Origin of the sequence: Streptomyces sp. NBC_01341, from assembly GCF_035946055.1 — a bacterium.
Classification (GTDB): Bacteria; Actinomycetota; Actinomycetes; order Streptomycetales; family Streptomycetaceae; genus Streptomyces.
In genome coordinates this window covers 1541038-1598708 of sequence record NZ_CP108364.1, presented here as the reverse complement: position 1 = coordinate 1598708, position 57671 = coordinate 1541038, and the positions used below count along the sequence as shown (strand labels likewise).

Below are 57671 nucleotides of genomic sequence, written 5' to 3'. Positions count from 1 at the left end.
GTCGGCAGAGCCGGAGAACGGAATTCCCGGCTTCCACTTCGTCGCAGACGTTACCAGCACTTCATCTGACGTTCAAACGAACGATACCGGGCCCTCCTCTGCCCAGTCACCCGCGGAGGCCCAGAAGGGGCAGGACCCGCCCGCCGAGAGGAGAGTCCGCTTCCTTCTCCCCGGCAGCGAGGAAGTCGTCTACCCAGGGCCGAACGCCGCCATCGCCTCGATCGAGTCGCAGCTGAAGCTGCACCGCCCACCCCGCGTCGACCGCTCGATGCTCGTGCCGCCCGCTTCCGGCACACCTGTGAGCTTCGCCGACGGCAGCCGGCTCCCCGTGTACGTGACGGGTGACGGCACCGCGCCCGGACGCACCTACGGCCATGCCGCGGCCACCCTGCGTGGCATCGACCAGGTCGTGACGGAGATCGACGCGACGTTCGGCCTGGCAGGGTCCGCCAAGACGGAGTCCGGCGACCTGCTGGCGCATCTGAGGGGCGCGCTGCGCGACACTCCATCGCTCTTCCACGGCCACGGGTACGAGAGTCCGCCGTTCACCCTCGACGGCCACCGTCCGGTGACGTTGCGGGTCAGAACGGTGCCCCACGGCCGCTGGGAGCGGTTCACCGACACCCACGGCACGCCCGTCAAGGTGGACGTCGCCCACCGCAGCCAGTCCACCACCGGCGCCTCCAAGACAGTGAGCAGCACCTTCCAGATCGGTGCCAACGTCCAGATCGGTCCAGCGGCCGGCGTCGTGGGCTTCGGCTCGGTCGGCGGAGGGGTGAGCTCCGCCCGGTCGTACAACTACGGCATGCTGGACCAGACGCTCAGTCAGGTCGAGACCCGTGCGCTCGACGACTCCCACGTCCATGTGGACGACGTGCAATACGTGTTCTGGCTGAGCGGCGAGGCGCCGGGCTATGGCTCCTCCGGCCTGCCGCGCGCGGTCCTGCGCGACCACGCCACCTTCGGTGTGCGCAACGGGCTGGCCCTGCGGCTGGCGGACAGCGACACCTTGCCCTCGGCGGTCGCGCGTACGCCTGACGAGATGCGACTGGGCCCGCAGAGTGACTACCGACTGGTGCACACCGAGGGGTACGGACCGGTCCAGGAGATCCGCCAGTGGGCCCTGGAAAGGGCCGGCCGCCCGGCGCCCGGCACCCAGGCACACAACGAGATCGCCGGGTTCTTCACCTCCGACAGCTTCACGCGCAAGGCGGAACGACTGGCGCGCGGGCCGGTCACGGGCAACCCGCTGCTGGGTGAGGGCACCTCCGCCAAGGCGAAGGGCGCCTTCGTCGTCGAACGTGTCGTGCCGGGCGAGGCACACCTGCTCACCAGCACCAGCGCCAGCGAGATGCGCAGCACCGTCCAGCAGACCGTCAAGAACGAACGAACCCTGACCAGGGCCAGAGGGCAGCAGGTAAACGCATCGCTGGGCGCGAGCTTCGACGTGAGCCCGGACGGTGGCGGTCTCCTCGGCTCCGTCCGGATCAGAATCGCCGCCGCCATGCGCTACGCGCGGAACACGACGAGCGGTCTTGTCTTCGGCGGCTCAGGAAGCCGGAAGCTCGTCGGCAGGTCCAAGAAGGTTCCCACGGACCTCTACCTGGTACAGAAGACGGTCCACGTGCGCATGACCGGTGACAAGGAGCCCACGAAATTCACCACCTGGAGCCTGGACCGGATGACGCGCACCGAGGCGCGTCGCCTCGCCGGCTGGGACGACGGCACCACCCTGCGCAAGCGGAACGGCACCGGCCAAGGCGATGAGCCCCTCGCCCCCGTCTACCTCCCCGAGCAGAACCCCGCCCTGCTGGGCATGAGCCGGCCCGAGACGTTCACGTACGAGAACGGCGACAGAGTCGCCCCCGGCAACGGTGACAACGCCCCCGAGCTGACGTTCCTGGAGTCCTTCACCGACCAGGTCATCCGGGCGGCAGCCCGTGAATACCCGGACATGATCGCACCGTTGGCCGAACTCGACCCCGACGACCCCCGCTGGCGCAACAACCGGAACCAGTACCGCATGGTTCTCCACAACACCCTGACCGTCGTCAACACCCTCGCCCACCACAGCGTCGCCGGGAATCTCGAGGCCATCATCACGACCGGGGTGCGGATCGGCCTGACCGTTCCCGGCCGCTTCACGCGCTCCTACCGTTACATATGGGTCGACGGCAGGATGACGGATCGTCGGTACGAAGGAACCCAGAACGACCTGATCCTGCGAGGCAGCATCACCGGCACCGAGCGGCTGGACAGTCAGAAGAGCTTCGACCAGGCGCTGGAGCGCGGCTTCGACGCCGCCTTGCAGCTCAGGGGCGCCGAAAGAGGAGTGATGGGCACGCCCAGCAACATCGGGTCCGTGCAGGTCGGCCCCCGCTGGGTACGGCAGACGGGCCGCAAGATCTCCTACGGCCCCACCGTGTCGTTCGAGCAGATGGCCATCAGCGGCAAACCGTCCCACCTGCACAGCTACCGGCTGGAGCTGACCGCGAGGACCGGCGGCTACTGGCGCTTCCGCAGCCTGTGGCGGGGCATCGGATCGCTCGGCGTGCTCGGCACGCAGCCCTTCGTCATACCGGAGAAGGAAGTCCATCTCGTCGACGAGCCGGTCACGGGCCGGGTGGTGCTCGCCGTCCCCGACGAGCACACCCCCGGGCCCGACGCGCACGTGAGAGCCGCCCCGGTTTCCGAGCCGAAGATCGAGGTGCTGCACCCGGCGACGGTCAAGTCCCTGACAACCGGTGACCTGAGCGGGTTGTCCGAGGACCGCCCGGGCCATCCGTTCGGCGACCAGGTGTTTGAGACGGTCAGTGCCGGCGCGCACCGGGAACTGGCCACGGGGATCACGGATGTGATGAGGGAGGCTTCCGGCGGCTCCTGGCACTACACGCAGATCGGGGCGCCCGCGCACGGCGCCGCCGCACGGATCGCCCTGCCGCAGTGGTCGGGCAACTCCGACCAGGCGACCGGTCCGTACGGCGAACGGATCACGGGACTCTTCGGCAAGGGCCCCTACCTCCACCAGATCGGCACCCTGGTGCACCGCATGCGGATTCTCAACCCCAGGGCCGTCTCCAAGCCGGTGAAGTTCGAGACGGAGCAGACGATCGGCGCGGAGCTGCAGTCCTCCGGTGCGATGAGCACCACCCAGTCCTTCTTCACCGGCGTCACCACCTACTTCCTGCGCACCCATGACGAGAGCACCGCGTTCAACGGTGTCTACGCACTGTTCAACCGGTGGGGCCGCTCCCGCACCGAGTCGAGCACGGTGACCCGCGTGGTGACCTCGGAGATGGTCCGGGTCGACGAGGGGCACAAGGTGCTGGTGGTCGGTGACACGCAGCACGACGTCGCGGGCTCCGTGCGGCCCGACGGCCTGCTCGCCGGGCCGCACAGGCTCACCACCTGGTTCCGCGACAGCAGGGCCGGAAGACAGCTCACCTTCTTCGCCGACTGGCTCGGCCACCTCCCGGAGAAGGCCGCGCACCGGCTGGGCCTCATCACGGACGGGTTCGGTGACGTGCCCGGTTACGTCTCCAAGAGGTGGAGCCTTCCTGCCTGGCTGCGGGACAACCCCTTCGGCTCCCATCCCGTGAACTCACTCGACACCACGGAGGTCGTGGCGGAGTTCGACCGTAAGCTGCGGGAACTGGACCTCGACGACACGAGCCGTGAGCGCATCCTCTCCATGGTCACACCGCACGCCCTCCGGGCCCTGCGCGGCGAGATGACCACCGGGCCCGACGCGGCGGAGCGCACCTCGGGTGGAGTACGGACCCGCGCCCGGGTGGGCCGCTGGGGATACCGCCACGTCCTCGTAGGCAGCCGAACCGTACCTCTGCGCATGGAGCTGGTCGCGCGGGAACCGGACTTCCAGGGTATTGACCACAGCGTCACGCTGTGGGACAACCGGGTTTCCACCGAGACCGTGGAAGCAGGCGTGTCCACTGCCGCCAGCCGTGCGCTCGGTGTCGGGGTCAGCGAACGGATCCAGACCGGCAACGACAGGGTCGGCGCTGCCGGGCCCACGTACAACGAGCTGGGCACGAGTATCCGGTCCACCACCGCCGCCGGTTCGACGGCGCTCTACAAGACGCACATCTTCTATCCGAACGAACCGCACGCCGAATACCTCACGGGATACGAGCTGCGACTCGTACTCGAGCTCGACGGCAGGAAGATCGAGGCCAGGGGCGATGTCGGCCGGCTCCGCGAACACCTGCCGCTGAGCCTGACGGTCCCCGAGACGGGCGACCCCGTCTCCGCGGCAGACCCGCTCGCCACGCCCGTACTGACCCCGCCCCCCTACCAGGCCACGATCTGGGCCCAGCGCGGTGCGGGCAGGATGCGCCAACTCATCGACCGGTGGCGTGCCGTGCCGCACCCGGACGGCACCGTGCGGCCCTTCGAACTGCCCAAGCACGGTTTCCTCGTCCGCCGGGTCGTCGGCCAGGAAACCCTGCGCGCGGCCGGGGACCTGGCGATAGCCAAGGCGTACGGCACCACCGTCGTGAGCACCGCCGACCGGGTCGAGCTGTCCGGGAAGGCCCTGGACGACGCGGTGGCCAAGGCCAGGCGAACCGGCCTGACCGAGCCCACCTCGGCCGCGGCCCTCGCGGTGTACACCGGCACCACACAGGCGTCGCTGTCCGCCTTCTACGACGACACCACGACGGCCGACGGCTACCAGGTGGCCGGGCTGCACGAGCAGACCTTCGCGTCGGGTTCCGACGGCGACTACCGGCTGTACTCCCGACCGGACTTCACCGGCGCACAGCTGCTGGCGATCTCCCCGGAGAGCACCATGGAGACGGCCGACCGCATCACCCACAGCCGAGACGTGGCCGAAGTCCGGACCGGCCTCCACAACATCGCCGCCGGTACGCAGCCCGTCGTGAACGCCGAAGCGGCCGGCAGCTCCTACCCGCAGGCCTCCGGTACGGGCAGCAACACCGGAGAAGCCGAGGGGCGCAAACTGGCCGTCGCCGAGGCCGCGCAGCTCAACGTCAAGCCCAAGACCGGGCGAACCTTCCTGTTCGCCATCCCGACGAGCTGGCTCAGCGTCGCGGACGTGGACCGGCACTTCAAGGACAGCCCGGTCGGTTCCTGGCTGGGCAGGAGCCTGGGGCCGTTCGGTCACATCAAGCCCGGCCCCCAGGCCGTGGAGACGAAGGCACAGGTCATCGCCTGGGTACGGGAGGACGTCGCCCGGGAGCTGGGGCTCATCACCGATGACAACTTCCCGTCCGAAGTCGCGGCCGCCTGGAAGAACGTCTCTGCAGCGGCCGACGCCTGGGTGAGCGCGGACAAGAAGTACTGGGGGCACCGTCGGGACGCGGCGGAGAAGCAGGACGCCCTGCGGCAGGCTTCGACCACCGCCGAGCAGCACCTCCGCGACGCGCTGGAAGCGGACCGGACCCGTACCGGGGACGGCGATGGTGCGAACCGTCCCGAGACGACCGGCACCGATGCGACGACGGCCGGCTCCGACGCGACGACGGCCGGCTCCGATATGGCAACGGTTGCCCGGCAGCGGGCGGCGGAGGCGGAGTCCGAGCGCGAGAAGGCCGAGTCCGAAGCGGTCGGGACCCTGCGGGCCGACCTCGACAAGGCGGAGGCAGCCGCCGCCGAGTACCACCGCGTACGCGCTGAGGCAGACCGGTTCACCCGCTGGCACCGGCTCTCCGAAGAGCAGCGCCGCACGGTTCCCAAGCCGCCGTCCGCCGACTTCAAGAAGGCTCCGGCCGCCCCCGCGAACAAGCCGGAGCGATACTCGGAGACACCGGGCCAGGACGGGGGTGAACCCGTTCTCACCTCACCTTCCGGGGAGAAGTACACGGTGCACGACGTGCCGTCCGACGGGAACGGCTTCTACGTGGCGCTCGCGGAAGGTCTGCATCAGGCAGCTCCCCAACTGTTCGACGACCACGGGCTTCCCTCGGCGGAGGACCGGCAGCAGTTCGTCACCGGGCTGCGCGAGAGATTCGCCGAACGGCTCGGACAGGACGCCGACCTGCTCGCCGTCACGGTCCCCGACAACACGGACAAGTTCACCCGGGCAGAACTGGCTGCGGCGGATGTCACCTTCGACCGGGCGGCTGAGCGCAGGGAGTTCGACGACACCGGTCACATCCCCCTGCACGCCGACCTGCCCGACGGCGATCGCGTCCGCCTCGCCCAGCAGCAGCTGCTACGCGGCGGAGACGCCGACGGCGGCGCGGGGTGGGACCACGGCGCCGCCGACGTCCTGCCACTGCTCGCGGCCCGCGTGTTCGGAGTGCGGGTCACGGTGGTGCGTGACGACGGCGGATTCCAGCAGTTCACACCGCCCGCGGAGGGCGGTGACGACGACGCCCGTGGGCAGGACCCGGCGCCGCAGAGGACGGGCCCGGACGACGCCGCTCTCCCGCACGTCGTACTGCGTCTGAAGAACCGGCACTACCGGGTCGCGCTTCCCGAGGACAAGTCCGCACTGCAGCCGATGCTGTTCGACGCGGGGACGCAGGTTCCCGCATCCGGGAGCGCCACGGACGTACTGGACGCCCGGAACGACACCGCGTCGAACCAGCCGAAGCGCCCCGCGCACAAGACACCGCCGTGGGGATCCGAGGCCGCGCCGGACCGGTGGCGCCACGGCACGGTCGCCGGAAGGCCGACCCTCACGGCGCCCGACGGCTCTGTGCACGATCTGATCCCGTCACGCGACGACGGCAACGGCTTCTGGTCGGCCCGCGCCCAGTGGCGGAGCGAGGCCGGCATCCAGGATGCCGCCGGCTCGGCCCTGCGGGACCCGGTCCGCAAGCTGGTGGAGAGGTTGTCGCTACCGCCGTCCGCCGAGCTCGACCGCTCCGGACGTTTCACGCACGAGGAGCTGAGCGCAGCGCGGCTACGCCTCAGCCCCGCGCAACTGGAACAGTTCAACGACGCCGGCGGCAGACTGCCCGACGACGTACGCCTGACCACCTCGCAGCTTCAGGCGCTGATGCGCACCCAACTCACAGCCGGCCGGCACTGGGACGACGCCGCCACCCAGCTCGCCGTCGAAGCGGTCACGACCGGAGACGAAGTCCGTCTCACCGTCGTCTCCGAGGACGGCAGTGCCGTCACCCACGCCAGGGCCGGTGCGACGGACACCAGGACGATGGTCCTGTACCGGCGTGGCAGCGAATTCCTGCTGGTGCGCCCGAGACCGTCCGGGACGCGAGCCGCGGACACCTCGGAGACCCAGGCGGCCCCAGTGACCCCGGAGGCCCTCGGGGTCCAGCAGGCGCCGGAGGTTTTGGAGGTCGCGATGCCTCCAGCCCCTCCTACCCCTCCTACCGCTCCTGCCCCACAGGCCCCACAGGCCCCACAGGCCCCGCAGGCCCCGAAGACCCCGGACAGCCACGGAGGTGGTGAGCGCCGGCAGACTCCCGAACCCGCGAGGCAGACTGTGAGCGGCGAAGCGAAAGCGCGGTCGTCAGTCGAGCCCACGCCCGGCACGGGCGAGCAGCCGCCCCCTGCGGATCCGGCGCCTGCCAACGCCAACCGGTCAACGGAGTCCGGCGCGTCCTCGGACGGACCCGGCGGTGTGGCCCCTGTACCACCGCAGCCCACGGAGACACCGGCCGAGACGGAGACACCGGCCGAGACGGAGACACCAGCAATCCAGGACCAGACGGTCACCAGGACGGGAGGTCCCGCGGCCAGGGAGAACACCGGCACCCACCGGCAGCCGGAGCAGGAGGATGACGGTCCCGTCAGCCTCGTTCAGACGGTGTTCTCGGTGCTCACCGGCAATGATCGGCCGACTACGCGGCCTTCGCCCGACACCAGGGGCGGCCGGGCACGGTCGGTACCGGACGGGGGCCGGACCCCATGAGCCCGCCGGTCCTACGCCACGGCCGCCAGCGTGTCCGCCAGCCGTCGCCGGCCCGCACGCGCCGCCGGCAGCACCGTGAGACCGACCGCGCCCAGCAGGGTGGCCGCCCCGAAGAAGATCAGAAAGACCGCCGGCGGGCCCTGGGCGATACCGGCTCCGATTCCGCTCGACCGGCCCTGCGCGTCGATCAGCCAGCGGGCGAGCGGCGTGCCGAGCGTCGCAGCGGCAACGAAGGCCGCGAGAGTGGTGCAGCCCGTGGACGTCATAGTCACCGCGGTGATCTGGCGGGGGGAGAGTCCGATGGCTTTCCACGCCAGCAGGTCGCGCTCGCCCTCGCGGACGGTCCCGCCGATCGCCGTGAGCACCTCGACGAGTCCTATGAGGGCCAGTACGAGGATGAGTCCTGCCACGACGCCACGCAGCGGAGAGAGTTCGTCGGCGGGGTTGGCCGCGGCATGCACGTCCAGGCGGTCGTGCCCGGCGGCGGTCAGCCGGCGGGTCACGGCGCTCGGATCGGCGCCGGAGCGCAGGCGGACCTGGTACAGGGACGGTGCGAGATGCGGGTCGTTCTCGCGGAGCGTACTGAGCGAGGTGGAGATGACGCGGCCCGCGTTCTCCGGTTCGATACTGCGACCCACGATGTGCAGGATCTGGGGCCGGTCGCCGACGGTCATGCGGACCCAGTCGCCGACGTGCACGTTCAGCAGGTCGAGGAGACCCTGGCCGGCGACGGCTTCGTCGCTCGCGCGCGCGGGGCGGCCCTCGGCGAGGGCATAGGGGTAGGGGGAGCGGCGGGTGCCCAGGCCGCGCAGAGCGATCGTGGCCGTCTGCCCGGGGACGAGTGCGGCCACTTCGACGCCCGGATAGGCGGCAGCGACCTGCGGGTCGTGTTCCAACAGGGCGCGGACGTCCCGGTCGCCGAGTGCCTTGTGGGGGTGGACGGTCAGGGCGGCCGGTACACCGATGCCCTCGGGGTTGCTGTGGAAGCGGTCGAGGGTTGTCCAGGCGCTCACGGCCACGACGATCAGCAGCAACGGCAGCGTGAGTCGGGCGATGGTGGTGAGGGAACGCGCCGGGCGGCTGAGGGCGGTGTGCAGGCCCAGCACCAGAGGTGCCGGCACTTTGACCTCGAGGGCTCGCCGCAGCAGTGCCGGGAACCGTTTCGCCGCCCGGCTCCCGGCGGCCGCTCGCCGTTCGTGAAGCGTGCTGGTGACGGTCGGCCGGGCGGCGGGCACCGGGGGGACGCGTCCCGCTCGCCAGGCCGCGAGCGCGGTTGTCGCTGCGATGAACAGCACCACCCCCGCCGGGATGACGAACTGCGACATCGTGTGGCCGGGCAGGACCCGCCACATACGGACGGCGTCTCCCAGCCTGCCCGTGACCTGGCTGCCCAGTGCGTCCGTCACCGCGACCGCCCCGACCGCGCCGAGGAGGGCGTACGCGATGTGCTGCGAGAGGAAGACGCGGACGACCTGGCTGGGTGTGAAGCCGACTGCCTTCAGGACGGATATGTCGCGCAGGTGGCCGCGGATCCGGGTGGCTATCGCCCCGTGAACGGCCAGTGCGGCGGCTATGAGCGCGCCGAAACCGAACAGCCCCAGCACCTGGCCGAGGAGTCGGTTGTCGCCCTGGGCCTCGGCACGTGCCTGCCGCCAGGTGGAGACCTCGCCTATGGCGCCGACGCCGAGCGTGGTGACGGCACGCTGGACGGCGTAGTCCGTCTCGGCGGGGTTGATCAGGCGCAACCCGATGATCTGGCCGGTGGGGTGGGGCACGACGGAGGGGAGGGCCCAGACGAGACCGGGCTGCTCACCCGGGCGGTAGCGGGCCTCGGCGGTGTCGGCGATGCCAACGACCGTGACACTTCCGGTGCCGTCCGGCAGGGAGAGGGTGTCGCCGGGGTCGGCGAGCAGCGCACGGGCGAGGTGGCTCTCGAGGACCACGCCGTCGGGTGTCGTGGGGTCCAGCCAACGGCCGGCGGTGAGGAGGGGGCGGCCCACGGCAGGGGCCGAAGGCGTGGCGCGCAGTTCGACGCCGGCGCGGGTTCCGCGTGAGGTGAGGGTGGTCGCAGCGGTGGCGTAGGGGCCGGCAGCCGCCTCGACCCCGCCCATCTCCGTGAGCTTCGGCAGGTCGGTGGAACGTCCGGTGTGGATCCAGACGTGCGCGCCGTGTGTCTGGGAGAAGACGCGCTGCCAGGGGTTGGTGGCGTAGCCGAACAGCGCGGTGGCCAGCAGCAGGGACATGACGATGCCGGCGGTGGCGAGCACGAGGAAGAGCGCCTCTCCGCGGTGCGTGCGCAGATCGGCGTGTGCCCAGCGCAGGGTGGCGCGCATGAGATCTAGCCCTTTCGGCGGTTGTCGTACGTCAGCACGTCAGTCCTTGAGCTTCAGCACTCCGGACGTCCCCGGCCGGCGCGACGGGCTGGTGTCGAGTTCCGCGTCGTCGGCGATCCGGCCGTCGAAGAAGCTGATCACCCGGTCCGCGGCACTCGCGAGCCGGGCGTCATGGGTGACCAGCACGATCGTCTGTCCCCGCTGGTGGAACCGGGACAGCAGCCGCATCACCTCGCGTGTGCCTTTGCTGTCGAGGCTGCCGGCCGGTTCGTCGGCCAGCAACAGTGGCGGGTGATTCACCAGGGCCCGTGCCAGGGCGACTCGCTGCTGCTCACCGCCGGACAGTTCGCCCGGCATGCTGCGTTCCTTGCCCGCGATGCCCAGTTCGGTGAGGAGCAGGTCGCGTTCGGCGCGTGCCCGCTTGGGTGACACACCGGCGAGGAGGGCCGGCAGTTCCACGTTGTCGGCGACCGAGAGGTTGGAGACGAGGTTGAAGAACTGGAAGACGATCCCGATCCGCCTGCGACGTTCCACGGCCCAGCGGGTCTCCCGCCAGGTGTCCGTGCACTCGCCGTCCAGCCAGATCCTTCCGCTGTTCGGTTGCTGCAGTCCGCTGAGCAGATGCAGCAGTGTCGACTTGCCCGCCCCGGAGGGGCCGGTTATCGCCACGAACTCGCCCTGCCGCACGCACAGGTCGACACCGCGCACGGCGTGTGCCGGCCCGCTCTCCCCATGGTGTGTCCTGACCAGGCCCTCGGCGCGCAGCACCGGAGCGGGGGTGTCGCTCACTCCAGTTCCTCCAGCTCTTCCTGGCACCGTTCCAGCCAGTCCAGGTCGGCCTGAAGGTGCAGCATCGCACCCTCGATCAGGAGCTGTGCGATTCGGTTGTCCCGGTCCTCCACGGCAGCCAGCTTCGACAAGTTGCGCATGGAGTTGAGGTAGTGACGTCGCTGCCTGTTGATCAGAGAGATCTGATCGGCTATGCCGGTTTCCGAGGCGAGGGCCAACTTCATGAAGAACTCGTCCCGCACCCGCGGCTCGTCCTCGGACTTGTCGAACCAGGCGCGGAGCGCCTCCTGCCCAGATGCGGTCAGGCGGTAGACCTTCTTGTTGGGCCGGCTGGACTGTTCGATGTCCTCGCCCTCGATGAGTCCTTGCTTCTCGAGGCGACCGAGGGTCACGTAGATCTGGCCGACGTTCGGCTGAGGGTACGCGGAGCCCAGCAGTTGCTCAAGGCCCTGCTTCAGCTCGTAGCCGTGGGCGGGTCCTTGTGCCAGGAGCGCCAGGAGGGGCAGGCGCACTGTCGTGGTCCTCCTGTCCTCGTAAGATGTCCCTGGCTTCAGTATCGCCCATGCCTAACGGGTATACATGGCCGCCGTTCCGTGGCGACAATGCCGTCGCTGCCGGTGTTACAGGGAGGTACCGATGCGGTGGACCAGAGCCGCGAGCAGGTGCCTCCTTGCTCTCGGACTCGCGCTGACCGGGTGTGTCGCGCCGGATGCCGAGCACGACGGCGAAAGCCGGGGGCCGCTCACGCTGGCCACCGCCGGAGATCTCACCGGGTATCTCGGTTCCGTGCTGGAGGGGTGGAACCGTACCCACCCGAGGGAACGGGTGACGCTGGTCGAGCTGCCCGACTCCGCCGACGAGACGCATGCGCAGATGGTCACGGACCTGCGCGAGGCGGACCGCGGCCGGTTCGACGTGCTCAACATCGACGTCACCTGGACAGCTGAGTTCGCGGACGCGGGGTGGATACGCCCGCTGGATCCCGGTCGCTTCTCGCTCAAGGCCTTTCTGCGGCCCGTCGTGGACACCGCGACGTATGACGGGCGGCTGTACGCGGTGCCCTACGTCACCAACGCCGGACTGCTTCTGTATCGCAAGGATGTCCTCGACAAGGAGGGCCTCCCGCCGCCGCGGACCTGGGCGGAGCTGGAACGAGACGCGAAGACCATAGCGCCGAAGTACGGTCTGGAGGGTTATGCGGGCCAGTTCCTTCCCTACGAGGGCCTGACCGTGAACGCCGCCGAGGCGGTCTACTCGGCGGGTGGCACCATCCTCGGGGACGAGGGCGACAGGGTCACGGTGAACTCCGCGCCGGCCCGTGAGGGGATCGGCTTCCTCGCCCGTGGCGTCCGGGAAGGCTGGATTCCGAAGCCGGCTCTCTCCTACAAGGAAGAGGAGTCCAAGCAGGCGTTCCAGGATGGACGGCTGCTCTTCCTGCGCAACTGGTCCTACGCGTACGCCGTCGCGTCGGCCCCCGGCTCCCCTGTCGCGGGGAAGATCGGCGCCGTACGTCTGCCAGGCCCCGACGGGCCGGGTACCAGCGTGCTGGGCGGTTCCGACCTGGCCGTCAACACACATGCACGGCATCCTGATTCGGCGTCTCGCCTCATCGCGTACCTGACCAGTGAGACGGTTCAGCGCCAGGTGCTCACACGTGGCGCGCTGCCGCCCGTGCGGGCGGCTCTGTACGAGGATCCGGATCTGGTGAAGCGGTTCCCCTATCTGCCCACTCTGCGCTCGAGCGTGCTCTTTGCCGCGCCGCGGCCGAAGAGCCCGCGCTACGACCAGGTCAGTCTGGTGGTGCAGGCGGTGGTGCGTGACGCGATGACCGGGCACGAGACATCCGAGGCGGCAGTCGAACGTCTGGCGCGGGAGCTCGCTGCCATCCCCCACCGCTAGTTACCTGTTAAGTAACGCTCGAGCCTCGTGCCCTCTACTTGAGGCCGATTTATGCCCATAAAAAGGATGTCCTTCCTGCTATCTCTGTGATTTTCGTTGACATGCTGAGGACACCTCTACTTAACATGTATGCATAACAACGGGTCACGAGAGACAGGTAATGGGTTGAACATGCACGGTTGGTGGCGCGACGCGGTCATCTACCAGGTGTACGTCCGCAGCTTCCTCGACAGCACCGGCGACGGCATCGGCGATCTCGCCGGAGTCAAGGCCGGACTGCCTTACCTGAAGAAGCTGGGCGTGGACGGGATTTGGCTGAGCCCCTTCTACCCCTCGCCGCAGCACGACCACGGCTACGACGTGGCCGACTACTGCGACGTCGATCCGACCTTCGGCGACATCGCCGAATTCGACCAGCTGATGGCGGCCGCTCACCGGCTCGGCATCCGCGTCCTGCTCGACATCGTGCCCAACCACTGCTCCTCCGAGCACCCGTGGTTCAAGGCGGCGCTCGACGCAGAGCCCGGCAGCCCGGCCCGCGCCCGCTTCCACTTCGCCGACGGCCGAGGTCCGGGCGGCGACGAACCTCCCAACAACTGGCATGCCATGTTCGGCGGCCCGGCCTGGACGAGGATCACCGAGCGGGACGGGCGCCCCGGCCAGTGGTACCTCCACATGTTCACACCCGAGCAGCCCGACTGGAACTGGCGCAATCCCGAGATCGGCGCCGAGTTCGACCGCGTGCTCCGCTTCTGGCTGGACCGGGGCGTCGACGGCTTCCGGATCGACGTCGCCGCCGGCCTCTTCAAGCACCCCGAGCTGCCCGACTCCCCGGACCCCGAGGCCGACGCCCGCACCCGCGACTCGGTCAACCCTCTCGCCTGGAACCAGCCCGAGGTGCATGACGTCTGGCGGCACTGGAGGTCGATCTGCGAGGAGTATGCGGCCCGCGACGGCTCCGAACGCCTCCTCGTCGGCGAGGTCTCCGTTCCCTCCGCCCGCGAACACGCCCAGTACGTGCGCCCCGACGAACTCCACCAGGCCTTCTTCTTCGACCTCCTGAGCGCCCCGTGGGACGCGGACGCCTTCCGCAAGGTCATCGCGGAGGCCATGCAGGACATCGCCGGTACCGGCTCCACGGTCACCTGGGTCCTCAACAACCACGACCAGGTCCGCACCGTCACCCGCTACGGCGAACCCGCCACGGAGGGCAGCGGACTCGGCCCGGCCCGCGCCCGCGCCGCCGCACTGCTGATGCTCGCGCTGCCCGGAGCCGCCTACATCTACCAGGGCGAGGAACTGGGCCTGCCCGAGGTCGTGGACCTGCCCGACGATGTCCTCACCGACCCGATCTACCACCGGACCGGCAGTCGCGCCCGCATCCGCGACGGCTGCCGTGTGCCGCTGCCCTGGTCCGGACAGGCGTCTCCGTTCGGCTTCACCTCCGGAGCCGAAAGCGCCAAGCCATGGCTGCCGCAGCCCGAGTACTTCGCCGAGTACGCCACCGACCGCGCGCTCGCCGACACCCGCTCCTTCTGGCACCTGTACCGCGAAGGACTCCAGCTGCGCGCATCTCTGGCCCAGCTGCGCGAGGGAGCCCTCCTCTGGCTGGACACCCCGCCGGGAGTGCTCGCCTTCGCACGGGGCGACGGCCTCGTCTGCGCCGTCAACTTCGGTACGGCGCCCACCCCGGCGCCGGTCTCCGGCACCCCACTGCTCTCAAGCGGCCCTTGCCCGGCCGGAGTACTCCCAGGCTCGACTGCGGCCTGGTGGATCAACGACCTCTGACGCTTTCCGCGGCCAACCACCTCCTAAGGAACATCAATGATGATGCGACGACGTACCACCCTGCTCATGAGCTGCACCGCCCTCTCCCTCGCACTCGGCGCCACGGCCTGCGGTGGCAGCGACCCCGTCACCGCTGGTGGCGGAGACAAGGCACTCAGCGGCCAGACGGTCACCGTGGCCGGAGTCTGGTCGGGCACCGAGCAGAAGAACTTCCAGAAGGTGCTGGACGCGTTCAGTACGAAGACCGGCGCCAAGACCGCGTTCGTCTCCACCGGCGACAACGTCTCCACTGTCGTCGGCAGCAAGATCGAGGGTGGCAACGCCCCCGACGTCGTCATGGTCCCGCAGGTTGGCGTGCTCCAGCAGTTCGCCGAGCAGGGCTGGCTCACTGAGCTGTCGGCCGCCACCGAGAAGTCCGTCGACGCCGGCTACGCACCCGTCTGGAAGAACTACGGCAGCGTCGACGGCAGCCTCTACGGTCTCTACTTCAAGGCCGCCCACAAGTCGACGGTCTGGTACAGCCCCGACGCCTTCAGCCAGGCCGGCGTCAAGCCGCCCACCTCCTACGACGACATGCTCAAGGCCGGGCACACGATCTCCGACTCCGGCCTCGCTGCGTTCTCGGTCGGTGGCCAGGACGGCTGGACCCTCACCGACTGGTTCGAGAACATCTACCTCTCCCAGGCCGGCCCCGAGAAGTACGACGCCCTCGCCACCCACAAGCTGAAGTGGACAGACGCCTCGGTCGTCCGGGCGCTCACCACCCTCGGCAAGCTCTTCAAGGACAAGGAGCTGATCGCCGGTGGCCAGAAGGGAGCCCTCAACACCGACTTCCCGGGTTCGGTGGAGAAGGTGTTCGGGCCCGAGCCCGACGCCGGCATGGTCTACGAGGGCGACTTCGTCGCCGGTGTGGCCCGCGACCAGTTCGGCAGGACCATCGGCAAGGACGCCGACTTCTTCCCCTTCCCCGCCGTCGACGGTGGCAAGGCTCCGGTCGTCAGTGGCGGTGACGCCGCAGTGGTCCTCAAGGACGGCAAGAACGCCAAGGCCGGCATGAAGCTGCTCGAGTACCTGGCCACCCCGGAGGCGTCGGCCGTGTGGGCGAAGGCGGGGGGATACCTCTCCCCGAACAAGAACCTCCCTCTCGACTCCTACAGCGACGACGTCACCCGCGCCACCGCCAAGTCCCTGGTCGATGCGGCCGACTCCGTCCGCTTCGACATGTCCGACCAGGCCCCCGCGGCGTTCGGCGGCACCAAGGGGGCGGGGGAGTGGAAGCTGCTTCAGGACTTCCTGCGCGACCCCTCCGACCCCGCAGCCACCGCCTCGAAGCTGGAAGCCGCCGCCGTCAAGGCGTACAAGGGCTGACGCGACATGACCGTCACTCTGGTCAAAGAGACCACGAGCCCGCCGCCGGCCGCCGCCGGACGCACCCGCCGCTCCCGGCGGCGGGCCCGCCCGATCGCCCTCCTGTTCGTGCTCCCCGCACTGCTGCTGCTGGGCGCCCTCGTCGTCTACCCCGTGTTGTTCTCCGTCGGCCGCAGCTTCTTCGACGCCTCCGGCTCCGACTTCGTGGGCACCGACAACTACACGGAGATGTTCCGCGACCCGGCGACCTTCAAGGCCGTCCGGAACACGGCCATCTGGGTCGTGGCGGCCCCGACCCTGCTGACCGGTCTCGGCCTCGTCCTGGCCGTGCTGGTGGAGAAGGTCCGCTGGGCAACGGCGTTCAAGCTGCTGCTGTTCATGCCGATGGCCGTGTCATTCCTCGCCGCGGGCATCGTCTTCCGTCTCGCCTACGACGAGGACCCCTCCAAGGGCGTGCTCAACGCGGCCGTCGTCAGCGTGCACGACGCCTTCGAGGACTCCGCCGCCTACCCGACCGCCAGGGCCCGCGACGATCACGGGCTCACCGCGGGTCCGGACGGCTCCTACCGCACGAGCGAGCGCGTGCATCCCGGCGGGTCGGTGAACTTCGGGATGGTGGGCATCGCCCCGGGTGATGTGCCCGGGGCCGCGCGGCCCGCGTACGCGGCGGCCGACCACAGGGCCGCGGCCGACGAGGTCAGCGGGGTGGTGTACCTGGACTTCACCCCCGGCGGGGGAGGGGAGCAGGGCAAGGTCGACCGTAAGGAGAGCGGACTGCCGCAGATGCGCGTCGAAGCCGTCGATACCGACGGCAGGACAGCCGCGAGCACCACCACGGCCTCCGACGGCTCCTTCCGTCTCTCGGGCCTCGCGGCCGGCAGCTACACGGTGAAACTGCCCGCCTCGAACTTCGAGCAGCCCTACCAGGGTGTGTCGTGGCTGGGGCCGGCCCTGGTGACGCCGGCGATCATCGGTGCGTACCTGTGGATCTGGACCGGGTTCGCCATGGTCCTGATCGGGGCCGGGCTCGCGGCCCTGCCGCGGGACGCGTTGGAGGCGGCCCGGATGGACGGTGCCAACGAGTGGCAGATCTTCCGGCGCATCACGGTGCCGCTGCTGGCCCCCGTACTGACCGTTGTCTTCGTGACCCTGGTCATCAACGTGATGAAGGTGTTCGACCTCGTCTACATCATCGCACCGGGGCCGGTGCAGGAGGACGCGACTGTCCTCGCGACGCAGATGTGGCTGGTGTCGTTCGGCGGCGGCAACAACCAGGGCCTGGGCAGTGCGCTGGGCGTGCTCCTCCTGGTGCTGGTCGTCCCGGCCATGGTCTTCAACGTCCGCCGCTTCCGAAGGAGTCAGCGATGAACGCGATCCGGCGTGGGCTGGGCAACGGCCTTGTGCAGGCACTCCTCGTGGTGACGGGGCTGGTGTGGCTCACCCCGCTCGCGGGACTCCTGGTGTCGTCCCTGCGGTCGTCCCAGGACACGGCGAAGGGGGGCTGGTGGACGGTTTTCTCCAGCCCCGGCCAGCTCTCCTTCGACAACTACACGGCGCTGCTGAAGAACTCCGGCATGACGCAGTCGCTCTGGAACACGGTACTCATCTCGGTGCCGACGACCTTCCTGGTCGTGACCATCGCGGCGCTGGCGGGATACGCCTTCGCCTGGCTCGACTTCCCGGGCCGGGACAGCGTTTTCCTGGTCGTCGTGGCCCTCCTGGTGGTGCCGGTGCAGATCGGCCTGCTGCCGGTCGCCAAGCTCTTCGGGCAGCTGGGACTGTTCGGCACCATCCCCGGTGTGGTGCTGTTCCACGTGGCCTACGGCCTGCCGTTCGGAGTGTTTCTCCTGCGGAACTACTTCGCCGAGATGCCGAAGGAGATGCTGGAGGCAGCGCGGATGGACGGCGGCAGCGAGTGGCGGATCTTCGTCCAGCTGGTCCTGCCGGTGGGCCGGCCGGCCATCGCCAGTCTCGCCATCTTCCAGTTCCTCTGGGTGTGGAACGACATGCTGGTGGCCCTGCTGTTCGCGGACAGCTCCTCGCAGCCGCTGACCGTGCAGCTTCAGTCCCAGATACGTCAGTTCGGCAGCAACATCGACGTCCTCGCACCGGGCGCGTTCGTCTCCCTGGTTGTTCCGCTGGTGGTGTTCTTCGCCTTCCAACGGCACTTCGTTCAGGGTGTGATGGCGGGGTCGGTCAAGTAGGCCCAGCACACGGCATACGGACACGGCAGCCCGTGCGGCTGTCGTGTCCGTATGTCCTCGCAGCTCCGTAAGCATGCCCGGCACGGTCAGAGCGGGCGTCTCCCCGGTCGGACGCTCCAGCTCGTGCGATGTCGATGCGGCGATGAGATCGTCCACGGACATCGGCGAACCGTCGCTCCCTGCCTTCGCGCGACTACGCCCGGCCTCGAGGACGTGGTGGATTCATTTTGCAGACGGGAGCACCGCAGTCCGCCCGACATGGATGCACAGGGCACAAATTGACTAGTCAAGTACTGCTGGTGAAGGATTACCAGCGCCCCGTGGGAGTGCCACCGGGGCGAGGTGGCGCCGGCCACCTCTCCTCTCGGAAAGTCGGGAACCAATGATCAAGAGCGTGCGAGTGAAGGCTGCGCTGGTCGCCGCAACGGCTGCCGGAAGTCTCCTTACCTTCATACCCGTCGCCGGCGCAGCCCCCAACGCGGGGAACTGCACCAGTTACGGGGAGCCGGGAGTCATCCAGTTCTTCACCGGAGTGAACTACACCGGCAACTGCTACGAGGTATTCGCCGCGTACGGCACGGGAGGAGTCTCCGACTTCAAGAACGTTCCCAACGGAATGAACGACAGTATCTCGTCCCTCAGGAGCTGGGCTGACGGATCTCAGTACCGGGTCGGCTGGCTGTACAAGGACGCCTACCAGAGCGGATCAGTCTTGGAGTTCAAGGGCGGGGACTCGATCTCTGACCTGAAGGACCGCAACTTCAACGATGTCGCGTCGTCGTTCCACGTCGGCTGGTAGATCCCCAGGCATCGGGCGCCGCCGGCACGCGAGGGCACGCTGACGTAGGTGGTACATCCCCGTGCCGTGCGCGCTGCCGTCGTGGGAGCGGCACTTCCGATCCCGTGCCCCCCTTCGCTCGGAACCCTCGATGTGTGATGTCTCCGGGGCGTGTGCGGCAATGCCGAGCGGCGCAGTCGTTCGTGGCGTACCGGCCGGTGGGCCTGCCGGTTGGGTGGCTCTGGAGCCGCCCGGATACGCCGGACGCCCCGCACATGTGGGGCGTCCGGTGGCGCTCAGGCCGAGGAGGAAGGGCGGGCGGACGCCTGGGTCCGGGCAGTGGCCCGGCGGTGTCCCGAGCCCTCGAGCGGCAAGTCGCTTGACTGTGCACGTGCCCCTCGACGTTGCTGGCAGAGAAGTCCCAGAGATGCATGCCGTCGCACCTCCCGCCGGCCCGCTGAAGAGCAGGCCAGGCTGGGTGCGACGGCATCTTCGTGTCAGATGTCCCGGAAGATCTCGATCTGCGCCCCCACCGAGTTCAGCCGCTCCGCTAGCTCCTCGTAACCCCGGTTGATCACGTACACGTTGCGCAGGACCGACGTCCCCTCCGCCGCCATCATCGCCAGCAGCACCACCACCGCCGGCCGCAGCGCGGGCGGGCACATCATCTCGGCGGCGCGCCAGCGGGTCGGGCCCTCGACCAGGACGCGGTGCGGGTCCAGCAACTGGAGCCTTCCACCGAGGCGGTTGAGGTCGGTGAGGTAGATCGCGCGGTTGTCGTAGACCCAGTCGTGGATCAGGGTCTTGCCGTGCGCGGCCGCCGCGATGGCCGCGAAGAAGGGGACGTTGTCGATGTTCAGCCCCGGGAAGGGCATCGGGTGGATCTTGTCGATGGGCGCCTCCAGCTTGGAGGGCCGCACGGTCAGGTCCACCAGGCGGGTCCGGCCGTTGTCGGCGGCGTACTCGGGTGTCCGGTCGCAGTCGACGCCCATCTCCTCCAGGACCGCGAGCTCGATCTCCAGGAACTCGATCGGGACGCGACGGATCGTCAGCTCGGACTCCGTCACCACGGCGGCGGCGAGCAGGCTCATTGCCTCGACCGGGTCCTCGGAGGGGGAGTAGTCGACGTCCACGTCGATCTCCGGTACGCCGTGCACGGTGAGCGTCGTCGTGCCGACGCCCTCGACGCGCACCCCGAGCGCCTCAAGGAAGAAGCACAGGTCCTGGACCATGTAGTTGGAGGAGGCGTTACGGATGACGGTCGTGCCGTCGTGGCGGGCGGCGGCCAGCAGGGCGTTCTCGGTCACCGTGTCGCCGCGCTCGGTCAGGACGATGGGGCGGCCCGGACGGATCTGGCGGTCGACCTGTGCGTGGTACAGCCCGTCGGTGGCCGCGATCTCCAGGCCGAAGCGGCGCAGCGCGATCATGTGCGGCTCGATGGTCCGTGTGCCGAGGTCGCAGCCGCCGGCGTACGGCAGGGTGAAGCGGTCCATGCGGTGCAGGAGCGGGCCGAGGAACATGATGATGGAACGCGTCCGGCGCGCGGCGTCCGCGTCGATGGCCTCCAGCTCCAGTTCGGCGGGCGGCAGGATCTCGAGGTCGACGCCTTCGTTGATCCAGCGGGTGCGCACCCCGATGGAGTTGAGGACCTCCAGCAGGCGGAAGACCTCCTCGATGCGGGCCACCCGGCGCAGCACGGTGCGCCCCTTGTTGAGCAGGGAGCCGCAGAGCAGTGCGACGCAGGCGTTCTTGCTCGTCTTGACGTCGATGGCGCCGGAGAGCCGGCGTCCGCCGACCACCCGCAGATGCATGGGCCCGGAGTAGCCGAGGGACACGATCTCGCTGTCGAGAGCCTCACCGATGCGAGCGATCATCTCAAGGCTGATGTTCTGGTTGCCGCGCTCGATACGGTTGACTGCGCTCTGACTCGTGGCGAGCGCCTCGGCGAGCTGGGTCTGTGTCCAGCCGCGATGCTGACGGGCGTCACGGATGAGCTTGCCGATACGTGCGAGGTAGTCGTCTTCCATGTCCAGCACGCTATCTCACATATGAGATGAAGATCGTGCCGGGGGTGTGCGCGTCGCGTAACAACACCGTGCCGGGCCGCTGATGGGTGCCTGATACGAGGATCAGGCGCGCCCCGCGACCCGGCGTGTGATGTTCCGCCGATCGGGTGAGTCAGCTGCGACGGCTGCGCTTGGTCGTCTTGCGCCAGCCGAAGGGCCCGGGCAGGTCCATCGACGTGGTGCGCCTGCCGGTGCTGCTGTGGGTGCGCTTCGGGCCGTGCCGTCCACCGGTCGTGACGGACCACGAGCGACGGTTGATGTTCAGCCGGACGCCCGGCAGGATCTGAAAGCTCTTGCGGAATGTGAGCGGCATCTGCGCCTCCTCTGTCGGGAGTACGGGTATCCCGAAGCGGCCGGGTCATGCCTGCGACATCGCAGGGTCCCGTGCCTGCGCCCCGTCCATCCTGCGCCCCGTCCATCCTGCGCCCCGTCCATCCTGCGCCCCGTCCGTCCCGCGTCTCCGGCGCGGCGGCCGCACTGAGGGTGTGTCAGCCGGCCGGGTCCGGCCCCCGCAGGGCATTGGCCAGTGGCGCCACCACGCGCCATCCCGTCGCCTCGTACAGGGCGCGGCCCTCCGCCGTCGACGCCAGCAGGCCCACCGTCGCGCCCTTCTCGGTGGCCGCGTCGACAAGGGTGCGCATGATCACCCGGCCGAGCCCGCGTCGCCGGTGGGCGGGGTGGGTCTCGACCTTGTCGACGACGGCGGTGGCGCCGTCGATCGAGGTCTGGCCGCGCGCGGCGGTCGTGCCCTCGGGCGTGTGCACCCGTGCGTGGACGACGCCGGAGTCCGCCCAGGTGCGGAGCCGATAGCCGCCGGGGAGCGGGGGTGGGGTCCGGGCGGTTCCGGCGTGCAGCGCGGTGGACATCAGGAAGCCGGGTGCGCCGGGGAGGGACCAGCCCGGCGCGATCCAGGCGGCGAGCGACTCCGCCGGCACGAAGGCCTTCAGCCATATGCCTGGGCCGGTGGTGCTCCCGGTGAGCTCACGCACGGTCGCCTCGTCGGCGGTGGGCAGGACGTGGCTCATGACGTGCCCCGGCAGCCCGATGGGCACGGTGAAGCCCCAGGGCAGGGCGGCCGGTTCGACGGCGCCGCGTGAGAGGGCCCATCCGCGGACCCATGCCCGCACGGCCTCGGAGGTGTTGGTGAAGTGCACGGCGCCTTCCCGGGCGGTGTGGTCGTCATCTGTGTGTGCGTGCCGCACCGGGCGAGGTGGAGCGAAGCGCACGGTGATCGTTCGTCACGCTCGGGCGGCGCATGTCCGGCGACGCCGCGAGAACACGGCCCCGCCGGACTCCGGCGGGATCCGCCCGGCCTGGGGCGCGGCCGTGCGTCATCGCGGAGTGGCGCCGGACACGGACGCCCGGGCATGACCGCGCGGCGGCGATGTACTAGAGTTATCTCGACATCGAGATATCTGCCGAAGCGCACCGCAGCCGCCGCTCGGTAAGGGTTACCTAACTAATCCTTACCTTAGCGGATGGTGGGGGCCGCAGGCGGCGCCGGCCGCACATGAGGCGCGGCGCGGTTGAACGCGCACATTGAAGAAGGAGACTGTCGTGTCGGCGAACAGCTTCGACGCCCGCAGCGCGCTGCGCGTGGGCGACGAGTCGTACGAGATCTTCAAGCTGGACAAGGTCGAGGGCTCCGCGCGCCTCCCTTACAGCCTGAAGGTGCTGCTGGAGAACCTGCTCCGCACCGAGGACGGCGCGAACATCACCGCCGACCACATCCGGGCGCTGGGCGGATGGGACTCGCAGGCCCAGCCCAGCCAGGAGATCCAGTTCACGCCGGCCCGCGTGATCATGCAGGACTTCACGGGCGTCCCCTGTGTCGTGGACCTCGCCACCATGCGTGAGGCCGTCAAGGAGCTCGGCGGCGACCCGGCGAAGATCAATCCGCTGGCCCCGGCCGAGCTGGTCATCGACCACTCCGTCATCGCCGACAAGTTCGGCACCAACGACGCGTTCGCCCAGAACGTCGAGCTGGAGTACGGCCGCAACAAGGAGCGCTACCAGTTCCTGCGCTGGGGCCAGACCGCCTTCGACGAGTTCAAGGTCGTCCCCCCGGGCACCGGCATCGTCCACCAGGTCAACATCGAGCACCTGGCCCGCACGGTCATGGTCCGTAACGGCCAGGCGTACCCCGACACGCTCGTCGGCACCGACTCGCACACCACCATGGTCAACGGCCTCGGTGTGCTGGGCTGGGGCGTCGGCGGCATCGAGGCCGAGGCCGCGATGCTCGGCCAGCCGGTCTCCATGCTCATCCCGCGCGTCGTCGGCTTCAAGCTGACCGGCGAGCTCCCGGCCGGCACCACGGCCACCGACCTCGTGCTGACCATCACCGAGATGCTCCGCAAGCACGGCGTCGTCGGCAAGTTCGTCGAGTTCTACGGAGAGGGCGTCGCCGCCACCTCCCTCGCGAACCGCGCCACCATCGGCAACATGTCGCCGGAGTTCGGTTCCACCGCCGCGATCTTCCCGATCGACGACGAGACGCTGAAGTACCTGCGCCTGACCGGCCGCGACGCCCAGCAGGTCGCGCTCGTCGAGGCGTACGCCAAGGAGCAGGGCCTCTGGCTCGACCCGGCCGCCGAGCCCGACTTCTCCGAGAAGCTCGAACTCGACCTCTCCACGGTCGTCCCCTCCATCGCCGGACCGAAGCGCCCGCAGGACCGCATCGTCCTCGCGAACGCCAAGGCCCAGTTCGCCCAGGACGTCCGCAACTACGTCGCCGACGACGAGGAGGCGGGCAAGGAGTCCTTCCCGGCCTCCGACTCCCCGGCCGCCGCCAACGGCGTCCCGTCGAACCCGGTCACGGTCACGGCCCCCGACGGCACGACGTACGAGATCGACCACGGCGCCGTCACCGTCGCCGCGATCACCTCCTGCACCAACACCTCGAACCCGTACGTCATGGTCGCCGCGGCGCTCGTGGCGAAGAAGGCGGTCGAGAAGGGCCTGACCCGCAAGCCGTGGGTCAAGACCACCCTCGCCCCGGGTTCGAAGGTCGTCACCGACTACTTCGACAAGGCGGGTCTGACCCCGTACCTCGACAAGGTCGGCTTCAACCTCGTCGGTTACGGCTGCACCACCTGCATCGGCAACTCCGGCCCGCTGCCGGAAGAGGTCTCCAAGGCGGTCAACGACCACGACCTGGCCGTCACCTCGGTGCTCTCCGGCAACCGCAACTTCGAGGGCCGGATCAACCCCGACGTCAAGATGAACTACCTGGCGTCCCCGCCGCTGGTCGTCGCGTACGCCATCGCCGGCTCGATGAAGGTCGACATCACCAAGGACGCCCTCGGCGTCGACCAGGACGGCAAGCCCGTCTTCCTCCAGGACATCTGGCCCTCCGAGGCCGAGGTCAACGACGTCGTCGCCAACTCCATCGGCGAGGACATGTTCAACAAGTCCTACCAGGACGTCTTCGCGGGCGACGCCCAGTGGCAGGCGCTGTCGATCCCGACCGGCAACACCTTCGAGTGGGACTCCGAGTCCACCTACGTGCGCAAGCCCCCGTACTTCGAGGGCATGACGATGGAGACGACCCCGGTCGAGGACATCACCGGCGCCCGGGTGCTCGCCAAGCTGGGCGACTCGGTCACCACCGACCACATCTCCCCGGCCGGTGCGATCAAGGCCGACACCCCGGCCGGCAAGTACCTCACGGAGCACGGCATCGAGCGCCGTGACTTCAACTCCTACGGCTCGCGCCGTGGTAACCACGAGGTCATGATCCGCGGCACGTTCGCCAACATCCGCCTGCGCAACCAGATCGCGCCGGGCACCGAGGGCGGCTTCACCCGCGACTTCACCCAAGCTGACGGCCCCGTGTCGTTCATCTACGACGCCTCCCAGAACTACCAGGCCGCGGGCACCCCGCTCGTCATCCTGGCGGGCAAGGAGTACGGCTCCGGCTCGTCCCGCGACTGGGCGGCCAAGGGCACCGCGCTCCTGGGCGTCAAGGCCGTCATCGCCGAGTCCTACGAGCGCATCCACCGCTCGAACCTCATCGGCATGGGCGTCCTCCCGCTGCAGTTCCCGGAGGGCCACACCGCCGAGTCCCTCGGCCTCACGGGCGAGGAGAGCTTCTCCTTCACCGGTGTGACCGAGCTGAACGACGGCACCACGCCGCGCACGGTCAAGGTCACCACCGACACGGGTGTGGAGTTCGACGGCGTCGTCCGCATCGACACCCCCGGTGAGGCGGACTACTACCGCAACGGTGGCATCCTGCAGTACGTGCTCCGCAGCCTGATCCGCAAGTAGAGGCAGCGCGAAGTGAGCGAGGGCCGCACCCCCGGGGTGCGGCCCTTCGCCGTTAGGGTCGAAGGTCTGATGAAGAACAACCTCGCCTCTCCCGCCGCCAAAGCCGGGCACGAGTCCGTGCGGCGCCACAACCTGAGCCTCGTCCTGCGGACCGTGCGCGACGAGGGCGAGGTCACCCGGGCCAGGGTGGCGAGCCTCGTGGGGCTCACCCGGGCCGCCGTCTCCTCCCTCGTCGAGGAACTCCTCGCCCTGGACTGCCTCAGTGAGTCCGGCAAGACCTCCAGCGGCTCGGCCGGGCGCCCCGGGACCGTGCTGAAGCTCTCCCGCACCGGCCCCGCGGGACTCGGAGTGGAGATCAACATCGACTACGTGTCGGTGTGCGCGGTGGACCTGACCGGCACCGACCGGGTCCGCGTCACGGAGCACACCGATCACCGCAACGTCCCGCCCGCCGAGGCCCTGGCCCACGCCGCCCGGCTCACCAGCCGGGTCATCGCCTCGACCCGGGAGCAGGAACTGCGTGTGGTCGGCGTCGAGTTGGCGTTGCCCGGTCTGGTGTCCGGCGGAGTCGTCCGGCAGGCACCCAACCTGGGCTGGAGCAGGGTCGCGGCCGAGGGGATCTTCGGGCAGGCGCTCAGCGCGCTCCGCCCTGCCGGGAGGGCGCTCGCGGTCGGCTCCGACAACGAGGCGAACCTGGCGGCGCTGGCCGAGCTCTGGTTCGGCGGCCTCGACGGCGTACGCACCTTCCTCTATCTCACCGGTGAGATCGGGGTGGGCGGCGCGCTCGTCGTGAACGGCGAGATGCTGCGGGGCGCGCACGGCTTCGCGGGCGAGATCGGGCACGTCGTCGTCGACCCGGAGGGCCCGCTCTGCCGTTGCGGGGCGCACGGCTGCCTGGAGCAGTACGCGGGCAGGGCGGCCCTGCTGCGGACGGCGGGGATCGACCCCGCCACAGGGCTGCGGGGGATCGCCGAGCTGGAACAGCGGGCCGCGGCCGGGGAGCAGCGGGCCGTCACCGCGCTGCACGAGGCAGGGGACCGGCTGGGCGTGGTCCTGGCGGGCGCGGTCAACCTCTTCGACCCGGAGGCGGTCGTGCTGGGCGGGATCTACCGGAACCTGATGCCGTGGCTGGAAGGGCCGGCCGACGCCCAGCTCACCCGCCGGGTGGTCTCGGGCCGGTGGCACGAGAACGGCAGCCGCCTGCGGGCGTCCTCGGTCTCCGGCGACGCGGCGCGGGGCGCGGCGGCCCGGGTGGTGCAGGAGGTACTGGGCAATCCGGCGGCGTACGCGACGCGGTGACGGGCCGTCCGCGGGACCGTGACCGAACGACGCCACGCCGTTGCCGTCGATGACTTCGTGCCACGCACGCCACTCCTCCAGCCCGTTGCAGCAGCCGGGCAGGAACGCGACACCGGTATCGATTTCCCGCGTCTCCCGGCCGGACAGCGCGGTCGCGGTGACGGGGCCGGCACCTGTCCTGGAACGCCTACGGGGGCGTACACGCCGACCGCACGCGTACGCCCCCTGTGGGGAAAGAGGACTGATCAGGCCCGGTGGGCCGCGATCAGCTGCTGGTAGTAGCGGTAGCTGTCCTTCGGCGTGCGCTCCAGCGTGTCGTAGTCGACCCGGATGATCCCGAACCGCTTCGCGTAGCCCAGCGCCCACTCGAAGTTGTCCAGCAGCGACCACACGTAGTAGCCGCGTACGTCGACCCCGGCGTCCATGGCCGCCCGCAGCGCGGTCAGATGGGTGCGTAGGTACTCCACCCGGTCCGCGTCACGGACCGACCCGTCCGCCTCGACTTCGTCGAACTCCGCCGAGCCGTTCTCCGTGATGTGCACGGGCGGCAGGGCGTCTCCGTACGTCTGCTTCAGCGCGGTCAGCAGATCGGTGAAGGACTCCGGGACGACCGGCCAGCCCATGGCCGTCCTGCGGACGTCCGGGTACTGGCCCTCCGCGTAGCGGTTGTCCGTCGCCACCCGCAGTGCCGGGTCGGCCTCGCGGTGCGGGGCCGCGGCGACGACGATCGGCCGGTAGTAGTTGATGCCCAGGAAGTCCATCGGCTGGGAGATCAGCTCCAGGTCGCCCTCGCGGCGGAAGTCCTGGCCCGTGATCAGCTCGCCCCAGGTCTCCTCCTCGGTGGCCGGGTAACGGCCCGAGAGGAGCGGTTCGGTCCACACCAGGTTGTGCTGGGTGTCCGCCCGCACGACCGCGGCGAGGTCGGCGTCCGACTCCGTCGCCGGGACGTTGCGGTCCAGGTTGAGCGTGATGCCCGCCTCGCGGACACCCGCCGCGCGCAGCGCGTTCATCGCGTGCCCGTGCCCGACCAGCAGGTGGTGCGCGGCCGCGAGTGCCCCGCGGCCCTCCTTGGCGCCCGGTGCGTGCCGGCCCACCGAGTAGCCCAGGAACGCGCTGCACCAGGGCTCGTTGAGCGTGATCCACCGCGGCACCCGGTCGCCGAGGTGCTCGGCGACGATCGCCGTGTACTCGCCGAAGCGCTCCGCCGTCTCCCGCACCCGCCAGCCGCCCTTGTCCTCCAGGGCCTGCGGCAGGTCCCAGTGGTAGAGGGTGGCGGCCGGCTCGATGCCCGCCTCCAGGAGCGAGTCGACGAGCCGGGAGTAGAAGTCGAGCCCCTTGGGGTTCACGGCGCCGCTGCCCGTGGCCTGGATGCGGGACCAGGCGATCGAGAAGCGGTAGGACTCGACGCCCAGGTCACGCAGCAGCGCCACGTCCTCGGGGTAGCGGTGGTAGTGGTCGCAGGCCACGTCACCCGTGTCGCCGCCGTCCGTCCTGCCGGGCGTGTGGCTGTAGGTGTCCCAGATGGACGGGCCGCGGCCGTCTTCCTCCGCGGCGCCCTCGATCTGGTACGAGGCCGTGGCCGCGCCGAAGACGAATCCGGGCGGGAAGACCGGGAAGTCACTCATGGGAACCCTTACTTGACCGAGCCGCCGGTGATCCCGGCGGCGATGTACTTCTGGGACAGGACGAGGAGCACGGCAGCGGGGACCGCGGACAGCACGGACGCGGCCATGACCGAACCCCAGTCGCCGACGTGCGCCCCGATGTACTGGTAGATGCCCAGCGTGATCGGCTTGACGTCGTCCGTCGTGTTCAGCGTGAGCGCGAACATGAAGTCGCTCCACGCGTAGAGGAACGAGAACAGTCCGGCGGTGATGAGGGAGTTGCGGCTCATCGGCAGGACGACCTGGACGAACGTACGGATGCGGCCCGCGCCGTCGACCTCGGCCGCCTCGATGACCTCGCGCGGGATGGACACCATGAAGGAGCGCATCAGCACGATCGCGAAGGGGATGCCCAGCGAGGCGTCCGCGAGCATCAGGCCGAAGTAGGAGTTGACCAGGCCGAGGTCCACGTACGCGCTGTACAGGGCGTTCGCGATGACGATGCCCGGGACCATCTGCGTGATGAGCGTCCCGAAGACGATCGTCCGGCTGCCGCGCAGGTTGAACTGCGCCAGCCCGTACGCCGCCGGTGCGGAGATCACCAGACAGATGGCCACCGCTCCGAGCGCCACCGCCAGCGAGGTCAGCAGGTTGGTGCCCTGGTCCGTGATCGCCGAGGTGAAGCCGGAGAAGTCGACACCCGTCGGGACGGGGCCCACGTCGACCAGGCTCGCGTCCGGCTGCAGTGCCGTGTTGATCATCCAGTACAGCGGGAACAGCATGACCGCGAGGACGGCCAGGCCGAAGACGGTCGCACCCCAGCGGCGCTTCGGCCGGTGGACGGCGGCGGGAGCCGGGGCGGCGGGGATCTGGGTGGTGGTCGCCATGCCGGTCACTTCCCCTCGTTGCGGTTGACCCGCAGGTAGAACACCGCGAAGACGGCGGAGATCAGGATCAGGATGTTGCCGACCACCGCACCGGCCCCGAAGTCCATCTGGACGAAGGAGTTCTGGTAGGTCAGCGTGCCGAGCGTCTGCGTGGAGTCGGCGGGACCGCCGTCGGTGAGGGCGAGCACCAGGTCGAGGATCTTGACCGTCGACATGAAGCCGAGCACGAGCACCACGGTGATGACGGGCTTGAGCATGGGCAGGGTGACCGAGCGGAACGTACGCCAGGCGGACGCGCCGTCGAGCGCGGCGGCCTCGCTCAGCTCCTTGGGAACCTCCTGGAGGCCGCCGTAGAGGATCACCATGTTGAACGGGATGCCGATCCAGATGTTGACGAGGATCACCGAGATCAGCGCCATGCTCGTGCTCGTCAGCCAGGGCGTGTCACCCGGCAGGCCGACGGTGTCCAGGAACGAGTTCAGGACACCGGTGTCCTGGTCGAAGATGCGCCGCCAGACGATGCCCGAGACGACCATGGGGACCAGCCACGGCAGCAGGATCAGCGAGCGGAGGATGCCGTTGAGCGGGAAGCGCCGGGTGAAGAAGACCGCGAGGGCGAGGCCGATGGTGAACTGGCCGAGGAGCGATCCGACGGTGAAGAGGATCGTCTGCCACAGGGCCTTGCCGAACAGTCCGTCGCTGAAGACGTTGTTCCAGTTGTCCAGTCCGTTGAACGGCGCCTCACCCGTGAAGAAGGTGGACGGCGAGTAGTCCTGGAAGCTCATCACGATGTTGCGGACGAGCGGGTAGCCGAAGAACAGAGCCATGAAGATCACGGCGGGGGCGATGAAACCCCACTGGGCGAGCGTCCTGCGCCGCTTGGTGCTCCGCGGGTTCACCGGCTTCCTGACCGCGGCGGCCGCGGGGGCCTTCGCGTCGGTCGGCAGCGGGGTGGCCGAGGCTGTGGTGGATGACATGGTTCGTGACCTCAGTTCCCGCTCGTGACCTGCTGCTGGGCGCGCTTCAGAGCGGCCTCGCTGGACTCGCCGGTGAGGGCGGACTGGAAGGCGCTCTGCAGGGCGAGCGACACGGACGACCACTGCGCACCGACCTTCGCCGTGCGGGACCGTGCCGTGGAGACCTGTCCGGCCAGCGCCGCCAGCTCGGGGGCCTTCGTGCGCCAGACCGCCGCCGCCTTGGTGTTGGCCGGGACCATCCAGCTGTTCAGGGCGTAGGTGATCTGCTCCTGCTCGCCCGCCATGCAGCCGATGATCTTGGCGGCGGTCTTCTCCCGTGCGCTGTCGCCGGTGTTCGGCACGGTGAGCACGCCACCGCCGAGCGGGCCCACGGAGTCGTCGCCCGCTTCGGGGACGGGTATCCCGGCGATGCCCCAGTTGAGCCCCTTCTTGGCGTTCAGGGTCTCGACCTGCCACGGGCCGTTGATCATCATGGCCGCGTTTCCGGCCATGAACTGGTCGTTCACGTCGGCCTGGGTCCAGTTGACCGTCGATTTGGAGAGCGAACCGTCCTTCAGCAGGCCCTTCCAGTAGTCGAGCGCACCGGCGACCTCGGGGCTGTCGAGCTTCGTCTCGTCACCGCCGTTGGACCACATGAACGGGGTGAACTGGAAGACGCCGTCCTCCGCGCCGCCCGCGCTGAGCGCCACGCCGTACCGCTTGCCGTGTGTCAGCTTCCTGGCGGTCGACTGCATCTCGGCCCAGGTCGTGGGCACCGGCAGGCCGGCCTTGTCGAGGGTGTCCTTGTTGTAGAAGAGCGCCAGGGTGTTCACGGTGCGCGCGGCCCCGTAGTACTTCCCCTCGAACGAACCGAAGTTGACGATCCCCTCGGGTATGTCCGTCGTGGTCAGCCCGACGTCCTTGAGCGGGATCAGCCCGCCGGCCTCGGCGAAGGTCGGCATCTCGGAGGCGTCCAGCTGCAGCACGTCCGGCAGCGACTTCGAGGACGCCATGCGGAGCGCCTTCGTCATCAGCTGCGCGGCCGGCACGCTCTCCTGCTCGATGGTGATCCCGAGCTCCTTGCTGCAGCGTTCGAGGGTGTCACCGTCCCAGCGGTGGTACGACTCGTCGGTCGACGAGTTCATGACGGTGTAGACGTTCTCGTCCCGCTGCTGGCCGCATCCCGACAGGACGGTGCCGGCGACGATCGCGGAGACGACGGTGAGGGGGACGACGATCCGCCTGGTGCGGCGGCTGCGGCGTCCGTTCCGCCCGTCCGGGGAAGGTTCTGTCACGGTGGTGCCCTTGCGGTGAGAGGGGGGCCGGGACCCATGGGAACGCTCCCACGGGATGCTCGTCAAGCCCCTGCACGGATCCGGCGGTGTCACGGCGGGGGAGCGGAGGGTGTCCGGCGGCAGGGCCGCCGGACACCGGATGTCAGCGGAGGCCGAGGAGGTGTTCCATGGCGAGTTGGTCGAGGGCTTCGAAGGCCATGGTGCGTTCGGCGACGGTGGTGGCGTCGAAGTCTTCGTAGGCGGTGCGGTCGGCGAGGAGGGCTTTGAGGCCGTCGTCGGCGGTGGGGCGGGCGAGTTCGTGCAGGCGGGAGGCGGTGAGGGCTTCCTGGACGGCGGGGTCGGCGCGGAAGGCGGTGGCGCGTTCCTTGAGGATGAGGTAGTTGCGCATGCAGTTCTTCGCGGATTCCCAGACGCCGTCGATGCCGTCGGTGCGTACGGGCTTGAAGTCGAAGTGGCGGGGGCCGGCGTAGTCGGAGGTTTCCAGGAGGTCGACGAGCCAGAAGGCCTGGCGCAGGTCGCCGGCGCCGAAGCGGAAGTCCTGGTCGTACTTGATGCCGGACTGTCCGTTGAGGTCGATGTGGAAGAGCTTGCCGGCCCACAGGGCCTGGGCGATGCCGTGGGGGAAGTTGAGTCCGGCCATCTGCTCGTGTCCGGTCTCGGGGTTCACGCCGACCATCTCGGGCCGTTCGAGGCGTTCGATGAAGGCGAGGGCGTGGCCGATGGTGGGCAGGAGGATGTCGCCGCGGGGCTCGTTGGGCTTGGGCTCGATGGCGAAGCGCAGGTCGTAGCCCTGTTCGGTGACGTAGTCGCCCAGGAGGTCGAAGGCTTCCTTCATGCGGTCCAGGGCGACGCGGATGTCCTTGGCGGCGCCGGACTCGGCGCCCTCGCGTCCGCCCCAGGCGACGTAGGTGGTGGCGCCGAGTTCGACGGCGAGGTCGATGTTGCGGATGACCTTGCGCAGGGCGAAGCGGCGGACGTCGCGGTCGTTGGAGGTGAAGCCGCCGTCCTTGAACACCGGGTGGGTGAACAGGTTGGTGGTGGCCATCGGGACCTTCAGCCCGGTGCGGTCCAGGGCGTCCTTGAACCGGCCGATCAGGCGGGCCCGCTCGCTCTCGGTGGACCCGAAGGGGATCAGGTCGTCGTCGTGGAAGGTGACTCCGTGCGCACCGAGCTCGGCCAGCCGCTCCACCGACTCGACCGGGTCCAGTGCGGGACGGGTCGGCTCACCGAACGGGTCGTTGCCACGCCAGCCCACGGTCCAGAGACCGAAGGTGAACCTGTCCGCAGGAGTGGGAGTGAAGCGGTCCGTCATTGCACAGCCTCTTGTCGACGTCAGGCCAGGGTGGCGGCAGGCACCGCCCCGACCAATTTGTTTGCTTGCAGTACTAATACGTCATCCCGCCGATGGTTTCTAGACCATTTCCGTGACGTATCGGTCACGTGGCGCCAACATGGCAGATCCATGGCTGCGGGCCCGCTGGATGCCTACTCGGGCATTCCGCCGCATTCCTCCGTCCGCCACCCCCGGCGGGTGCATTTGTTTTGTGTACGATCAAAATCGAGAAGCCCGCGCAGCCCCGCTCGCCGCAGGCGCCCCGGCCTCCCCCGCAGTCCCGCCCCTCCCGACCGGCTAAGGACCACCCCATGAAGTTCACCGACGGCTTCTGGCAGTTGCGCAGCGGTGTGCACGCCTCGTACGCCACCGAAGTCCGCGACGTCCGTCTCGATGCCGACCGCCTCGCCGCCTACGCCGCGGTGAAGCGGGTCGAGCGGCGCGGCGACACCTTGAACGCCCCGCTGATCACCGTGGACGCCCACTCCCCGGCCGAGGGTGTCATCGCCGTACGCCTGACCCACCACGCGGGCAAGCGCGGCAAGGGCCCCGACTTCGAGATGCCCGGCGCCGCAGCCCGGTCGGCCGCCACCACCCGCACGGAGGGCACCACCGCCGAGCTGACCAGCGGCCCGCTGACCCTGCGCCTCCCCACCGAGGGCGCCTTCGGCATGGAGTTCCTCGACGAGGCCGGCCGTGTCCTGACCTCGGCCGGCCGCAAGGGCAGCGCCTTCGCCACGGTCGACGGCGGCGGGCACCACATGGTCGCCCAACTCGCCCTGGGTGTCGGTGAGACGGTCCACGGTCTCGGCGAGCGCTTCACGCCGTACGTGAAGAACGGCCAGGTCGTCGACATGTGGCAGGCCGACGGCGGCACCAGCAGTGAACAGGCCTACAAGAACATCCCGTTCTACCTCTCCTCCCGCGGGTACGGCGTCTTCGTCAACCACCCCGGAAAGGTCTCCTTCGAGGTCGGCTCGGAGGCCGTGGGGCAGGTGCAGTTCAGTGTCGAGGACCAGACGCTGGAGTACTTCGTCATCGCCGGCCCCACGCCGAAGGACGTCCTGGCGCGCTGGACCGCACTCTCCGGCCGCCCCGCCCTGCCGCCGGCCTGGTCCTTCGGCCTCTGGCTGACCACGTCCTTCACCACCTCCTACGACGAGGCGACGGTCACCTCCTTCGTCGACGGGATGGCCGAGCGCGGTATCCCGCTCAGCGTGTTCCACTTCGACTGCTTCTGGATGCGCGAGTACCAGTGGTGCGACTTCGAATGGGATCCGGCCGTCTTCCCCGACCCGGAGGGCATGCTCGCGCGTCTCAAGGACAAGGGCCTCAAGATCTGCGTCTGGATCAACCCGTACATCGGGCAGAAGAGCGCCCTGTACGAAGAGGGCGTCCGCGAGGGGTACTTCGTGCTCACCCCCGAGGGCGACGTCTGGCAGTGGGACAAGTGGCAGGCCGGCATGGCCCTGGTCGACTTCACCAACCCCGAGGCCACCGCGTGGTTCCAGAGCAAGCTCAAGGGGCTGCTCGACCAGGGCGTCGACGGCTTCAAGACCGACTTCGGCGAGCGCATCCCCACCGACGTCGTGTGGCACGACGGCTCCGACCAGGAGCGCATGCACAACTACTACACGCACCTCTACAACAAGGCGGTCTTCGAGCTCCTGGAGAAGGAGCGCGGCCAGGGCGAGGCCGTCCTCTTCGCACGCTCGGCCGCCGCCGGCGGCCAGCAGTTCCCCGTCCACTGGGGCGGTGACTGCTGGTCCTCCTTCGAGGCCATGGCGGAGTCCCTGCGCGGCGGCCTCTCGCTGTCGCTGTCGGGCTTCGGCTTCTGGAGCCACGACATCGGCGGCTTCGAAGGCACCCCCGACCCGGCGGTCTTCAAGCGCTGGCTCGCCTTCGGCCTGCTCTCCTCGCACAGCCGGCTGCACGGCTCGTCGTCGTACCGGGTGCCGTGGGAGTTCGGCGACGAAGCGGTCGACGTGGCACGGCAGTTCACCCGGCTGAAGCACCGCCTGATGCCGTACCTCTACGGCGCCGCGGTCGAGACCCACCGCACGGGCGTCCCGACCATGCGACCCTTGCTGCTGGAGTTCCCCGACGACCCCACCGCGCGCGTGGCCGACCGGCAGTACCTGCTGGGCCCGGACCTCCTGGTCGCGCCGGTCTTCTCGCAGGACGGCACGGTCGAGTACTACGTCCCCGAGGGCACCTGGACCCACTTCCTCACCGGCGAGACCGTCACCGGACCCGCCTGGCGGCAGGAGACCCACGGCTTCGACAGCCTCCCCCTGCTCGTCCGTCAGGGTGCTGTGCTCGCTCTCGGCGCCGACGAGTCCCGCCCGGACGGGGACTGGCTGGAAGACCTCGAACTGCGGGTCTACGCCCCCGAAGGCACGGGCGACTTCACCCGCACGGTGACGGTCCCCGACCTCATGGGCGCGGTGGCCGCCACGTACGAGGTCGTCCACCAGGGCGGCGAGGTCAGGGTCACCACGGACACGGACCGGCCGTACACGGTCACCCTCGTCGGCTGACCCTCCCGGCAGGCCCCGCCCCGGGCAGGGCCTGCCGAAGCGGCGTCAGAGAGAGCCGCTGCCGAGGGCACGCACGAACGGTGTCCAGTGGTCCGGGGTGAACGCGTGCGGCCGGCGCTCCGCCGCCTCGAACATGCCGATGTACGAGCCCGAACAGAACACCCGCTCGCCGAGCTGCCCCTGCGACATCGAGGCCGCCTCCCGCAGTCGTCGCAGCTCGGAGCCGTAGAAGGCCCGTGCGTCGGTGTAGGGGTCGAGTTCTCTGGCATGCGGCATGACCCGGGCCGTAGTGGACGGACGCCCGACCAGGGGCGGGATACGAATGCGCGCCACCCTTTCGGGGCGAGTCGCCCCGGGCGGGGCCGGGAGGAATGCGATCGTGTCCCGGCGGGTTGGCACCACCGGCACCACACGAACCACGAGCAGGCGTACAGAGCGGAAGAAGTAGTCATGGGCGAGCTGATCCTGATCCGGCACGGCGAGACCGAGTGGTCCCGGTCCGGGCAGCACACGAGCTACACCGACCTGCCCCTGACGGAGCTCGGCGAGCGCCAGGCCCGTGCGCTCGTGCCCCTGCTGGAGGGGCGGCAGATCGGGCTCACCCTGGTCAGCCCGTACCTTCGGGCCCGACGCACCGCCGAGCTCGCGGGGCTCACGTCCCCCAGGGAAATGCCTGACCTGCACGAATGGGAGTACGGAGCCTACGAGGGTGTCACCACGGTCGAGATCCGCCGCACCCGCCCGGACTGGGACCTCTGGAGGGACGGGGTCGCCCTCGGTTCCGTCGAGGACCACCCGGGTGAGTCGCCCGCCGAGGTCGGGGCCCGCGCCGACCGTGTCCTGGCCGAAGTCCGCGCGGCGTGGTCCCGGATCGGGGACGACGACATCGCGCTCGTCGCCCACTCCCACTTCCTGCGCGTTCTCACGGCCCGCTACCTGAAACTGCCCGTCACCGGGGGCGAGCTCTTCCAGCTCGCCACGGGCGCCGTCTCCCGTCTGGGCACGGAGCACAACAAGCCGGTCATCAAGTCCCTGAACATGTCACTGCCCGAGCGGCTGGTCAAGGCGATCGACTGACGCGGAGCCACAGCACGGGCTGGATGGCCGTGCACGGCGGGACGACGCACGAACGGCCGGCACCTCGCCCCCGAGGTGCCGGCCGGTTCCGTGGGGCGTGCCGTGGATCAGGCCGCCTTCCTGAGTGAGGTGAGGTGGGCGAACACGACGACGTTGGCCGAGTAGCCGTTCTTCTTGTCGAAGCGTCCGCCGCAGGTCAGAAGCCTGAGCTCCGGACGCCCTGTCGGCCCGTACACCTGCTCGTCAGGGAACTTGTCCTTCGTGTAGGTCTTCACCTTGTCGACGGTGAAGACCGCGGTCCGCCGGTCCGCCCGGGTGACCTTCACGGTGTCGCCGCGGCGCAGGACGTTGAGATTGAGGAAGATCGCGGGACCCGTCGCCGTGTCGCGGTGGCCGACGAGCAGTGCCGTTCCCGCCTCCCCGGGTGACGGTCCCTTGCGGAACCACCCCACCAGCTTGGGCCTGGTCAGGGGCGGTGCGCCGAGCCGGCCCCTGGAGTCCAGTGCCAGGCCGGTGACCGGAGCCTCGATGAAGATCGCCGGAATGGCGACCTTCAGTGGACGGGAATGCACCAGCGGGGCGTGCGAGGCGGGCACCTTCTCCGGGGGCTTGTGCGGCGCCCTCCGGAAGGGCGGCGCCCCGCCGCCCGCGGCGTCGCTGCCGCGGGCGGCGGTGACCGACGAGGCGTCCTCGGGCGAGTCGGAAACCGCCCACACGACGCCGGTCACCAGCGAGAAGGTCACACTCAGGGTCATCGTGAGCCGGCATGCGCGGCTCGGACCCCGTCGTCGCCGTCGGCCGCGCGTGTTATGCCTCGTTGCGGGCACGACGCCGGGCGGATCGACGGACCATGATCAGACCCGCGACTCCTGCGGCTCCGGCCACGAGCGCAGCCGAGGTCCCGATGTTCGAGTCGCTCTCGGAGCTGACACTCGTCATGTCCGGGACACCGCCGCCGCCCGCGGGGACCGCGCCGGACGGCTTGTCGTAGATCTCCGCGGCACCCTTGCTGCTGCTCTTGTCGGCCTGCGCGCCGGTCTCGGACGAACCCCGGCCCTCGCCGCCCTCGGCGCGGCCGCCGCCCTGGCCACCCTGGCCGCCCTCCCGCTCGGGCCGGGAGCAGTCGACCTCGAAGCTCTTCTGCTTCAGCGGCGCGCCGGCCACCAGCCACGTGAGCTTGTACGTGCCCTCGGGCAGGAGGTACTCCTGGCTGCGAGCCTTGCCGTCGATGAGCGGCAGCGACGCCGTGAGCGTGTCGCCCGGGGGGACGGTCGGGGGCTGCTCGGTGATCGTCCAGGTGACGAACGGCAGCGCGTCGAAGTTGTTGGCCACGAGTGCGAACTTGCAGACCTCGACGCCGTCGCGGTCGCCGCGGGAGTGCCAGCTGACCGAGCGGATGTCGATGTCGCCGCTCTCGCCGACGGCGAACGCGGCGGGAGCACCGGCCAGAGTGGCGACACCCGCTACCGCGACGGCGGCAGCGGCCTTGATGCCCGTGCGGGCGGTGCGGGAGCGGGCGGAGGCGGAATTACGCATGCTAGACCCCTTCGAGCCGAGATGATTGTCGTACTGATCACCTGATCGCTTAAGGGATGACACGGATCATCGGCAGAGTGTGTCGGGACACCGTGAAAGCGCCCAAAGTTACCCTGACTAGCTCAAAGGGGAGCGGCGTGGATGTCGGATCGTGGCGCGGAGAAGGGCAGGCGGGCCACTCCGGGCCCGTAGACGTGCCCGGCGGTCAGCCGGGCACCCGAGGTGTCCTGCCGATGCCGGCGGCGCCCGCACGCGGCCACCGGCGCCACGGCCGCGAGGGCGCCGACAGTGATCGCCGTCCCTGCCGCACGCCCGAGCACGACTCCGCGGAGGTCCCGCCGGACGCGGCACCGGCCCGGCGCGAACGGCATCCGCACGGCATCCGCGGGGACACGCGGAGCACGGCACGACCGGGGGCGGCCACCCCTGCGTGCGGGTGGCCGCCCCCGGCCGGGTGAATCGATCGGACGGGCGGACCGTCAGGAGATCAGCTCGATCTCCGCCAGCGTGGCAGCGGTGTCGCTGACCAGCCGGTACTGCGTGTACGTCCCCGGCGCGTGCACCGAGAACACCCGGGTCTGCTTGTCCCAGGCGAACGTCTGGCCGGACCGCTTGTCGAGGTCCTTCCAGGACTTCCCGTCCGCCGACCCCTGCAGCACCCAGCCCGTCGGGGCCTTCGCGGCGGTGGCCGAAGTCAGGGTGTACTGCACGGCGTTCGTGCCCGTCGTGACCGGCAGGTCCGCCGTCTCGACCGTGGCCGAGGTGGCGGAGGAGTTGTCGTACAGAGCGCCGTCGCCCTTGAGCACGTCGCCCCTGGGCGCGGGCACCTTGTCGTCCTTGGTGATGGAGACCGGGGCCGCGTCCTTGCCCGTGCCCCACGCCGACGGCTTGGAGCCCATGTCGAAGTCCAGCACGCCGCCCTTGGCCAGCAGGTCGTGCGGCAGCGAAGTGGAGGTCCACTTCTTGCCGTTGACCTTCAGGCCCTGGACGTAGATGTTCGTCGAGCTGTTCTTCGGCGCCCTGACGACGAGGTCGCGGCCGTTCTCCAGGTGCACGGTCGTCTTCGTGAAGAGCGGCGAGCCGATCGCGTACTCACCACTGCCCATGACCAGCGGGTAGAAGCCGAGCGAGGAGAAGAGGAACCAGGCCGACTGCTCGCCGTTGTCCTCGTCGCCGTGGTAGCCCTGACCGATCTCGCTGCCGGTGTAGAGCCGGCCGAGGACCTCGCGGACCTTCTCCTGGGTCTTCCAGGGCTGCGAGGCGGCGTCGTACATGTACGTGGCGTGGTGCGCGACCTGGTTGCTGTGGCCGTACTGGCCCATGCGGACGTCGCGTGCCTCGGTCATCTCGTGGATGACGCCGCCGTAGGAGCCGACGAACTCGGGTCCGGCGGTCTCCGGGGTGGAGAAGTACGTGTCCAGCTTCTTGGCGAGACCCTCACGGCCGCCGTAGAGGTTGGCCAGGCCCTTGCTGTCCTGCGGCGCGGTGAAGGCGTAGCCCCAGCCGTTGGTCTCCGTGTAGTCGTAGCCCCAGACACGGGGGTCGTACTGGTCGGAGGGCAGGCGCCAGTCGCCGTTCGCCTTCTTGCCCTGGAAGAAGCCGGCCTTGTCGTCGAAGAGCTTGACGTAGTTCCGGGCGCGGTTGAGGAAGTACTCGGACTCCTCCTTGTAGCGCTCCTTCTTCGTCTTCTTGTAGAGCGCCTGGCCCATCTGCGCGATGCCGTAGTCGTTGAGGTAGCCCTCCAGCGACCACGACAGGCCCTCGTGCGTCGAGGTGTTGGCGTATCCGGTGAAGACCGAGGTGTCCATGCCCTTGCGGCCGACGCCCGAGGACGGCGGGGTCACCGTGGCGTTCTTGACCGCCGCGTCGTACGCCGCCTCGGCGTCGAAGTCGACGCCCTTGACGTACGCGTCGGCGAAGGCCACGTCCGAACTGGTCCCGGTCATCAGGTCGGAGTAACCGGGCGAGGACCAGCGGGAGATCCAGCCGCCGTCCTTGTACTGCTGGACGAAGCCGTCGACCATCCTGCCGGCCTGCTTCGGCGACAGGAAGGAGTAAGCCGGCCAGGTCGTCCGGTAGGTGTCCCAGAAGCCGTTGTTGACGTACACCTCACCCTTGACGATCTTCGCACCGGTGTGGGTGGGGGTGTCGGCCCCGGTCTGCGGCGAGAACGGGCTCGCATAGGTGGAGACCCCGTCGACCTGCTCGAAGCCCGAGTTCGGGTAGAGGAAGAGCCGGTACAGGCTGGAGTAGAGGGTGGTCAGCTGGTCGGCGTTCGCACCCTCGACCTCGACCTTGCCGAGGATCTTGTCCCAGGCCTTCTGCGCGTTCTTGCGCACCTTGTCGAAGGAGGTCTTCTCCGGAAGCTCCGTGGCGAGGTTCTTCTTCGCCTGGTCGACGCTGATCAGCGAGGTGGCCAGGCGAAGACCGACCTTGTGGTCCTTACCCGCGTCGAAGCGGAAGAAGCCGGTGACGTCGTCACCGCCGCCGCCCTTCAGCTTGCCGCTGTCGGTGACCGGCGCGTCGAAGGAACCGTATACGAAGAGCCGGGTCGCCCCGGTGGAGCCGCCGCTCTTCACGTCGGAGTAACCGGTGAACGAACCGGTCTCCGGGTCGAGGGTGAGACCGCCGTCGTTGGAGATGTTGTCGAAGACGAGGCTCGCGTCGTCACCGGGATAGGTGAACTGCATGCGCGCCGCGTGGTCGGTGGGCGTCATCTCGGCCTTGAGGCCGTTCTCGAACGTCACGCCGTAGTAGTGCGGCGTCGCGGTCTCGTTCTCGTGGCGGAACGGCAGCGCGCGGGCCGTGCGGGAGGCGTCAGGGGTGCCCGCGGCCGCGGACGGCATCATCTGGAAGGTCTGGCGGTCGCCCATCCAGGGGCTCGGCTCGTGACTGGCGCTGAAAGCCTGCAGGGTGGGCAGGTTGTCGGCATTGTTGCCGCGCGCGTAGTCGTAGAGCCAGCTCGTGGTGCCGGCGTTCGTGACCGGCGTCCAGAAGTTGAAGCCGTGCGGGACCGCGGTCGCGGGGAAGTTGTTGCCGCGCGAGAAGCCACCGCTGGAGTTGGTGCCGCGCACCGTCGAGGCGTAGTCCGAGAGGTGCGCCTTGCGCTTCTCCGGGGCCTTCGGGGCGAGCGCGATGTCGTCGATCCAGCCCTGGAACTTCGACGGGCCCTTGGGGGAGTCGTACGCAACCAGGATCCGGTCGACCGTCTTGCCGGCGGCCACCGTGCCGATGCGCGAGGCGACCTTGTTCCACTGGTTGACGTACAGCCGCTTGGCGTCGGCCTGGCCCTGCGGGGTGAGGAACCCGCCGTGGGAGTCGGTTGCCTTCAGCTCGCTGAGGTACGTGCCGTCGGTGAACGCGAGGTCCACGGCCACGTGCGTGGCGGGGTAGTCGAGGTCCGTCTCGGTCATCTGCGGATAGACCAGGTAGGACAGCTGGGTGTCCTTGGTGACCGCCGTGTCGACGTCGAAGACCTTGTTGTACGAGTACGCGCGGCCGTCCGGCTTGTGCGTACCGGCGTACCGCAGGGCCTTCTTGCCGGTGAAGCCCGCGCCCTGCTTGGCGGTGGGGGAGCCCGAGGGCCCGCGGTCGGCCTGGCTGCGCATCTCGGCGGGGGCGGGCGTCGTCGTGTCCCCGTCGGAGAACTGGACGTCGGAGAGCTGGATCGCGTCCGACGCACCGTTGTTCTTCGTGAACTCCAGCCGGAAGTGCTGGTAGGCGGTGCCCGTGGTGAAGTCGTACGACTTGGTCTGGTGGCGCTCGGAGAACGTCTCACCGGTGCGCGTGTCCAGGTCGGTCCAGGTCTTTCCGTCGGCGGAGCCCTTGAGGGTCCAGTCCTTCGGGTCCCGCTCGGCGTGGTCGTTCGCCGAGGTCAGGGCGTAGGTGACGACCTTGGTGGGCTCGGAGAGGTCGAACTCGACCCAGCCGGTCGTCGCGAAGGCCAGCCATTTGCTGCCCGGTTCCACGTCGACCAGGTTCTCCTTGACCTCACCGGAACCGGCGTTCTCGCCGCTCGCCCGCAGATCCGTGACCCGGTCGGTGACATTGCCCGGTATTCCGGCGGTGAATCCACCGTCGACACCCGATGCCCGCTTCTTGCCGTCCGCGCTCTCTTCGACCGTGTTGCGCCAGTCCGGCTGCTTCTCGTCGGTTTCGAAGGAAGAGCTGAACGTCGTTTCGCGGGACGGTTTATGGGCGGCGGCGGACGACTGTGCGAAGGCCGTCGTGGGCGCTGCGAGAGCCAGCACGAGAGAGGCCGCGAGGACCGCGGCCGAGTGGCTTTGTCTGTGGCGCGAGCCTTGCTGGGGACCACGTAGGGGCTGCATACGGAGCCATTCCTCCCGGGGACATGCTTGGACAACGTTGTCATCATGCAATACGTGTTCCAGTAGGGAGCCAAGTGACCGCATGTGTCAAGGGTGTTGCGCGGGGTCGCCCTGGTGATTCGACCGTATTGCGAGAAACGGTGCATCCGTGCGAGGGCGCACGGTGCCGAAGCGTCCGCGAGGTCTCAACTCGGGAAAGATGGCCGCTCAACCATGCATTCGATCTTGCTCAGTTGGCGGCAAGTGGACTATACCTGTCGGCGTCTGCACAGCCGCTTCACAACGGCGCGCGGACGCGGGGGAGGGTGCACGTCCGCGGGGTGCGAGAAGCGACCTGCTATACGGTTCCCGGAACTCCTCCACTGCATAGTCACGACGAAATGTGCACGACCCAAGCGCAACTGACCGCGGTGGCGGGACCCTTCGCCTGAGGCGAATTCACCATGGGTGACCGGTACACCGCCTGAGTCCTGTAGAAGGCGAGGACTTGAGCATGGGATCCATCTCAGGCCGCACGAATGAGGGCCTTGGCCGTCGCGATCTGATCAAGCGTTCTGCCGCACTCGGCCTGATCGCTGTTCCGACGATGAGCTTCCTGTCGGCTTGCGCGAGTAGCGACAGCGGAGGTGACGACAAGGTCGAAAAGGGCACCAAGAGCGCCAAGAACCCGCTCGGAGTCAACGAGACCGCCGCCCTCGAGGTCGTCATCTTCAACGGCGGCTTCGGTGAGCAGTACGCCATCGACGCCGAGAAGAAGTACAACGCGGCCTTCCCCAAGGCTCCGAAGGTCAAGCACGCCGCGACCGAGAAGATCCAGTCGACGCTGCAGCCGCGCTTCAACGGCGGTACCCCGCCGGACCTCATCGACAACTCGGGCGCCGAGCAGATGGACATGGGTGTCCTCGTCGGCAAGAAGCAGCTGCTCGACCTCACGCCGCTCATGGACGCCCCGTCCTACGACGACCCGGCCAAGAAGGTCCGCGACACGCTCCGCCCCGGTGTCCTGGAGATGGGCCAGTTCGACGGCGACCCCGTCTGGATCATGTACTACGCGTACACGGTCTACGGCGTCTGGTACTCCCAGACCAACCTCGAGAAGCTCGACGCGACGTACCCGGAGAACTGGGACGACATGCTCGCGCTCTGCGAGAAGGCGAAGAAGAAGGGCATCGCCGGCTGGACCTACCCCGGCAAGTACCCGTACTACCTGCCCTTCTCCCTGTACCCCTTCATCGGCAAGATCGGCGGCCGCGAGGTCCTCGACAAGATCGACAACCTCGAGCCGAACGCCTGGAAGGACCCGGCCGTCAAGGCCGCGTTCGAGGCGTACTACGAGCTCTACAAGAAGGGCTACATCCTCAAGGGCACACCCGGCCTGACCCACATCCAGTCGCAGACCGAGTGGACCAAGGGCAAGGCGCTCTTCATCCCGAACGGCTCGTGGGTGGAGAACGAGGCCGCCCCGACCACGCCGGACGACTTCAAGATGATGGTCGGCGCGCCGTCCAGCCTCGACTCGTCCGACAAGCTGCCCTTCGGCACCATCTGGGCGTCCGGCGGCGAGCCCTTCGTCGTCCCGGCCAAGGCGAAGAACCCCGAGGGGGCGATGGAGCAGCTGCGCATCATGCTCAGCGAGGACTCCTCGAAGAACTTCACCAAGTCGGTGAAGTCCCTCAGCGCCTTCAACGGCGGCACCGACGGGCTGACGCTCTCCACCGCCATGCAGTCCGGTGTCGACGTCCTCAAGACGGCCGGCGACAACGTGGTGAACCCGCGTCTGCAGGACTGGTACGTGAAGCTGCAGAAGGAGCAGATCGGTATCGCCGGAATCGGCGAGATGATGGCGGGCCGCGCGACCCCGGCGGAGACCATCAAGAAGATCCAGGCCTTCGCGGACGCGGCAGCCAAGGACCAGTCCATCAAGCACTACAAGCACCAGTGAGCAACCGTCACCAGCGGCGGCACCCGCTCGGAAATCGGGGTCGGTAAACGATGCAGCACGGCAAGTACCGGTTCATCGCGGGATTCCTCGTGGTCCCGCTGGCGTTGTACGCCATCTTCGTCATCTGGCCCTTCGCCCAGTCCATCTACTACTCGTTCACGGACTGGACCGGACTCAGCCCGGACTTCCGGATGGTCGGCTTCGACAACTACAGTCGGATGCTCGGCGACGACATCTTCTGGAAGTCCCTGCAGCACAGCGTGCTGCTCGCCCTGCTGCTGCCGCTGGTGACGCTGGGCCTCGCGCTCTTCTTCGCCTTCATGCTCAATGTCGGCGGCCGTCGGCGCAAAAGCGCCGCGGTCGCCGGGGTGCGCGGCTCCTCCTTCTACAAGATCGCTTACTTCTTCCCCCAGGTCCTGTCGATCGTGATCGTGGCCCTGCTGTTCCAGTTCGCGTTCAACCCGTCGTCCGGAATGCTGAACGAGGCACTCAAGGCCGTCGGTCTCAAGAGCCTGCAGCCGGACTGGCTCGGCGATCCCGACCTCGCGCTCTACTGCGTGATGGTCGTGCTGATCTGGTCGACGGTCGGATTCTTCGTCGTCCTCTTCTCCGCCGGCATGGCGTCCATCCCGAAGGACTTCTACGAGGCGGCGCTGCTCGACGGCGCCAGCCGCATCACGACGTTCTTCAAGATCACGCTCCCGCTGCTCTGGGACACCGTGCAGTCGGGCTGGGTCTACATGGGCATCCTGGCGCTCGGTGTCGAGGCATTCACCGCCGTACAGGTCATGACGGTCGGCCCGGGAGGCCCGGACTACTCCACCACCGTCCTGCCGCTGTACGTCTACCAGACGGCCTTCAGGGACGCCCAGGCCGGTTACGCGACGACGATCGGCGTCGGTCTGCTCATCGTCACCATGCTCTTCGCGGGCATCGTGATGCGGCTGGGCCGGCGCGAGCGGCTGGAGTTCTGATGCCGGGCCCCTCGCGGTACGGCGACCGGACGACCGGTGGCACGCAGAACAGTTCGGTCCCGGTGGCCGGCTCGACAGTTGTACGAGGTGAGCACGCATGAAGGTCACTGAGACCCCTCCCGCCGTCCCGGCCCAGCGCTCGCCGGTGACGAAGACCGGCGCGCCGGCCGGCGAGACGGCGAAGAGCAGCGAGGGCAAGGTCCTCAACGTCTTCTCGCACGGAGTGCTGATCATCTGGGCGGTTCTCGTCGTCATGCCGCTGCTCTGGGCGGTGATGGCGTCCTTCAAGACGGACGACTCGATCCTGTCGACGCCCTGGTCGCTGCCGGACAGGCTCCACTTCGAGAACTGGTCGCGCGCCTGGAACCAGGCGCACATGAGCGACTACTTCCTCAACACCATCATGGTGGTGGGCGGTTCCCTCATCGGCACCCTGCTGCTCGGCTCGATGGCGGCGTACGTGCTGGCGCGGTTCGACTTCCCGGGGAACCGGTTCATCTACTTCCTCTTCATCGGGGGGATGAGCTTCCCGATCATCCTGGCGCTGGTCCCGCTGTTCTTCGTCATGAACAACATGGGCCTGCTGAACTCGGTGCACGGGCTGATCCTGGTCTACATCGCCTACTCGCTCCCGTTCACCGTCTTCTTCCTCACCTCGTTCTTCCGGACCCTGCCGACGTCGATCGCGGAAGCGGCCATGCTCGACGGGGCCTCGCACAGCCGCACCTTCTTCCAGGTGATGCTGCCGATGGCCAAGCCCGGCCTGATCAGCGTCGGCATCTTCAACTTCCTCGGGCAGTGGAACCAGTACATGCTGCCGACGGTGCTGAACACGGACCCGGACGGCAAGGTGCTCTCCCAGGGGCTGGTCGAACTGGCCACGAGCCAGGGGTACAAGGGCGACTGGTCCGGCCTCTTCGCCGGCCTGGTCATGGCGATGCTGCCGGTGCTCCTGGCCTACATCGTCTTCCAGCGGCAGGTCGTCGCGGGTCTGACGGCGGGGGCGCTGAAGTAGGACACCGCGGGACGGTCCCGCCGCACACGATCGCCAGGAGGGCCGCGTCCCGCGAGGGGTGCGGCCCTCCTGGCGTAGGAGCGGGTGGACCTGCCGGGGATGCGGGTGCGAGGGTGCGGTCTGATCCGGAATCCGGTCAACCATGCGCCTCCCAGGTTCACTTCCGGAACTTCAAACATGGTGCGCGTACTGGTTCGGCACCGATCCGGATGCGGGACCGTCACAAGATCTGGTCCGTACCAGGCATACCCGTCGGACCCGCCCGAACAGGACTTGAACGGTCGCCGGGGGTGGATGAGGGTGGACGACGGGTCACCTCGGTGGCTTCAACAAGCGCTTACTGAGCGGCTGTTGGTACGGGGGCCAAGGGGGGCGCCGCGTGATCGGCGGGCGGCGGATCTTCATCCGGCGCGGGGCCGACGCGCGCGGCACCGGCGTGCGCCGGAACACGGACTCTCTCCTTCCAGCGCTCCCGGACGTCTTCCTCCGGTCCCGTGAAAGGGGAGTTCATGGCTGACGAGATGGTGCTTCGCGCCCAGAGATTCATCAACACCACGTACGGCAACGGCGCGACCCTCGGCATGTCGAAGCTCGACGAGAACGGCCAGACCAGCTGGACCGTGATGTACGCCCTGACCCGGGCTCTGCAGTACGAGATGGGCATCGGTTCGCTGTCCAACAACTTCGGCGACGGCACCCTCGCCGCGATCGCCTCGAAGTACGGCAAACTGGACGCGAGCACGGTCCCCTCCGCGAACTTCTGCCGGATCCTCCAGTCCGCCCTGTACTGCAAGGGGTACGACGGCGGTGACATCGACGGCACGTACAACTCCCGCGTCCAGGACGCCGTGGCGAAGCTGCACCAGAACATGGGGGTGGACGTCACCTACCCGGGCGGCGCCCTCTGGCCCAAGACCGTCAAGGGCCTGTTCAACATGGACGCCTACGTCACGGTCAACTCCGGTTCCGACACCATCCGCTCCATCCAGCAGTGGCTGAACGGGCGTTACGTCCTGCGCAAGGACTTCTACATCATCCCGTGCGACGGCCACCACTCGCGTGACGTCGCGAAGTCGATGCTGTACGCCATCCAGTACGAGCTCGGCATGGCCGACGGCACGGCGAACGGGGTCTTCGGTCCGGGCACGCAGACGGGACTGAAGAGCCACACGCTGTCCACCGGCAGCTCGGGGGTGTGGGTCCAGCTCTTCACCGCCGGCATGGTGCTCAACAAGCGCCCCGTGGCCTTCTCGTCCTCGTTCACCTCCTCGCTGGCGTCCGCCGTCAGCACCTTCCAGTCGTTCATGCACCTCGCGGACAACGGCACGGCCGACTTCCGCACCTGGTCCTCGCTGCTGGTGTCCTACGGCGACCAGACGCGGCAGGGCGAGGCGTGCGACGGCGTCACGAAGATCACCCCCGCCCGCGCGCAGGCGCTGAAGAGCGCGGGCTACAAGTACATCGGCCGCTACCTGTACAACCCGTCCACGACCGACCTGCCCGAGAAGGAGATCCAGCCGGGCGAGCTCGCCACGATCAAGGAGTACGGGCTGCGCTGCTACCCCATCTACCAGACCTGGGCCCGTTCGGTGGACTACTACAGCCCGGCCCAGGGCGTCACGGACTGCGCGAACGCCGCGTACAAGGCCGAGGAGCACGGCTTCAAGCCCGGCAGCCGGATCTACTTCGCGGTGGACTACGACGCGGTCGACGACGAGGTCACCTCGCACATCCTCCCGTACTTCAAGAGCGTGGCGGCCCAGATGAGCCGGATGGGCAATCCGTACAAGATCGGTGTCTACGGTCCGCGCAACGCGTGTTCCCGCATCTCCGACGCCGGCTACGCGGGGACCAGCTTCGTCTCCAACATGTCCTCCGGCTTCTCCGGGAACCTCGGCTACGCGATGCCGGAGAACTGGGCGTTCGACCAGATCGTCACCAAGTCGATCGGGTCCGGCGACGGGCACATCGAGATCGACAACAACATCGCCTCCGGGCGTGACACGGGGCAGGGCGACTTCGACGCGCCTCCGGCCCAGAAGCTCGACATCGGGTTCGACCTCTCCTACTGGGAGGCCCTCGCCGACGAAGCCACCGAATACATGAAGTCCATCGGCAGAGGCGAACAGTCGAACAACATCTACACGCGCAGGCAGTGCCTGGAGACGATCATGTCGCTCGACGACGTCATCACCTCCACCGCCCGTCGCTACCGGATGCGCAAAGCCCTCATCCAGACCACCGCCTTCTGGGAGTTCTGCCACTACGGGCAGGAGGACCTCATCAAGGACGGCGGCGTCGGGTTCTACTACACCGGTACCGTCCCCGACTGGGCCCAGAACCTCCCCGGTGTCTCCAAGGTGCAGGACAGCAGCACCGGCGTCGGCCAGATCCAGGGCCGCATCGGCATCCTGGCGTGGAACAACTCCATCAACGCGGGCCTCGCCGACGGCACGATCCTCGACCCGGCCGACGTCCGCCCGAGCCCGGACGCGGACCGGTACAAGATGTGGATCAAGCTTCTGGAGGACAACGCCTACAACGTCCGGACCGTCGCCCACATCCACATCTGGGGCGCCGACGGCAAGCAGGGCGACGCGACGGAGACGCCCCAGCGCCGTCCCGCTCTCGACTACACGCAGACCGAGATCTACGAGGTGCTCCGCCGCTACCAGGGCCCGGTGGAACCCGCGTTCAGCGACGCGACACTGCGGATGCCCCTCTACGCGATCTTCGAGAAGTACAACAGCGCCGTCCGGGGAGCCTGACGTTCCGTGTTCGCAGCTTCCGACCCCTACCAGGGGCACAGTTTCACGGCACTTCTGACGATCCTGATCGCGGGAGCGGCGGCCCTGTGCGGCATCGCCGCACACCTGGGCTCCCGGTTCGCGAGGCAGGGGCGCCCGGCCCGTACCCCGGCGTCCACATGGCGTGACGCCACGCTGCTGGCGTCGGCCGGGGCCCTCGCCCTGTATCTGTGGGGCTGTCTGCACCTGCTCCTGCTCGACCGGCAGGAGCGCGGCACACGCTGCGCGTACGTCGACGGCGAGCTGCAGAGGCCGGGCGCCGAGGCGACCACCGGAGACTTCATCCCGCTGCGGCTCGTGTGCCGCATGCCCGACGGCTCCAGCCACACCGCCGTCGTCCCCGAGTACATCAACCCGACCATCGCCGTACTGCTGCTGCTCGCTCTGGCGGCGGGGACTGTCTCCCTGCTGCTCCACCGCAAGCGGCAGGCGACACAAAGGAAGGCAGGCCGATCGTGATCCGTACCGAGATGTCCCGCAGACACGCACTCACCGTGGCGGCCGGAGTCACCGCCGCGACCCTCGCCTCGGGCGGCGTCCTCGCAACCCCGGCCGCTGCCGCCCAGACCGTGACCGGCGCGCCGCCTCTCCGGAACGACCGGCTGAAGAAGGCGCTGAGCGATTTCGAGGACCGCCGCCGACGGCTCCTGACCGGCCGCCCGTCCGGCAACGGCTGGGAGATGCAGAAGGCCGTCGACGCGGAGGGCGAGATCGTCACGCACTCCGTGGCGGGCACGGGGCTGAAGGTCTCCCTGCGCGAGGGCGACGCCGCGACGCTCCTGCTGCACGTCGTCCGCCGGTTCCACTACGAGATCGACGCGATGGGCCTCCCGGGGGAGCCGACGCCGATCCAGGGCTGGGTGGCCCCCGGGAAGGTGAGGGACACCGCCCGGCCGCGCTCCAACCAGGCGTCGGGCACGGCGGTGGTGATCAGGCCCGGCTCCTACCCGCCCGGCGTGCGGGGCGGCCTGACCACCGCGCAACAGCTCGTGCTCCGGGACGTCATCGCCGACACCGAGGGTCTCGTCCGCTGGGGCGGCGACGACCGGCCGGCCGACGAGGGCCTGTTCTACCTCGCTGCCGGGCCGGACGACAAGAACCTGCCGAAGGTCGCCGCGAAGCTTCGGACATGGCGGGAGACCCCCGGCCGGGGAGCCGGAGTCATCATGGACGTGGCGGAGCCCTCGCGGCGCCGTCGCGCCGAGCGCTACCGGTAGGTCCCGGCGCGCCTGCGGTCCGGTAGGCGCCGGACCCGGCCGTAGCGGCGCCCGTGCGGGGCGGACGTCCACGCGTCCGTCCCGCACAGTTGCGTGCGATCCCGGGATCGTGCGCGAAGCGGATGTGGAGCCGGGTCGGTGGAGTTCCGGTCCGCAGTCCCGTAAGTGGCCTGCCGAACAGTGCGGTTGGGGCGTCCGCATGTCCGCGTGCGGGGCGTCGGCCGTTCACGGCGTGAACTTCCGCCGCCGGCCGACGGCTTGTGCGGGCGCCCGCCGCGAGCCGCCGACGGCCGTGCGGGGAAACGCCTTTGGGCGGCGAGGGCCGGAAACCGGTGGAGGCGCGGGGCGGCCGAGTGGGGTGCTGACCCCGTAAATCACGGCTGCGGGCGACGAATCGCCGGTCGCGCGCGTGCCCGCCAGGGGGGCCGGCGACCTCGTCCTGACGCCCGTCGAAGGCGACGGCGGGCCGCGGGAGCGACGTGCTCGTCAGAGGCCTCCACTGCTCAGGTCTTGACGGGGGGCACCCCAAAACGCTCAGCTTAGGGTTCACATGTTAGAGAAAACGGCAGGAGTGAGTGAGTCGATGGAGACTCCGGGGTCGCAGACATCTCTGCATCGGGCCAATCTTGAGCGGGTCGTGCGTGCCGTAAGAATGGCGGGGTCCCTGACCCAGGCCGAGATCGCCAGAAGCACCGGCCTCTCCGCGGCCACTGTCTCCAACATCGTGCGCGAACTCAAGGACGGCGGCACGGTCGAGGTGACGCCCACCTCGGCGGGCGGGCGCCGTGCCCGCAGTGTCTCCCTCAGTGGGGATGCCGGCATCGTCATAGGGGTTGATTTCGGGCACACCCACCTCCGTGTCGCCATCGGGAACCTCGCCCACCAGGTGCTGGCCGAGGAATCCGAGCCGCTGGACGTCGACGCCTCGTCCGCCCAGGGCTTCGGCCGGGCGGAACAGCTGGTCAACCGCCTGGTCGAGACCACGGGGATCAGTCCCGAGAAGGTGATCGGCGTGGGACTCGGCGTGCCGGGACCCATCGACGTCGAATCCGGAACCCTGGGCTCCACCTCGATCCTGCCGGGCTGGACGGGCATCAATCCCAGTCAGGAGCTCGCCGGCCGCCTCGGGGTCCCGGTGTACGTGGACAACGACGCCAATCTCGGGGCGCTCGGCGAACTCGTCTGGGGCAGCGGCCGCGGGGTCAGGGATCTGGCGTACATCAAGGTCGCGAGCGGTGTGGGCGCCGGTCTGGTGATCGACGGGCACATCTACCGGGGCCCGGGCGGCACGGCCGGCGAGATAGGGCACATCACGCTCGACGAATCGGGCCCCGTCTGCCGCTGTGGCAACCGCGGCTGCCTGGAGACCTTCACGGCCGCCCGGTACGTCCTGCCCCTGCTCATGCCGAGCCACGGTCCCGATCTCACGATGGACCGGGTGGTGCAGCTGGCCCGTGAGGGCGATCCGGGCTGCCGCAGGGTCATCGGGGACGTGGGGCGGCACATCGGCAGCGGGGTGGCCAACCTGTGCAACCTGCTCAACCCGAGTCGCGTGGTGCTCGGCGGATCCCTCGCGGAGGCAGGGGAGTTGGTGCTGGGTCCCATCCGCGACTCGGTCTCGCGCTATGCCATCCCCAGCGCCGCCCGGCAGCTCTCCGTGCTCCCCGGCGCGCTCGGAGCGCGGGCCGAGGTGCTGGGCGCGCTCGCCCTCGCGCTCAGCGAAATGGGCGATTCGACCCTTTTGGAGAGCACCCTTCCCGCAGCGACTCCCGCCTTCACTTAGATAACGAATGGCACCGTTGTCATCTCGTTAAGTATTTACTCCTTGACGCTGGCGGCGCGGCCGAGTTGACTTCCAGCCACCTCGGCCGCAACGTCGCGGCCTCGTCAGGGAGGTTCGAAATGAACACGCGTATGCGTCGTGCCGCCGTTGCCGTTGCCGCCACCACCATGGCTGTCTCGCTCGCTGCTTGCGGTAGTGCGAAGGAGTCCGGCGACAAGGCCTCCACGGACTCGGGCAAGAAGGGCGACGCGATCAAGATCGGTCTGCTCCTTCCCGAGAACGTCACCGCTCGCTACGAGAAGTTCGACAAGCCGATCATCGAGAAGAAGGTCAGCGAGCTGACCGGCGGCAAGGCGGAGGTCGTCTACGCCAACGCCAAGCAGGACGCCACACTGCAGGCGCAGCAGGTCGACACAATGATCACGAACAAGGTCGACGCGCTCATCGTCGACGCCGTCGACGCCAAGGCCATCGAGAACAGCGTGAAGAAGGCCAAGGACGAGGGCATCCCCGTCGTCGCCTTCGACCGCCTCGCCGAGGGCCCGATCGACGCCTACACCTCCTTCGACAACGAAGAGGTCGGCCGCGCGCAGGGCAAGGCCCTCCTGGAGGCCCTGGGCGACGCCGCCAAGCCCACCATCGTCATGATGAACGGTGCGATCACCGACCCGAACGCCGCGCTCTTCAAGAAGGGCGCCAAGTCGGTGCTCGACGGCAAGGTGACCTACGGCAAGGAGTACGACACCAAGGAGTGGAAGCCGGAGAACGCCAACTCCAACATGGAGGGCGCGATCACGGCCCTGGGCAAGGACAAGATCGCCGGCGTCTACTCCGCCAACGACGGCATGGCGGGCGGCATCATCCAGGCCCTCAAGTCGGCCGGCCTCTCCAAGCTCCCGCCGGTCACCGGCCAGGACGCCGAACTCGCCGGTGTGCAGCGCATCGTCACCGGTGAGCAGTTCATGAGCGTCTACAAGTCCTACCCGCAGGAGGGCATCGTCGCCGCCGAGATGGCCGTCGCGCTCGCCAAGGGTGAGAAGCTCGACTCCATCGCCACGTCCAAGATCGACAATGCCGGCACCAAGGGCATTCCGACCGTTCTCGTCCCGGTCATCTCGCTGACCAAGGAGAACATCAAGGACACCGTCATCAAGGACGGCATCTGGACGCTCGACGAGATCTGCTCGGCCAAGTACAAGGACGCCTGCGCCGCAGCGGGCCTGAAGTAGGCCCCCTCCGCCCGGCAAGGCCCTCCGGGGCCGGGCCGGGCGGTCCCGAAGCCTGTCCGGCGCCCGGCCCACCAACTGTCCCGCTACCGGGCCGGGCGTCGGACGGAACGCTTCCGATTCTTTTCTCACTCTTCTGCTCAACCACCGCGCCTCCCCCCAGAGGCGCGGTATCCCCGCCGGGTCAGGCGGCGAAGGAGATGGTTCACGTGTCCGCTACGCCCGTGTTGGCGTTGCGAGGGGTCTCCAAGCGATTCGGTGCCGTCCAGGCGCTCACCGACGTAGAGCTTGAGGTCCACGCCGGTGAGGTGGTCGCCCTGGTGGGTGACAACGGCGCCGGTAAATCAACGCTGGTCAAGACGATCGCAGGTGTCCACCCCATCGATGACGGAGTCATCGAGTGGGACGGCCGTCCGGTCCAGATATCCAAGCCGCACGATGCCCAGAACCTGGGGATCGCGACCGTCTACCAGGACCTCGCGCTCTGCGACAACATCGACGTCGTCGGCAACCTCTACCTCGGCAGGGAGCTCCGCAAGTTCGGGATCCTCGACGAGGTCGAGATGGAGCGCCGCTCGCGCGAGCTCCTGAGCACGCTGTCGATCCGCATCCCCAGCGTCCGCATTCCGATCGCGTCCCTGTCCGGCGGTCAGCGCCAGACGGTCGCCATCGCGCGTTCGATGCTGGGCGAGCCCAAGCTCGTCATCCTCGACGAGCCCACCGCCGCACTCGGCGTCGAGCAGACCGCACAGGTCCTCGACCTCGTCGAGCGGCTGCGCGAGCGCGGTCACGCGGTCATCCTCATCAGCCACAACATGGCCGATGTGAAGGCCGTCGCCGACAAGGTCGCCGTGCTCCGGCTCGGCCGGAACAACGGGGTCTTCGACGTGAAGACGACCTCGCAGGAAGAGATCATCTCCGCCATCACGGGCGCCACGGAGAACGCCGTGACCCGTCGTGCGGCGCGCAACGCGGAGGCCCAGAAGTGACAACCGACAAGACGTCCACGGCAGTGGTCAACCCGGAGGCGGCCAAGGGCGCCGACACCGTGGTCGACCCCCGGCTGCTCGTCCGCGAGCAGGGCCTCGCCGGATACCTCACCGAGTTCAAGCGCAAGATGCGCGGTGGTGACCTCGGCTCGATCCCCGTGGTCATCGGCCTGCTCATCATCTGCGTCGTCTTCCAGAGCCTGAACTCCGAGTTCCTCTCCGCGAAGAACGTCAGCGACATCGCCGTGACGATGGTGGCCACCGGCATGATGGCCGTCGGCATCATCTTCGTGCTGCTGCTCGGCGAGATCGACCTCTCGGTCGGCTCGGTCAGTGGTGTCGCCGGAGCGGTCGTGGCCGTGCTCAGCGTCACCCACGGGGTGAACGAGTGGCTCGCCGTCCTCATCGCGATCGCCAGCGGCGCTCTCATCGGCGCGATCCACGGCTTCTTCTTCGCACGGATCGGCGCCCCCGCCTTCGCCGTCACCCTCGCCGGTCTGCTGTTCTGGCTGGGCTTCATGCTCCAGCTGCTCGGTGACACCGGCACCATCAACCTGGACAGCGACGGCGTCATCGGCAAGCTGACCACGTACTACTTCGCGGACGTCGCCGCCGCCTACGGCCTCGCGGCCGTCGCGGTCATCGGCTACTTCCTCTCCGCCTTCCTGGACACCCGCCGCCGTGAGGCGGCCGGCGTCCCGTCGCGGCCGGTCGTCGACATCGTGGTGCGCACCGTCATCCTGGCGCTGTTCTCCTTCGGCGCCGCGTTCATGTTCAACCAGTACCGCGGTCTCCCGCTGGCCCTGGTCCTCTTCCTCGTCGTCCTGGTCGGCACGGACTTCGTCCTGCGCCGCACCGCCTACGGCCGGAAGATCTTCGCGCTCGGCGGCAGCGTCGAGGCGTCCCGCCGTGCGGGCATCAACGTCACCGCGATCCGGATCTCGGTCTTCGCCATCGCCGGCACCTTCGCGGCGATCGGCGGCCTGTTCTGGGCCTCCAAGATCGCGGCGGCCAACCAGGGCTCCGGCGGCGGCGACCTCCTGATGAACGTCATCGCGGCGGCCGTCATCGGCGGCACCAGCCTCTTCGGTGGCCGTGGCCGCACCTGGAACGCCCTGCTCGGCGTCATGGTGATCGTCTCGATCCAGTACGGCCTCGCCCTCGAGGGCATCGCCACGCCGATCAACTACATGATCACCGGCGCTGTTCTTCTCATCACGGTCGTCATCGACTCCATCACCCGCAAGACGCAGAAGACCGCAGGCCGCGCCTGACCTTCGCACCTGCGGACATGTGCCCGGCATCCTCCGCGATGCCGGGCACACGCGTGTCCGGCGCGCCCCGGCGCGGCAGGGCGGAATGCGCCGCCCGATGACCGTGCCCGCCGGCGGAACATTAGACTCATCGGATCGACACGCTCGACCAGCTCTTACGCAAGGAGGCACGGGTGGACCTGCTGACCCGCATCGGGGGACCGCGCGACCTGGACCGGCTCGGCCTCGAGCAGCTCGACCAGCTCGCCGGGGAGATCCGCACCTTCCTCGTCGAGGAGGTGTCCAAGACCGGGGGCCACCTCGGCCCGAACCTGGGTGTGGTCGAGCTGACCATCGCCCTGCACCGGGTCTTCGAGTCCCCGCAGGACAAGGTCCTCTTCGACACCGGTCACCAGAGCTACGTGCACAAGCTGCTCACCGGCCGGCAGGACTTCTCGAAGCTCAAGAGCAAGGGCGGCCTCTCCGGATACCCGTCCCGCGCCGAGTCCGAGCACGACGTCATCGAGAACTCGCACGCCTCGACGGTGCTCGGCTGGGCCGACGGCCTCGCCAAGGCCAACGAGGTCCTGGGCAAGGACGACCACGTCGTCGCCGTCATCGGTGACGGCGCGCTCACGGGCGGCATGGCCTGGGAGGCGCTGAACAACATCGCCGCCGCCAAGGACCGCCCGCTCGTGATCGTCGTCAACGACAACGAGCGTTCGTACGCCCCTACCATCGGCGGCCTCGCGAACCACCTCGCCACTCTCCGCACCACCGACGGGTACGAGCGCTTCCTGGCCCGCGGCAAGGACCTCCTGGAGCGCACGCCGGTCGTCGGCAGGCCGCTCTACGAAACCCTGCACGGCGCCAAGAAGGGCCTCAAGGACTTCATCGCCCCGCAGGGCATGTTCGAGGACCTCGGGCTGAAGTACGTCGGCCCGATCGACGGCCACGACATCGAGGCCCTGGAGTCGGCGCTCCAGCGGGCCAAGCGCTTCGGCGGTCCGGTCATCGTGCACTGCCTCACCGAGAAGGGCCGCGGTTACACCCCCGCCCTCGAGGACGAGGCGGACCGCTTCCACGCCGTCGGCAAGATCCACCCGGACACCGGCCTGCCGATCTCCACGTCCGGCCTCGACTGGACGTCGGTCTTCGGCGAGGAGATGGTCAAGCTCGGCCACGAGCGGGAGGACATCGTCGCCATCACCGCGGCCATGCTCCAGCCCGTCGGCCTCGGCAAGTTCGAGGAGGCCTTCCCGGACCGCATCTACGACGTCGGGATCGCCGAGCAGCACGGCGCGGTCTCCGCGGCCGGGCTCGCCACGGGCGGGCTGCACCCCGTCTTCGCGGTCTACGCGACCTTCCTCAACCGTGCCTTCGACCAGGTCCTCATGGACGTCGCCATGCACAAGTGCGGCGTGACCTTCGTCCTGGACCGGGCCGGCATCACGGGCACGGACGGTGCCTCGCACAACGGCATGTGGGACATGTCGATCCTGCAGTGCGTGCCCTCCCTGCGCATCGCCGCCCCGCGCGACGCCGACCAGGTCCGCGCCCAGCTGCGCGAGGCCGTCGCCGTCGACGACGCCCCGACCGTCGTCCGCTTCTCCAAGGGCGCCGTCGGCCCCGCGGTCAAGGCGGTCGGCACGGTGGGCGGCATGGACGTCCTGCGCTCGGCGGGTACGGACAAGCCCGACGTCCTGCTGGTCTCCGTCGGCGCGCTCGCCCCGATGTGCCTGGAGATCGCCACGCTGCTCGACGCCCAGGGCATCTCCACGACGGTGGTCGACCCGCGCTGGGTCAAGCCCGTCGACGAGGCCCTCGCACCGCTGGCGGCGCAGCACCGGGTCGTCGTCACCGTGGAGGACAACAGCAGGGCAGGCGGTGTCGGCTCGGCCGTCGCCCAGTCCCTGCGCGACGCGGACGTGGACGTGCCGCTGCGTGACTTCGGCATCCCGCCGGTCTTCCTCGACCACGCCTCGCGGGCCGAGGTCATGGCCGAGATCGGTCTGACGGCGCCGGACATCGCCCGCCAGGTCACCGGTCTGGTGGCCAAGCTCGACGGACGGTACGAGAGCCGGGCCGCCGAGCCCGTCCGCGACTGATCCACCGCACGGCCCGTTGGGCCGGTCGGCCGCTCCGCACGGGTGGTCCGACCGGCCCATTCGCGTGAAAGGGGGCCGGGCGGAGCGTGCCGGGGCGGCCGGTTCCGAATCATGGCGTGCACGACGAGTGCGCGGAGGTAC

At 69.0% G+C, this 57671-nt stretch carries 37 protein-coding genes (1 of these 37 running past the window's edge); 22 read left to right on the top strand and 15 right to left on the bottom strand.

Annotated features, from left to right (window positions below; translation table 11 throughout):
- A protein-coding gene (locus OG206_RS07040; RefSeq protein ID WP_327113369.1) for a hypothetical protein crosses the window boundary here: on the top strand, positions 1–7864 show its final stretch. 34445 nt of this gene lie to the left of the window's left edge; only the last 7864 of its 42309 coding nucleotides appear in the window; the start codon falls outside the window, past its left edge; the stop codon is at positions 7862–7864.
- 11 nt (positions 7865–7875) lie between these two features.
- Here the strand turns inward: OG206_RS07040 and OG206_RS07035 are convergent, their stop codons facing one another.
- From OG206_RS07035 to OG206_RS07025, 3 genes are read right to left on the bottom strand one after another with little or no spacing between them, the layout of a single operon-like run.
- Positions 7876–10197 (bottom strand): ABC transporter permease, encoded by a 2322-nt coding sequence (locus OG206_RS07035; protein ID WP_327113367.1) that lies wholly within the window; start codon positions 10195–10197, stop codon positions 7876–7878.
- 39 nt (positions 10198–10236) lie between these two features.
- The gene (locus OG206_RS07030) at positions 10237–10986 is read right to left on the bottom strand and encodes an ABC transporter ATP-binding protein (protein WP_327113365.1); all 750 of its coding nucleotides are present in this window, start codon (positions 10984–10986) and stop codon (positions 10237–10239) included.
- Positions 10983–11498: a PadR family transcriptional regulator gene (locus OG206_RS07025; protein ID WP_327113363.1), complete on the bottom strand. Its 516-nt coding sequence runs from the start codon at positions 11496–11498 to the stop codon at positions 10983–10985. The genes OG206_RS07030 and OG206_RS07025 overlap by 4 nt, the downstream gene beginning before the upstream one ends.
- Positions 11499–11622: 124 nt before the next feature.
- Between OG206_RS07025 and OG206_RS07020 the strand changes: the two genes are divergently transcribed.
- The 6 genes from OG206_RS07020 to OG206_RS06995 all read left to right on the top strand — a co-directional run bounded on the left by OG206_RS07020 (position 11623) and on the right by OG206_RS06995 (position 19044).
- Entirely contained in the window at positions 11623–12885 is a 1263-nt protein-coding gene (locus OG206_RS07020; protein ID WP_327113361.1) for an ABC transporter substrate-binding protein, read from the top strand.
- Between the two features lie 171 nt (positions 12886–13056).
- On the top strand, positions 13057–14673 hold the full coding sequence (locus tag OG206_RS07015; RefSeq protein WP_327113359.1) for a glycoside hydrolase family 13 protein: 1617 nt from the start codon (positions 13057–13059) through the stop codon (positions 14671–14673).
- Between the two features lie 39 nt (positions 14674–14712).
- On the top strand, positions 14713–16041 hold the full coding sequence (locus tag OG206_RS07010) for an ABC transporter substrate-binding protein (protein ID WP_327113357.1): 1329 nt from the start codon (positions 14713–14715) through the stop codon (positions 16039–16041).
- Positions 16042–16047: 6 nt separating this feature from the next.
- Positions 16048–17409 carry an ABC transporter permease subunit gene (locus OG206_RS07005; protein ID WP_327113355.1) on the top strand — a complete coding sequence of 454 codons (1362 nt, stop codon included), beginning with the start codon at positions 16048–16050 and terminating at the stop codon, positions 17407–17409.
- A complete protein-coding gene (locus tag OG206_RS07000) occupies positions 17406–18245 on the top strand; it encodes a carbohydrate ABC transporter permease (protein WP_327113353.1) in 840 nt (279 codons plus the stop codon). Before OG206_RS07005 ends, OG206_RS07000 begins: the two co-directional genes overlap by 4 nt.
- A gap of 382 nt (positions 18246–18627) precedes the next feature.
- Entirely contained in the window at positions 18628–19044 is a 417-nt protein-coding gene (locus OG206_RS06995; RefSeq protein ID WP_327113351.1) for a hypothetical protein, read from the top strand.
- Positions 19045–19520: 476 nt separating this feature from the next.
- Here the strand turns inward: OG206_RS06995 and OG206_RS06990 are convergent, their stop codons facing one another.
- From OG206_RS06990 to OG206_RS06980, 3 genes are all read right to left on the bottom strand, one after another.
- Entirely contained in the window at positions 19521–21050 is a 1530-nt protein-coding gene (locus tag OG206_RS06990) for a helix-turn-helix domain-containing protein (RefSeq protein WP_327113349.1), read from the bottom strand.
- A gap of 151 nt (positions 21051–21201) precedes the next feature.
- A complete protein-coding gene (locus OG206_RS06985; protein ID WP_327113347.1) occupies positions 21202–21402 on the bottom strand; it encodes a DUF4236 domain-containing protein in 201 nt (66 codons plus the stop codon).
- Between the two features lie 175 nt (positions 21403–21577).
- Complete coding sequence (locus OG206_RS06980) at positions 21578–22243, bottom strand: GNAT family N-acetyltransferase (protein ID WP_327113345.1); 666 nt, start codon at positions 22241–22243, stop codon at positions 21578–21580.
- A gap of 403 nt (positions 22244–22646) precedes the next feature.
- Here OG206_RS06980 and acnA point away from each other — a divergent pair, with 403 nt between their 5' ends.
- On the top strand, positions 22647–25361 hold the full coding sequence (gene acnA / locus OG206_RS06975; protein ID WP_327113343.1) for an aconitate hydratase AcnA: 2715 nt from the start codon (positions 22647–22649) through the stop codon (positions 25359–25361).
- Between the two features lie 69 nt (positions 25362–25430).
- Complete coding sequence (locus tag OG206_RS06970; RefSeq protein ID WP_327113341.1) at positions 25431–26660, top strand: ROK family protein; 1230 nt, start codon at positions 25431–25433, stop codon at positions 26658–26660.
- Positions 26661–26905: 245 nt separating this feature from the next.
- Here OG206_RS06970 and OG206_RS06965 read toward each other — a convergent pair whose 3' ends face one another.
- The 5 genes from OG206_RS06965 to xylA all read right to left on the bottom strand — a co-directional run bounded on the left by OG206_RS06965 (position 26906) and on the right by xylA (position 32714).
- Positions 26906–28285 carry a GH1 family beta-glucosidase gene (locus tag OG206_RS06965; RefSeq protein WP_327113339.1) on the bottom strand — a complete coding sequence of 460 codons (1380 nt, stop codon included), beginning with the start codon at positions 28283–28285 and terminating at the stop codon, positions 26906–26908.
- Between the two features lie 8 nt (positions 28286–28293).
- Positions 28294–29151, bottom strand: a complete 858-nt coding sequence (locus tag OG206_RS06960; RefSeq protein ID WP_327113337.1) for a carbohydrate ABC transporter permease — start codon at positions 29149–29151, stop codon at positions 28294–28296.
- Positions 29152–29156: 5 nt separating this feature from the next.
- Positions 29157–30128 (bottom strand): carbohydrate ABC transporter permease, encoded by a 972-nt coding sequence (locus tag OG206_RS06955; protein WP_327113335.1) that lies wholly within the window; start codon positions 30126–30128, stop codon positions 29157–29159.
- A gap of 11 nt (positions 30129–30139) precedes the next feature.
- Positions 30140–31402 carry an ABC transporter substrate-binding protein gene (locus tag OG206_RS06950; protein ID WP_327113333.1) on the bottom strand — a complete coding sequence of 421 codons (1263 nt, stop codon included), beginning with the start codon at positions 31400–31402 and terminating at the stop codon, positions 30140–30142.
- 142 nt (positions 31403–31544) lie between these two features.
- Complete coding sequence (gene xylA, locus OG206_RS06945; RefSeq protein ID WP_327113331.1) at positions 31545–32714, bottom strand: xylose isomerase; 1170 nt, start codon at positions 32712–32714, stop codon at positions 31545–31547.
- A 332-nt stretch (positions 32715–33046) separates the two neighbouring features.
- On the opposite strand from xylA, the gene yicI reads away from it, so the two are divergent.
- Complete coding sequence (gene yicI / locus OG206_RS06940; RefSeq protein WP_327113329.1) at positions 33047–35275, top strand: alpha-xylosidase; 2229 nt, start codon at positions 33047–33049, stop codon at positions 35273–35275.
- A gap of 45 nt (positions 35276–35320) precedes the next feature.
- Here the strand turns inward: yicI and OG206_RS06935 are convergent, their stop codons facing one another.
- Positions 35321–35551 (bottom strand): helix-turn-helix domain-containing protein, encoded by a 231-nt coding sequence (locus OG206_RS06935; protein WP_327113327.1) that lies wholly within the window; start codon positions 35549–35551, stop codon positions 35321–35323.
- A 174-nt stretch (positions 35552–35725) separates the two neighbouring features.
- On the opposite strand from OG206_RS06935, the gene OG206_RS06930 reads away from it, so the two are divergent.
- On the top strand, positions 35726–36352 hold the full coding sequence (locus OG206_RS06930; RefSeq protein WP_327113325.1) for a histidine phosphatase family protein: 627 nt from the start codon (positions 35726–35728) through the stop codon (positions 36350–36352).
- Positions 36353–36459: 107 nt separating this feature from the next.
- On the opposite strand, the gene OG206_RS06925 is transcribed toward OG206_RS06930, so the two are convergent.
- The 3 genes from OG206_RS06925 to OG206_RS06915 all read right to left on the bottom strand — a co-directional run bounded on the left by OG206_RS06925 (position 36460) and on the right by OG206_RS06915 (position 42216).
- Positions 36460–37107 (bottom strand): class F sortase, encoded by a 648-nt coding sequence (locus OG206_RS06925; protein WP_327113323.1) that lies wholly within the window; start codon positions 37105–37107, stop codon positions 36460–36462.
- Positions 37108–37159: 52 nt separating this feature from the next.
- Positions 37160–37888, bottom strand: a complete 729-nt coding sequence (locus OG206_RS06920; RefSeq protein ID WP_327113321.1) for a hypothetical protein — start codon at positions 37886–37888, stop codon at positions 37160–37162.
- 479 nt (positions 37889–38367) lie between these two features.
- The gene (locus OG206_RS06915) at positions 38368–42216 is read right to left on the bottom strand and encodes a GH92 family glycosyl hydrolase (protein ID WP_327113318.1); all 3849 of its coding nucleotides are present in this window, start codon (positions 42214–42216) and stop codon (positions 38368–38370) included.
- Positions 42217–42709: 493 nt separating this feature from the next.
- On the opposite strand from OG206_RS06915, the gene ngcE reads away from it, so the two are divergent.
- From ngcE to dxs, 11 genes are all read left to right on the top strand, one after another.
- Positions 42710–44158 carry an N-acetylglucosamine/diacetylchitobiose ABC transporter substrate-binding protein gene (ngcE, locus tag OG206_RS06910; protein WP_327113316.1) on the top strand — a complete coding sequence of 483 codons (1449 nt, stop codon included), beginning with the start codon at positions 42710–42712 and terminating at the stop codon, positions 44156–44158.
- Between the two features lie 50 nt (positions 44159–44208).
- Complete coding sequence (locus OG206_RS06905) at positions 44209–45132, top strand: carbohydrate ABC transporter permease (protein WP_327113314.1); 924 nt, start codon at positions 44209–44211, stop codon at positions 45130–45132.
- 97 nt (positions 45133–45229) lie between these two features.
- Entirely contained in the window at positions 45230–46147 is a 918-nt protein-coding gene (locus OG206_RS06900) for a carbohydrate ABC transporter permease (RefSeq protein WP_327113312.1), read from the top strand.
- A gap of 509 nt (positions 46148–46656) precedes the next feature.
- Entirely contained in the window at positions 46657–48915 is a 2259-nt protein-coding gene (locus tag OG206_RS06895) for a glycoside hydrolase domain-containing protein (RefSeq protein WP_327113310.1), read from the top strand.
- A 6-nt stretch (positions 48916–48921) separates the two neighbouring features.
- Positions 48922–49413, top strand: coding sequence for a hypothetical protein (locus OG206_RS06890; protein WP_327113308.1), 492 nt, complete (start codon positions 48922–48924; stop codon positions 49411–49413).
- The gene (locus OG206_RS06885) at positions 49410–50171 is read left to right on the top strand and encodes a hypothetical protein (protein ID WP_327113306.1); all 762 of its coding nucleotides are present in this window, start codon (positions 49410–49412) and stop codon (positions 50169–50171) included. Before OG206_RS06890 ends, OG206_RS06885 begins: the two co-directional genes overlap by 4 nt.
- A gap of 583 nt (positions 50172–50754) precedes the next feature.
- Positions 50755–51954 (top strand): ROK family transcriptional regulator, encoded by a 1200-nt coding sequence (locus OG206_RS06880; RefSeq protein ID WP_327113304.1) that lies wholly within the window; start codon positions 50755–50757, stop codon positions 51952–51954.
- A gap of 119 nt (positions 51955–52073) precedes the next feature.
- The gene (locus tag OG206_RS06875) at positions 52074–53183 is read left to right on the top strand and encodes a sugar ABC transporter substrate-binding protein (protein ID WP_327113302.1); all 1110 of its coding nucleotides are present in this window, start codon (positions 52074–52076) and stop codon (positions 53181–53183) included.
- Positions 53184–53380: 197 nt separating this feature from the next.
- A complete protein-coding gene (locus tag OG206_RS06870) occupies positions 53381–54169 on the top strand; it encodes an ATP-binding cassette domain-containing protein (RefSeq protein ID WP_124275349.1) in 789 nt (262 codons plus the stop codon).
- Positions 54166–55443 carry a sugar ABC transporter permease gene (locus tag OG206_RS06865; RefSeq protein ID WP_327113299.1) on the top strand — a complete coding sequence of 426 codons (1278 nt, stop codon included), beginning with the start codon at positions 54166–54168 and terminating at the stop codon, positions 55441–55443. The genes OG206_RS06870 and OG206_RS06865 overlap by 4 nt, the downstream gene beginning before the upstream one ends.
- Positions 55444–55616: 173 nt before the next feature.
- Positions 55617–57530 carry a 1-deoxy-D-xylulose-5-phosphate synthase gene (gene dxs, locus OG206_RS06860; RefSeq protein ID WP_327113297.1) on the top strand — a complete coding sequence of 638 codons (1914 nt, stop codon included), beginning with the start codon at positions 55617–55619 and terminating at the stop codon, positions 57528–57530.
- The last annotated feature ends 141 nt before the right edge of the window (positions 57531–57671 follow it).

Excerpts from the sequence above, each read along its gene's own strand:
- OG206_RS07035 (WP_327113367.1), bottom strand. The coding sequence starts at position 10,197 with ATGCGCGCCACCCTGCGCTGGGCACACGCCGATCTGCGCACGCACCGC.
- OG206_RS07020 (WP_327113361.1), top strand. The coding sequence starts at position 11,623 with ATGCGGTGGACCAGAGCCGCGAGCAGGTGCCTCCTTGCTCTCGGACTC.
- OG206_RS07015 (WP_327113359.1), top strand. The coding sequence starts at position 13,057 with ATGCACGGTTGGTGGCGCGACGCGGTCATCTACCAGGTGTACGTCCGC.
- OG206_RS07010 (WP_327113357.1), top strand. The coding sequence starts at position 14,713 with ATGATGCGACGACGTACCACCCTGCTCATGAGCTGCACCGCCCTCTCC.
- OG206_RS07005 (WP_327113355.1), top strand. The coding sequence starts at position 16,048 with ATGACCGTCACTCTGGTCAAAGAGACCACGAGCCCGCCGCCGGCCGCC.
- OG206_RS07000 (WP_327113353.1), top strand. The coding sequence starts at position 17,406 with ATGAACGCGATCCGGCGTGGGCTGGGCAACGGCCTTGTGCAGGCACTC.
- OG206_RS06995 (WP_327113351.1), top strand. The coding sequence starts at position 18,628 with ATGATCAAGAGCGTGCGAGTGAAGGCTGCGCTGGTCGCCGCAACGGCT.
- OG206_RS06990 (WP_327113349.1), bottom strand. The coding sequence starts at position 21,050 with ATGGAAGACGACTACCTCGCACGTATCGGCAAGCTCATCCGTGACGCC.
- OG206_RS06985 (WP_327113347.1), bottom strand. The coding sequence starts at position 21,402 with ATGCCGCTCACATTCCGCAAGAGCTTTCAGATCCTGCCGGGCGTCCGG.
- OG206_RS06970 (WP_327113341.1), top strand. The coding sequence starts at position 25,431 with ATGAAGAACAACCTCGCCTCTCCCGCCGCCAAAGCCGGGCACGAGTCC.
- OG206_RS06965 (WP_327113339.1), bottom strand. The coding sequence starts at position 28,285 with ATGAGTGACTTCCCGGTCTTCCCGCCCGGATTCGTCTTCGGCGCGGCC.
- OG206_RS06960 (WP_327113337.1), bottom strand. The coding sequence starts at position 29,151 with ATGGCGACCACCACCCAGATCCCCGCCGCCCCGGCTCCCGCCGCCGTC.
- OG206_RS06955 (WP_327113335.1), bottom strand. The coding sequence starts at position 30,128 with ATGTCATCCACCACAGCCTCGGCCACCCCGCTGCCGACCGACGCGAAG.
- xylA (WP_327113331.1), bottom strand. The coding sequence starts at position 32,714 with ATGACGGACCGCTTCACTCCCACTCCTGCGGACAGGTTCACCTTCGGT.
- yicI (WP_327113329.1), top strand. The coding sequence starts at position 33,047 with ATGAAGTTCACCGACGGCTTCTGGCAGTTGCGCAGCGGTGTGCACGCC.
- OG206_RS06935 (WP_327113327.1), bottom strand. The coding sequence starts at position 35,551 with ATGCCGCATGCCAGAGAACTCGACCCCTACACCGACGCACGGGCCTTC.
- OG206_RS06930 (WP_327113325.1), top strand. The coding sequence starts at position 35,726 with ATGGGCGAGCTGATCCTGATCCGGCACGGCGAGACCGAGTGGTCCCGG.
- OG206_RS06925 (WP_327113323.1), bottom strand. The coding sequence starts at position 37,107 with ATGACCCTGAGTGTGACCTTCTCGCTGGTGACCGGCGTCGTGTGGGCG.
- OG206_RS06920 (WP_327113321.1), bottom strand. The coding sequence starts at position 37,888 with ATGCGTAATTCCGCCTCCGCCCGCTCCCGCACCGCCCGCACGGGCATC.
- OG206_RS06915 (WP_327113318.1), bottom strand. The coding sequence starts at position 42,216 with ATGCAGCCCCTACGTGGTCCCCAGCAAGGCTCGCGCCACAGACAAAGC.
- ngcE (WP_327113316.1), top strand. The coding sequence starts at position 42,710 with ATGGGATCCATCTCAGGCCGCACGAATGAGGGCCTTGGCCGTCGCGAT.
- OG206_RS06905 (WP_327113314.1), top strand. The coding sequence starts at position 44,209 with ATGCAGCACGGCAAGTACCGGTTCATCGCGGGATTCCTCGTGGTCCCG.
- OG206_RS06900 (WP_327113312.1), top strand. The coding sequence starts at position 45,230 with ATGAAGGTCACTGAGACCCCTCCCGCCGTCCCGGCCCAGCGCTCGCCG.
- OG206_RS06895 (WP_327113310.1), top strand. The coding sequence starts at position 46,657 with ATGGCTGACGAGATGGTGCTTCGCGCCCAGAGATTCATCAACACCACG.
- OG206_RS06880 (WP_327113304.1), top strand. The coding sequence starts at position 50,755 with ATGGAGACTCCGGGGTCGCAGACATCTCTGCATCGGGCCAATCTTGAG.
- OG206_RS06875 (WP_327113302.1), top strand. The coding sequence starts at position 52,074 with ATGAACACGCGTATGCGTCGTGCCGCCGTTGCCGTTGCCGCCACCACC.
- OG206_RS06870 (WP_124275349.1), top strand. The coding sequence starts at position 53,381 with ATGGTTCACGTGTCCGCTACGCCCGTGTTGGCGTTGCGAGGGGTCTCC.